Raw genomic sequence first — 40,919 nt, forward strand, 5'->3', positions numbered from 1 at the left:
CACCCCCCGGATCATCCGTACGACAGGGGCAGTAAGTCATACCGGGCCGGGCGACCGAGCAGTCCCCGGCTGGGGACGATCAAAAAGGTAACGGGCTACTTCGGCGAACCGTAGCCCGTTCCGCCGGGCCCTGTGGCCTTCTGATACCCGCAGCCGCGGTTGCGTATCCTGATCTCTGCGACACCCCCGACGACGTCCGGCCTGGTCTGTCCCTCCGGACCTGCGTGGCTGTCGCGGCGGCCGCCGGCTGTCTGGCAGGTCGAGGGCCATCTCGATCTGGAGTCCGACTTCCATGCGGGCCGCGCTTAGATCGACCCGGCCACCTCGTTTCACAAGATTCGCCGCGCCGGGGCGCCGAGAATCCCCGACGAATTGGTTTCCCACTGACGCCCGTCCGGGCCTGGTCATTCGATGACCGCTGTGGCCTCGATCTCGACCAGGTGTTCCGGTACGTGCAGGGCGGCGACGCCGAGCAGCGTGGCCGGCGGTGCTGGGGTGATCCCGAGCTTCTCGAACGCCCGGGTGGCCCCCGCCAGGAACAGGGGCATCTTGTCGGGGGTCCAGTCGACGACGTAGGCGGTCAGTTTCGCCACGTCGGCGAAGGTGGCACCGGCCCCGGCCAGGGCGGTGCCGATGTTGAGGTAGCACTGTTCGACCTGGGTGGCGAGGTCGCCGTCGCCGACCGTGACGCCGTCGGCGTCCCAGGCGACCTGCCCGGCGACGAAGACCAGCTTTGCGCCGGTCGCGATCGACACCTGCCGGTAGGCGTCGATCTCGGGGAGTCCGTGGGGGTTCACAAGGGTGATGGCCATGTCGTCTGCCTCCTCGTCGGGCGCGCCCGGTGTGGGCGCCCGCTCGTGGTCTCTTGCGGTTACTGGGAAACTGTAGGAGAGTGGCCGCTGACGTGGAAGAACGCACTTTTGGTGACGGGGGAACCTCATGGTGACCAAGCAGTTCAGCGGCGCGCCTGAGGACGCGGACCTGATGCGCGCGGATTCCCTGGCGCGAGAGATCTTCTCGGACGTCGCCAACAAGTGGGCACTGCTGATCATCGAGTTCCTCGGGGAACGCACCCTGCGCTTCAGCGAGCTGCGCGACGAGGTCGAGGGCATCAGCCACAAGATGCTCACCCAGAACCTACGCATGCTGGAGCGCAACGGCCTCGTCGAGCGGACCGTGCACCCCACCGTGCCGCCCCGGGTCGAGTACACCCTCACCGAGGCGGGCCGGGGCCTGAGGGCGACGGTCGACGGGATGTGCGCCTGGACCCGGCAGTACCTCGGTCACATCGAGGACTCCCGCCGCCGCTTCGGCAACTGACCGGCAGAGCCCGGCGGCTCCTGCCACGAGGCAGGCGAGGCCTACTGCTTCTTGCACGTCTCGGGTGCTACGTGCGAAACCGCCCGATAGCGAGCGGCGGTGTCACGCCGGGCGCCATTCCCATCACGGGCACAGGCCCGAGCAGGTTCCGCAACGTTCATCCGGCGTTCCCGATCGATTGCCCGACAGAATGATCTTTGTTCCCGCAGCTCATCGGCAATAGACCTCCTACCCACAGCGGATACGAGGAGTACGAGACATGCCGAACAACCCCAGCCGCCGCAGCCTTCTGCAGAGCCTCGGATTGTTGGGAGCCAGCGCAGCCGCAGGAACGGTCCTCTCCCCGGCCGGCGCGCACGCGGCTGAGGCCGGTAACCCGGAGTCGGGCCGACAGCCCGATCCGCACGCACCCCGGTTCACGCTCGCGGTGATCCCCGACACCCAGTACCTGTTCGACGGGGATCGCGGCGACCCCGCCCCACTCAGAGCTGCCTTCCAGCACCTGGTGACGGCACGCGCCGAGAAGAACATCGTCTTCACCGCACATCTCGGCGACGTGGTGGAGAACGCGGCCGCGGCGGAACTGGCCCAGGCGGGCAAGGTGTTCGAGATTCTGGACGGGCACCGGATGCCGTACAGCGTGTTGGCCGGAAACCACGACATCAACGCCGCGACCGACGACCAGCGCGGCGCCAGTCCCTATCTGGACGTGTTCGGACCAGGCCGGTACCGGAAGATGTCCACCTTCCGCGGCGCCACCGCGGACGGCTACAACACCTACCACGTCTTCACCGCCGGCGGTCGGGAATGGTTACTCCTCGCCCTTGACTGGCGCCCCTCGGCGGGCACGCTCGCCTGGGCCCGGGAGGTGCTCGGCGCGCACCCGGGGCTGCCCGCGATCCTCACCACCCACGACCTCGCGTGGGCCGACGGCAACGGCCAGGCGCGGCTGTCCGGACACGGCCAGCGGCTGTGGGATTCGCTGATCAAAGAGCACGACCAGGTCTTCCTGACCCTCAACGGCCACTTCTGGCCGTCAGGCCGCACCGTGCTGCGCAACACCGCCGGGCACGACGTCCACGTCCACATCACCAACTACCAGGACCGCTACTACGGCGGCAGCGGCATGGTCCGCCTCTACCACTTCGACCTGGCGCGGAACACCATCGACGTGGAGACCTTCTCGCCCTGGATCCTCGCCAAAGACCCGAGCCAGCGCAACGACCTGGAGCAGCAGGAGGTGGAGTTGACCGACCCGGCAAACCGGTTCAGCATGGCGATCGACTTCACGGAGCGCTTCGCCGGCTTCGCGCCGGTCCCGCCGCGCGAACCCAGGCCGGCCAGCCAGATGGTCGTCCCCGGCACCGTCGCGTACTGGCGCTTCGACGAGGTCGGCCCCGACGGCACCCCGGTCCCCGAGGGCGCTCAGATCGCCGACCTCTCCGGCCGCGGCAACCACCTGACCCGGATCACCCTCCCGGACAGCGACCAGACCGCGATGCGCTCCAGCGTCGAGCACCACCCCGACCAGCCCGCGCACGGCAGCATCTTCCTCGACGGGAAAAAGCAACCGGCGCGCGGAGCGTACCTGCGGACCGCGGACGACGCACCGCTCAACCGGCAGACGTTCGCTTCCGGATACACCATCGAGGCGTTCGTCAAGCTACCGGCGGACGTACGAGCCACAAACCATGCATGGATGAGCCTGCTGTGCCGGATGGGCAGCGGCCGGGACGCGGGCAAGACCGCCAGCGATCCGGCCGAGCCGCTCGCGGCCCTCGGTCTCTCCGACGGCATGGCGCTGCAATGGGCGGTCTTCCCGCTCAACCAAGGCGGCATCTCGACCAACTGGGGCCACGAGATGCGGGCCGGGGAGTGGTTCCACGTCGCCGTCGTCAACGACGGCCGGACCACCACCATGTACGTCAACGGCGCGAAGCTGCTGCGCAACCCGTCCACCTCAGCCAATGGGCTGGCCACCAACAACGAGCCGTGGCTTGTCGGGGCGTACCACTACGATCGCATCATCGAGCAGGGCTTCTACGGCTGGCTCGGGGACATTCGGATCGTGGACCGGCCGCTGCCGGTCCGCCATTTCATGCGCGCCTGACGGACGACGTAGGGCACGGTCAGGAAGGGTCCCTTCCCAGTCAGGCAGGGACCCTTTCCTGACCGCTAAACGCCGCGCACCACCGTCCGAACCCGGTAGCCGCCCCGCCGAAGCGTAGGGCTGGGGCCCTCCTGCCGTCCTGGGTGAGGGTGGGCTGTGCGACCCGTTCGATGACTGGGTTCGCAAGGACGCAGCTCTGGCCGGCACGGATAGTGTCCAGCAGTCGGTGGTTGGCGTCACGGGCCTTGACGATGACCTCGTCGAAGTGTTCTAGGCGGCGGACGCCGATGTCGTAGGTGTCATTGATGACAGTCTCCGGGGCCCGGGGCAGGCCATGGAATCTCAGAAGAAGACGGTGAGCAGGACTACGGCGTCCAGCACACCGACCACCACCAGCCAACCGGCGGTGAACAGCGGGTGTCGGACCAGCCGGGCGGTTCCGCGCTCGCTCAGGCAGCCCAGCGCGGCGTTGACGACACCGACGCAGGCACCAAGGGTGAGCACGCCGACGGCCAGCACGCCACTGCCGCTCAACGGTGACCGGAACGGCAGCGTGGCCACCGCCAGCAGCACCGCGAGCACCAGCCAGAGCGCGTGCAGGAACCGGGCGGCCAGCACCGGCGCGCTCTCCTCGTCCAACCGCGGCGGCCGGGGCCCGAGCACCGCCGCCAGCCAGCGCCGGTACTCGGCCGCCAGACCCCAGGACCAGCGGCGGGTCAGCCGATCCAACCCGCCCGCCAGTCCCAGTGTCATGGCGTACGGCAGCGGTGGCCGCCCGGGACCCGGCATGCCGTCACCTCCTGCGCTTCTTGCGCCAGCTGCGGTAGTCACGGTATCCGTCCCGGCCCGCCGTGTAGGACGACCAGACACCCCAGCCGGTGTCGATCCGATCTGCCCGGCGGACCACCTTCCGTTGGTACCTGCGGTTCTTGGCGGCAGCCTGCTTCCGTTTCTTCTTGTAGTACTTGCTGCGACCCGGGACTCCCTTCGGCGCATTCTTGATCCGCCGATTCTTGACGAACTTGCCGCCGTAGCGCAGCGCCTTGGCGGCGCCGAAGGTGCCCACTCCGACGAGGTCGACCCACCCGCTGCGGTCGCCCTTGCGGATCTTGTAGATGCCCCGGCCCAGCGAGATCCCGGCGGAGATCACCGCGCACGGGCCGCAGCCGAACATCGCCGCGAAGCCGAGCACCGCGCCGGTGCGGTCGAGCCACTTGCCCCAGCCGAACCGTCCGTCCAGGTCGAAGCAGTTGACCGGGTCGCCGGAGCAGTAGTCGTACGGGTTGGCGTTCCCGCCGTACACCGGGTCGGTCTGGAGGAACCGGCCCGTGGTCGGGTTGTAGAGCCGTACCCCCATCAGGACGATGCCGGCCGGGGTGTCCGCTGCCCGCTGGTTCGCGCCCAGCCACCCGTAGCGCCGCGTCCCCGCGTCGTCCGGGTTGCGCGGTGCGCCGTACTCGGTGCTCTCCGACGTCGCGGAGAGCCCCTGGTCGCCGGGGCGGATGCTGGCAACCAGATCGCCGTGCAGGTTGCGCAGCTGCCACTCGGCCTGGCCACTGTCGCTGTCCCAGATGGCGGCCAGCGCCGACAGGCCGGTCACCGTCCGCGTCCAGTGGCCCGCCGACTCCTGGGTCCAGGCCGGGTTGTCGCTGTCGTCGTCGTAGTGGTGGACCGCCTGCACGGCCACCCCGGAGGCGTTGTCCGTCCAGGACCGGATCCGGTTGCCCGTCACGTCGAGGGTGTAGTCGGTGGTCCGCGCGCCCTGGGTGATCCGGTCCACCAGGTCCGTGACGTGGTAGGCCACGGTCAGGTTCCCGCTCGCCGGCACGGCGGTGTCGGCCGCCGGCACGGTGGTCGTCCGGCCCAGCGCGTCGTACCCGTACCCGGCGCTGGTCACCCGGTCGGCCGTGTCGTAGCTCCAGCTCCGCGTGCCGGCCGCGGTGGTGCTCTGGCAGGCACCGTCGGCCCCAGGGGCGTATGTCGTGGTCGAGGCGCGGTTGCTGGCCGTGCTGAACGCGTACGTACGGGTGGTGCACTGCTCGCCGACGGTGTCCTCGACGCTGGTCAGTCGGCCGACGGCGTCGTAGCCGTAGGTCTGGTCCGACAGGGTCGAGACGTGCCGCCGCCACTGGCCGTGGCCCGACTCCGTGACCGCCTCGCTGAACAGGGTGCAGTCGGCCTGTCCACAGCCCGGGCGGGTGTAGGTGAGGCCCACCGGGGTACCGGTCTCGTCGTGTTCGGTGCTGACCACCACGCCGTTCGGCCAGGTCTCCGACACCAGGTTGCCGTCGGCGTCGTAGCCGCCGCTGAAGGTGCCGACCTGCCCGTCGTCGACCGCGGTGAGCAGGTCACGGCGCCCATCCACGCCGTCGTAGCGGTAGGTCCGGGTGGCCTTTCCGTCCGAGCTGGTCGACACCCGCCCGAGCAGGTCGTACCCGGTGGTCGAGGTGTTGCCGTCGGCGTCGGTGTAGGAGACCTGCCGCCCGAGCCGGTCGTAGCCGCGCACGACCTCGGCGGTGACCGTACCGCCGGTCACCGACTGGACCCGGGTCAGCGTTCCGGTGGCCGGGTCGTAGTTGCTGCGCTGCACGGGGACCGCCGCGCCCAGCCCGGCCGCCGCGGTCACCGCCGTCTCCCGGACCCGGCCAGCGCCGTCGTACGTGGTCGTGGTGGTCCGCAGGACACCGGCGCCGGTCTTCTCGGTGATCGTCCGCACCTGGTGGTAGAGGTCGTAGGTGGTGACGGAGTACGGCACCTCCGGCCCGGTCGCCGGCTGCCCGCCGGGCTGGGTACGGCAGGTGAGGCCGGCCCACTCCGGCCGCAGGTCACACTCGGCGTAGCCTGAGCCGGACGTCGCCCGGTAGGCGACCGTCTGTCGGGTGTACGGGGTGGTGGTCGAGGTGCCGCCGGCCGGCAGGGTGGTGGAGTTCGGCAGCCCGGTCTCCGCGTCGTAGCCGATCCGGGTGGTCAGGGCCTTGCCGCCGGGGTCGACGGTCAGCACGGTTGGCTGCCGCAGCGTCCAGTTGTACGCCTTCGTGGTCCGGCGGAGGTCGGTCTCCGTGACCACTCCCCCGGCACCCCAGTACTGGACCAGCTCGTCCTGTGTGGTGACCAGGTGGTACGGAGCGCCCGTGGTGGGTGCCCCCTCGTCGTGGGTGTACCGGGTGACCGACCGGCCGCGAACGGTGGCACCGCTGCCGATCACCACGTCGTGCTCCGGTCCGGTCTCGGCAAGCAGCAGCTGGCCGTCGGCGGAGTAGCTGTTGACCGAGGAGAGCTTCTCGGCCAACGTCGCCTCCTCGATGGAGGTGTCCGACGCGGAGGCGTCCAGGGCCCTGGCCCGGTTGGCGGCGGTCAGCGACCGCACGCTGTTCCCCCACTGGTCGTACCAGGTGGCGGTGGTGTGCCCGCCCGGGTCGACCTCGTTGACCGCACGGGCGTTGGCGTCGAGGTAGGTCACCTCGGCGTGCTCCCAGGACGCCGGCAGCGTCCCCGCGGCCGGGTCGCCGCCGGGCACCTGGCTGGGCGGGAAGACGGCGGTGGCGTCGGTCGGCGCCTCGGTCTGCCCCCAGCGCGCCGTCTGGCTGGGGGAAAGGTCGTACGGGGCGCCGGTGCCGCTGGTCGGCACCTGGTAGACGACGGTGGTGGTAGCGGTGCCGGCGGCCAGCGCGGATCGGGTCACCCGGTGCAGCCGCCCGGTGCCCGGGTCGCCGGGGACGGTGGTGTAGCTGAACTGCCACGGCTCCTGACCGGCCGGGGTCGTCGCGGAGAGGACGCCGTCGGCCCCGTAGGTGTAGGTGTCCGCGACGTGCCGGACGGTGCCGGCGTCGTTCCAGTCCAGCCGCGGGTCCCAGGAGGCCCGCAGCCGGCCGGCGTTGTCGTAGGCGTACCGCGCCATCGGCACGGTACGCATCGCCGGGGTGGCCAGGTCCGGATCCCAGGCGGTGAACGAGATCTCCCGGACCCGGCCGAGGTAGTCGCCCCAGCCCGGCTCGCTTGCGCTGGTCGCGGTGGTGGCCGTCGCGTAGCTGAAGGTCAGGGCGCGACACCCGCGGGCCAGCGTGGTGCAGGCGACGCCGTCGGCGACCGGGGCGAGCATCCGGGTCGGCCGGACGATCTCCTTGCCCGCGACGGTGACCCGCTCCCAGCTGTAGCTGACCGTCTGGTTGTCGCCGGGCACCGTGACCGAGGTCGGGAAGTACTTCCCGGCGGTGGTACCGGTGACCCGGGTGAAGACTGCCGCCTGCCCGTCGAGGTCCCGCAGCGTGTACGCGTCGGCCACGGCGTCGTACGACAACGTCAGCGCCTCCATCCCGATCTCCGGGTCGAAGGCGGTGGTGCTGCGCCGGGTGAAGCCGATGGTGTCACCGTCCGGCAGCCCGACCTGGACCAGGGAGCCGTAGACGGAGAGCGAGGTGTAGCCGGCGTCGGCCTCGTCGACCACCGCGCCGGAGACCCAGCCGGGCCCGAACATCTCCGCGGGGTCGGTCTGCCCCACCCGACGGGTGTTGTAGGAGCGGGTGACGGTCAGGTCGCTCCCGGGCGCGTCGACCGAGACGTCGGTGTCGGCGAGGGTGTAGTTGCCGGTGAGCAGGTTGACCGAACCGGGGCCGATCTGCTCGGACTCCGCCGATGCCTGCGCCCGGTCAAAGGTGATCTTCACAGCGCTGGAGTAGCCGCCGGTGCCGCCGGTGAAGCTGCCCCGCACCTGCACCGGCCCGTCCCGGGGCACCGACTCGGCGTCCACCGCGGCCAGGGTGGCCTCGACGTCCCAGTTCAGCTTCGGGAAGGCGCCGGAGCCGCTGGTCGGCAGCGGCCAGGCCACGGCGCCGCCGCCGGCAGCCACGGTGACGTCGGCGGCCGGGACGGTGGCCCACGGGTCGCTGTCGCCCCGCCGCCACTGGTAGGTGACGCCGGTCGCCGTCGACCGGCCGACACCGGTGACCGCGACCTTCGCGGCGGTGACGTCGCCCGTCTTCGGGCCGGTGACCGCACCCGCCCCCACCGAGAACGAGTAGCTGCGGATCGCCGACTGGTTGCCGGCCCGGTCCCGGCTGCGCACGTAGAGGGTCTGCGGCCCGTCCGCGCTCGGGGTGATCGAGACGCTGGCGCCCGCGCCGAGGCTGGGCGCGTTGACGCTCAGGTTCGGCGGGTTGACGTTGAGGCCGTACTCGTACGCCGCCACGTCGGTGACGCCCGACGCGCCGAAGGTGAAGGTGCCGGCGGTGCCCGCCGCGCCACCCCACTGACCCGCCGGGTACGACGTCGAGGAGACCGTCGGCGCCGCCGACGGCGCGGTGGTGTCCACGGTGAACTCGCAGGTGGCCGACCACGGGCCGTCCACGGTGCCGTCGTTGCCCCGGGCCCGCCACTTGTAGGTGCCGCCCTCGGCGAAGGCGCCGGAGGGCACGGTGGCCGCGAGCCAGGAACCGGAGGCGCCGGGACCGACCACGCTGGAGCCGAGCAGCGCGCCGGCGCTGGTCTGCCACTCGAACCTGGCCTTGACCGGCGACGCCTCCCCGTCGGTGATCTTGGCGCGGAGCTGCGGCGTCCGGCTGTTGACGTACGGCCGGCCGGTGCCGGTGGCGCAGACCGTCGTCGGCACCGTCGCCAGCGCGCTGACCACCGGCTTCGACTGGTAGGTGATGCTCAGTTTCGGCGGGTTGGCCGCCGCCTCCCGGGAGTTGAACCGCTTCCAGGAGTAGTTGTCCGTCTCCGAGGTGGCCCGGATGCCGATGTTCACCGACGTCGAGTGGGCGTCGGCGGCGTGTTGGAAGGCGTCGGCCACCGTCACGTTCACCCAGCCGTCGCCGCAGGTGGTGCTGTAGCCCTTCGTCTCGGTGGAGGTGCCGACCTTGGCGTCCCACGTCGGCTGGGCGGTCCAGCGGGTCGCCGTGCTGACCGCGCCGACCCGCCACGCCTCCCAGGACCGGGCAGTGCAGGAGTACGAGTGGAACTCCCACAGGCTCAGCGTCGCCGACTGCACCTGCTTGTCCCAGAGCCAGGTGTTGACGCTGTCGAAGCGGAGAAAGGACCGGGCCTTCGTGGTGCCGCCGTCGTACGTGCCGAGCTTCAGCTCGCTCGCCGCGGACTGGTCGGAGGTGAAGCTGGACTGCACGAACGCGTCGAAGTTCGCACCGATGCTCTGGGACGGGTCGATGGTCACCGGGTAGCTGGTGGCCGGGTCGGCGAGGAAGTCCCGGTTCGGCTCCAGCACCAGCCCGGTCCGGTCGCCCTGGCCGTCGAGGCTGAGCCCGACCGGCGCGCGCCGGCGGTGCTCGCCGGAGGCGGGGTCGACCGCGGCGTCCCACATCAACGGGGCGCCGACGCTGCCGATCCGCTTGCCCGAGCGGTTGCGGATCTCGAGCCCGCCGGTGCCGTCGGTCCGCGCCGTCGCACCCTCGGTACGCCAGGGCAGCCGGATCCGGCGTACCTGGGCCGCGGCCGCCCGGTCCTTCACGATGAGCAGCTGCTGGTAGCCGGTGCGGGTGGCGGTGACCTCCAGGTCCACCCCGGGACGGACGTCCGGGTAGGTGGCCCGGTTGCCGTCGAGCACGGGCTCGGGCAGCGCGCCGGCCCAGCCGAGCGTGGCGCGGTTCCCGGTCGCGCCCAGCGTGACCAGGGCGTGCTCACCGGCTCCGGCGGCGCCCGAGAACGTCAACCCGTACGGGTGGGCAATCGGTGCGACCGATCCGTCCCCGCGCCGGTGCAGCGTCAGGTCCACGTCGGTCCAGCCGCCGGTCCCGTTCCGCATCCGGACCGGGCCAGCCGCGATCTCCGCGGTCACCGCGCCGGACGGCAGCGCCCAGAACTGGGAGGTCTCCGAGGTGAGACCGGTGATCAGTACCCGCTTGCCGGTCATTCGGGCGGTGATCAACGCCGCCGTCTCGTCCGGCCGCTCCAGCACCGTCGGGGTGGCCTGCGTGGCCGACGGGGGTGCCGCGACCGCGGGTCGCCGTGCCCCCCACTCGGCCATCGTCGCCGTGAGCACGACCGTGAGGAACACGATCAGCGCCTGGCCGTACCGCCCGCGCACCAGATCGCCGATCCGTCGAATGACGACGGACGACTCCGGACCAGCGTGCACCGCTGCCTCCCTGTCTGATCAACAAAGTGAAGGCAACGTACTGATCGGAGCCGAAGAACGGTACGGCCTCGTTGATCTCCAAACCGGTCAGGCGGATCGGGGTGGCCGATAAGATGATCTACAGACGTATGCAAACTAGGCAGATCGCGTAAAGTCTTCCCGTTCAGGCATCGATCAGACGGAAGAGTTCCGGTGCCACCAAAAGGGTGCCGGGCCGCGCAGCTGACGGGTGGCTGGCCGGTGGCCGCCTCCTCCGCGAACGAGACCGTCTGCGTGTCACCACGCCCAGAACGCAAAGGATCACCCGCCGCCAACCGCCGTTGGCGGTGATCCGGTGACAGGGGTCAGGTTTTGCGGACTGCGCTGGTGAAGCCGGCGATGAAGAGGGTGGCGAAGGTCCAGGCGAGCAGTTGCAGGAACCAGCTGGCGATGGTGAGGGTTTGGCCGGCGGGGGTGTCGGTGGGTTGGCAGCGGTCGCGGGCGCCGGTTTTGATCAGTGGGGTGCCGAGGTCGAGGCCCACGCCGATCTGGTCGATGGTGGTGCAGGCGGTGGCTGTGACTGCTCCGGTGCTCGCCGGCTTCTGGGCGAGGCCGCCGTGGTGGCCGCCGGTGACGCTGAGGATGACTGCGGTCGCAAGCGTGGCGAGGAGCAGGAGCAGGGCCCGCCACGGCTGGTAGCCGTATCCGAGGGTGATACCGGTGAGGCGACCCCAGGCCCGTTCGGAGCCGGCCAGTCCGGCGCGCTGGATCTGGTCGCGGCGTTGGGCGATGAGAATGGTGCGGGCGTCGCGGTCGTGGCCGGCGGCGCGGTAAGCGGCGGCGAGGTGCTGGTAGGGCTGGGCTGCGTAGCCGGGGGTGTGTTCGCGCAGCAGGGTCAGCCAGCGCGGCAGTGACGCTGGCCGCGGCAGCCCGCTGTAGGTGAGGCCGTCCAACTCGATCAGTGATCCGTGGCCCGGCGCCGTGTGCGTCGTTCGGTCGGTGTCGAGGCGGAAAGTCCCGCCGATCCGCGCACCGGTCAACACCAGCACCGCCCGGCCGTCCGCGCTGGTGGCGGTGAACCCGTCGTCCAGGAGCACGTCCTGGTCGACCCGGAGGCCGCCGGTGTTGAGGGCAGGTCCGGTGGTGTTCTCCAGCCGTGCCCCGCTGCCGTAGAGAACGCCGCCGATGTGGGCGCCGGGCAGCTGGATCGTGCCCAGCTCGCTGGCACTGGTGGCGATGAACCCGCCGTCCAGGGCCACGTCCCGGTCGACTCGGAGGTGGTCGGCTTCGAGGGCGGGCCCGGTGACGTTCTTCAGCCGTGCCCCGCCGCAGTCCAATGTGCCGAGGCGGGCACCGAGCAGCCGGATCGTGCCCTGCTCGCTGGCGCTGGTGGCGGTGAACCCGCCGCGCAGGAACACGTCCTGGTCGACCTGGAGGTGGTCGGCGTTGAGGGCCGGTCCGGTGGTGTTCTGCAGCCGCGCTCCGCTGCAGTTCAGTTGGCCGCCGAGGTGGGCACCGAGCAGCCGGATCGTGCCTCGCTCGCTGGCGCTGGTGGCGGTGAACCCGCCCAGGAACACGCTCTGGTCGACCTGGAGGCCGTCGGCGTCGAGGGCAGGTCCGGTGGTGTTCTCGAGCCGCGCTCCGCTGCAGTCCAGTGTGCCGAGGCGGGCAGCGAGCAGCCGGACCGCGCCCTGCCCGCTGGCGCTGGTGACGGTGCTGCCTTCGAGCGAGAGCACCCGCGCGGCAAAGCGCGTGGCGTCGACTGGCGCGTCGTCTGAATCTGCCGCTTGCTCGATGCGGCACCCGGTCAAGGCAACCGCCAACAGTTGGGCGTTGCGGAGATTCAAGCCGCTGGGCAGTAGACAGTCGCGCAGCTCCAGCGCCAGGTCACCGGTGATGTTCTCCACATCGATCTGACCGGCGATCCGGGCTCCGCGTAGCCGCAGGCCGTGTGGGTCGGGTTCGCTGACCAGACGGCCGCGGACGAGCTCACGGATGACCGAGGCCGAGACCGTCCGCTCGTCGCCCCAGGACCGCATCGCTGCCTCGTCGACCGGCCCGTCACCGGCCAGATCGAGCACCTCGCCGCAGGCGACGGACTCGATCAGTCGCTGCTCGACAGGACTGTACGCTCGACCGCCCGCATTCCTCACCCGCCGGCCACCTACTGACGTCATGGCACCAATAATGGACAGCCACGCCATCTACCGCGATCCCACTGACCCGGCCACGGCCCGCGACCCGTCAGTCTTTCCGCGTCGCGGACGATGGGAAGGGACGCGGCGGATCAGCTCAACGGCCGCCCGCCCCGCCGGATCCGGTGGCGGCTCGCCCGGCCCCTGCCGCGCTCACCAGCGCCACGAGGTCGTCGAGGGTGTCCAGGGTGCGGCCGGGACCGTTCAGGTCCACCTCGACGCCGTACTCCAGCTCGATCGCGTCGACCAGGCGCAGCAGGCCGAGGGAGTCCACGCCGAGAGCGACCATCGACCCGCCGGCCAGCACGTCGGCCGCCGCGACCTCCCCGGCCGTGGCTTCGCTCACCAGCTCCGCGATCCGCTCGCGCAGTTCGGTGCCGCCCATGTCAGAACTCCTTTGCGGACTGCCGGACGATCTCGGCGATCTCGGCGATGGTCGGGGTCTCGAAGAAGTCGTCCAGCGGCACCTCGACCCCGAGCCGCTGCTGGATCCGGCCGCTGATCCGGGTGATGGTCAGCGAGTGCCCGCCCAGGTCGAACAGGTCCTCGTGCACACCGATGTCGGGGACGCGCAGCACCTCCTGCCAGATCTGGCGCAGCTGCTCCACCACCGGGTCGTCGCCGGTTCCGTCGGCGGCGGTCCCGCCCGCCGCCCCGACCGGGTCCCGGGGCGCCGGGGCGGGCAGTGCGGCCCGGTCGACTTTCCCGTTCGGGCTCAGGGGCAGCCGGTCGAGCGCCACGTAGTCGGTGGGCAGCACGGCCTGCGGCAGGCTCAGCGCCAGGTGCTGTCGCAGCTCCGCCGGCTGCGGGGCGGCCCCGGCGCGGCACACCACGTACGCGACGAGGCGCGGCTCGTCCGTGTCGTGCCGCAGCGCGGTGGCCGCCGCGGCCACGGCCGGATGGTCGAGGAGCCGGGCGTCGATCTCCCCCAGCTCGACCCGGTGCCCCCGGATCTTGACCTGGTCGTCGATGCGACCGAGGAACTCGATCCGCCCGTCGGGCAGCCACCGGCAGCGGTCGCCGGTGCGGTAGAGCCGCTCGCCGGCCCGCCCGAACGGGTCCGGCACGAACCGCTCGGCGGTGAGGTCGTCCTGCCCCAGGTAGCCGGCGGCCAGCCCCGCGCCGGCCAGGCACAGCTCGCCGGGCAACCCGAGCGGCACCGGTCGGCGGGCCTCGTCCAGGACGTACGCCCGCACGTTCGGCAGCGGCCGACCGATGGTGACCTCGTCGGGACCGGCGGGGATCTCCGCCATGGTCGCGTAGACGGTCGCCTCGGTAGGCCCGTACCCGTTGACCAGGCGGGCGGTGCGGGCCCGCAGGTCCCGCGCGAGGGCGACCGGCAGCGCCTCCCCGCCGGCGACCGCGACCAGCGACGTCGGCGTGCCCCCGGCGTCCGGGGCCGGCACGCCGAGGCCGGCGTCCAGCAGCACCCGCCAGCCGGACGGGGTGGCCTGGGCGTGGGTCACGCCGGTGTCGCGGACCAGCCGCAGCACGCCCGCACCGTCCAGCGCGCCGACGGCCGAGGCGACGACGACCCGGCCGCCGGTGACCAGCGGCAGGAACACCTCCACGGTGGAGATGTCGAACGACAGCGACGTCAGGTGCAGCCACCGGTCCCGTGGCCCGCTGCCCAGCAGGTCGCGGACGCCCAGCAGCAGGTTCGCCAGCGCGCCGTGCCGCACCGCCACGCCCTTGGGCCGGCCGGTCGACCCGGAGGTGTAGAGCACGTACGCGAGGTCGTCGGCGTGCGGCGGCCCGTCGGCGGGTCCGGTCGGGACCGGGCCGTGGAGCAGGTCGGTCCCGTCGAGGGCGAGGGTGGGCCGGCCCGTCTCGACGGCAGAACCTGTCACGACCAGCGCCGGGGCGGCGTCGGCGAGGATCGCCTCCCGCCGGGCCGGCGGGTTGCCCGGGTCGACCGGCAGGTAGGCGGCGCGGCAGCGCAGCACCGCCAGCACGGTCACCACCGCCTGCCAGGAGCGGTCCAACGCGACGGCCACCAGCGTGCCGGGGCCGACCGCGCGCCGGCTCAGCAGCACGGTGAGCCGGAGGACGGCGGCGTCGAGCTGGGCGTAGGTCAGCGTCATGTCGCCGTCGACCAGGGCCGGCGCGTCCGGTTCTGCGGCGACCCGGGCGGCGAACAGGGCCGGCACCGTCACGGCGGGGTACGCCCGGACGGTGTCGTTGACGGCGCGGGTGACCTGGTCGAGTTCGTCGGCGGGCAGCAGCGGCAGGTCCGCCGCGGGGCGGTCGGGTTCGGCGACCACCGCGGCGAGCATGGTGTGCAGGTGCCCGCCGATCCGGCGTACGGAGTCGGTGCCGATGGCCGCCGGGCTGTGCTGGAGGCTCACCGTGACGCCCGTCGGGGCGTCGACGATCTGCACGTGCAGGGCGTTGCGGGCGGCGCCGCAGAACAGGGTCCAGTCGACCTCGCTGGCCACCCCGGGGAACGCCGGTTCCACACCGCGCCGCCGGTAGGCGACGCTGACCGGTGTCAGGGCCGGGGCGGGCCGCAACCCGGACACGGCGTGGGCCAGCGGCACGGCGCGGTGCCGGTACGCCTCGCGCAGCCGGGCCCGGACGGCGAGGGCGTGGTCGCGGAACGTGCCCCGCGCCGGGGCGACCGCGACGGGCAGCTCGTTGACGAACAACCCGACCCGGTCGGCCTGGTCGGGGGTGCGGGTGGACAGGGCCACCCCGACCGGCGCGCCCTGGTTGCCGTAGCGCTCGAGCAGGGCGTGCAGCACGGCGAACAGCAGCTCGAAGCGGGTCACCCCGATCGACCGGGCGGCCCGGTCGACGCCCTCGACCAGGCCGGCGGGCAGGTCCAGGGGCACGGCCTCGCCGGGCTCCGCGCCGGTGGGCAGCCGACGCAGGCCGGGCAGGACGACGTCTCCGGGGCCGGACCAGTGCCGCGCCCAGTGGTCGCGGGCGGCGGGCAGGTCGGCCGCGACGCGTTGCTGCTCGGCGGCGGCGAGGCCGGCGTACCCGTCGGCGCGGGGCGACGGCGCGGCCGGGCCGCCGGCGCGGGCGGCGGCGTAGGCGGCGGCCAGGTCGCGGACGAGCACGTCCTTGGACGTGCCGTCGAAGGCCAGATGGTGCGCGGTGACGAGCAGCAGGTGGCTGCCGTCGGCGGCGGTCAGCAGGGTGAACCGGGCCAGCGGGCCGGTGCCCAGGTCGTGCGGGCGGGCGATCTCCTCGGTGACGCGGGCGTCGGTCCACTCGCCGACCGCGACCGCCGGGCGCAGGTCCGCGGGGGCCAGGTGGGGGATGCCGTCGTCGTCGGTGACGACGCGGGCGGCCAGGACCGGGTGCTGTTCGGTGACCGCGGCGCACGCCGCGACGAGGGCCCGACGGTCGAGTTCGGCGGCGAACCGTACGCCCAACGCCATGTGGTAGGCCGTGCCGGCGACGCCGGCCTGCTCGGTGAACCAGACGGCGTGCTGCGCGGAGGTCGCCTCGGCGGTACCCACATGTGCTCCTATGGTCGTGCTGGTGGTCAGTTGTCGAAGAGGTCGGTGAGCTGCCGCTTGAGCACCTTGCCGCCCTCGTTGCGGGGCAGCCGGTCCAGCAGCAGGAGCCGGGCGGGAAGCTGGTAGTCGGCCAGCCGGTCGGCGAGGAAACCGCGCAGCACCGGCAGGGACAGCGCGTCCGGGCCGGCCGGTGGGCGGGGCACGACGGCGGCGGCCACGACCGAACCGAGCACCGGGTGCGGGACGCCGACGACAGCCGCCTCGGCGACCAGGGGATGCTCGTGCAGGGCGGCCTCGACCTCGATGGTGGAGACCTTGAACGCGCCGGTCTTGACGACGTCCTGGTGCCGGTCGGTGAGGTATAGGTAGCCGTCGGCGTCTATCCGGCCGACGTCGCCCATCCGGACCCACCCGTCGCGGAAGGTGGCCCGGTTGGCCGCCTCGTCGCGGTAGTACGCGCGGGGGTGGGGGGCGCGCAGCCACACGTCGCCGGTGGCCCCGGCCGGCAGCGGGTTCCCGTCGGCGTCGGCGACCGTCAACTGCCCACCCACCGGCCGCCCGACCGCGTCGCGGCGGGACGGGTCGTAGATCATCGTGGTCTGGGCCGGGGCCGCCTCCGTCGAGGTGTAGTAGTTGACGATCGTGGCCTGCGGGAACGCCTCGGCCAGCCGGGCCGCGACCGCCGGGGCGAGCGGGGCGGCGGTGGAGCCGATGAGCTGCACGGCGCCGGTGTCCCGCCCGCGCAGCGCCCCGGAGTCGAGCAGCTCGACGGCGATCGACGGGACGACGAAGACGGTCCCGGTGCCGGGGGTCTCGATCAGCCGGGCGAAGCGGGCCGGGGTGAACCGGGGCAGGGTGAGCGCGGCGGCCTTCGCGGTGAGCGCGTTGGCCAGCATGGTCTGCCCGGCGTTGGTGCCGATGGCGAACGCGTGCAGGAACCGCTGCGAGTGGGCCAGCGCCAGCCGGCGCGGGTGGGTCGGCGCGGCCACGGTGAGGTTGGCGTGGCTGGCGGCCACTCCCTTCGGGCGGCCCGTGGTGCCCGATGTGTAGAGGATCTGGGCGAGGTCGCCCGGGCGGGGGCCGGCGGGGTCGAGGCCGGTTCCGGGGCCGGCGAGCAGGTCCCCCACTGTCCAGGTCGACACGCCGGGCGGTACCGGCGGGGCGGGGGTGTCGTCGCCGTGCAGGACGGCGGTGGCCGCGCAGTGGGTCAGCGCGTACCCGAGTTGCCCGGCGGCGAGCCGGTCGGACAGCGGCACGGCGACGCCGCCGGCCCGCAGCACCCCGCAGTACGCCACGGCGAACCGGGTCCAGTCGCGGGCGCCGAACAGCAGGCCGACCCGGTCGCCGTGGCACAGGCCCCGGTGCCGCAGCGCGGCGGCCACGGCGGTCGCGCCGGCGGACCACTGGGCGAAGGTCAGCGTCGCCACGCCGTGCACCTCGACCGCGACCTGGTCGGGGTGCAGGCTGGTGCGCCAGTCGAGCAGCTCGGGCACGGTACGGAGGGTGGCCCGGCCGGTGGTCGTCGGGGTCAACTCAGGCGGCCTTCCGTCCGGTATTGGTGGCGGGTTTCCGGCGGTCTTGGACACCGGCGACCCGGGCGCGGCGCTCCTCGATGCCGACCAGGTCGTCCGGCGGCGCGTCGGGCACCTCGTCGTCGAACCGGGCGAGGGTCGGCGTGAGCAGCGACACCAGCGCCGTCAGCGCGATGCACACCCCGAACAGCACGTACAGCAGGCCGTGGCCGCGGCCCGGACCGACGCCGATCACCGCGCCGACCGTGGCGGCGAGCGCGCCGTCGGGCAGCAGCATCGGCTCGGCGACCCGGGCGGCGAACGGGGCGACGACGCCCCAGCCCAACGGCAGGGTGGACTGCGCGACCATCTGGTTGAGCGCGAAGACCCGGCCGTGGACGCGCGCCGGCACCTTGGTCTGGATGATCGTGTGGTAGACGCCGTTGACGATGCCGAGGGCCAGGTAGATGCCGAACGCGCCCGCGCCGACGAGCAGCAGGTTCGGTCGCAGCCCGGTCAGTACGGCGGCCACCGCGATGCCGCAGGTGCCCAGCAGCACCGCCCGCATCCGGCGTCGGCGGGGGCCGCCCCAGATCAGCATCACCAGGCCGCCGACGGCCGCGCCGACCCCGCCGGCGAGCGCGACCCGGGCCACCTCGTCCAGGTCGGCGAAGCCGAGCACGAGCGGGGAGAGCAGGAACAGCACCGGGAACAGGAAGAAGTTCAGCGCCGCGAAGAACGCCAGCATGGCGCGGAACTCCCGGCGGCGCAGTGAGTACCGGAAGCCGGCGACGATCTCGGCGCCGATGCCCTCGCGCCGTTGCAGCGCCAGGGTGCGCGGGAACCGCACGGCCGCCAGGACACCGATCGCGAACAGGTACGACGCCACGTCGATGAGCAGGATGCCCCGCAGCCCGACGGCCTGCAGCAGGGCCACGGCGAGCAGCGGCACGGTGAACTGGGTGAGGCCGACGGCGGTCTGGGTCAGACCGTTGGCGTGGCCGAGGTAGCGCTTGGGCACCAGCTGCGGCAGCGCCGAGACGAATGCGAGGCGCTGGAACGCCAGCGCCACCGACAGCCACGCCGTCAGCGGGTAGAAGTGCCACACCTCGGCCCGGTCGACGAGCACGAGCCCGGCCAGCACCGCGTTGGCGCCGCCGGCGGCCGCGTTGGCCAGCAGCAGGACCCGCCGCCGGCTGGTCCGGTCGACCAGCGCCCCGGCCAGCGGGGCGACGAGCAGGCCGGGCAGCAGGCCCAGCACGGCGAAGAGGGCGAACCGGGCGAGCGACCCGGTCTCGGTGTAGATCCACAGCGGGATCGCGAAGGTGGTCAGCGCGGTGCCCAGGCCGGAGACGATCTGGCCGGTGGCGACCAGGCCGAAGCGGCGCATGCTGGGCGGCGGTGCGGTGTCCGCCGGGGTGTCGGCCCCCGGTGGTGGGGGGCCGGCGGGCCGGTGGGAGACGGCGGCGAGCTGCCAGGCGGGCCGAGCGGCGTCCGGTTCGGCCGGCGCGGGTGGCGGCCCGTCGAGGCGCCGGTGCACGTCCGTGACGATCTCCGCCAGCTCGGCGGCCCGGTACTTGAGGAAGTAGTGCCCGCCCTCGTCGACCACCGCCAGGGCGGTGCGGTCGGAGAGGAAGTGCCACTCCCGGTACCGCTCCTCGTGGTAGTCGGTGCTGCGGTCGCGTTCGCCGACCACCGAGATGACGGGCGCGCGCAGCGAGGTGACCCGCTGGCGCATCAGGTCGGTGAAGTAGTCGTCGGAGACCTCGGCGTCGTGGCGCATCGCCCGGATCAGGAACCGGACCTCGTCGGGCGCGAGCGACCCGACGGCGGTGCCCTGCGCCTGCAGCCAGGTGCGGTAGATCCGGTCGCTGCGCAGGCGTTCGGCCAGCCGCAGCCGCAGCAGCGGACCGAGCGGGCCGCCGGCCGGCCGGGCGAACGGGAAGACCGCGCCGAGGTACACCGCCAGCAGGTCCCTGCCGGCGGCCTCCAGCCGGCGGGCGACCTCCACGGCCAGCGCGCCGCCGGGGCCGCAGTGTCCGTAGAGGATCAGTGGGCCCTCCACTCGGGCCAGGATCTCCGCGACGACGTCGGCGGCGACGTCGGCGATGGGCGCGGGCTCGTCGGCGAGGCCGATGTCGTGCCCGGGCACGGCCACCGACAGCAGCCGGTACCCGGCCGGCAGCGCGTCGGCCAGCGGTTGGTACACCACGGCGCTGCCGCCGCCGTACGGGACGCAGACCAGGGTGGCGACCCGGTCGGCGGACGGCACCGGCGGGGTCAGTTCGTGCAGCAGCCCAGCGGGGCCGGCGCCGGCCCCGGCGACGAGGGCGGCCAGCTCGCGTACGGTGCGGTGGCGGAAGAGGTCCATCACGCTGACCGCCGGCGCTTCGGCGCCCACGACGACGGGCAGCTCCCGGCGCAGCCGGGCCACCACCTGGGTGGCCAGCAGCGAGTGCCCGCCCAGGTCGAAGAAGTCGTCGGTGGCGCCGACCTCGGCCACCCCCAGCACGGCCCGCCAGATGCCGGCCACCAGCGTTTCCACCGGCCCGACCGGCGCCACCCGCTCGCCGCCCGGCGGTGCGTCGGTCGGCTCGGGCAGGGCCCGCCGGTCGATCTTGCCGTGCTCCTGCAGCGGCAGCCGGTCCAGGACCATCCAGCGGGTCGGCACCATGTGCTCGGGCAGCCGGTCGGCGAGGCGGCGGCGCAGGCGCGCGGGGTCCGGCCCGTCCGCGCCGGGCGTCGGCTCCAGGTAGGCCACGAGCCGGTCGTCGCGCAGCAGCACCGCTGCCTGCCGTACGCCGGGGCAGTCCCGCAGCGCGGCTTCGATCTCCCCCAGCTCGACCCGGTAGCCGCGGATCTTCACCTGGTGGTCGCGGCGGCCGAGGAAGACCAGCTGCCCGTCGGCGTTCCAGCGGCCGAGGTCGCCGGTGCGGTAGAGGCGGGCGCCCGGGGGTCCGTACGGGTCGGGCACGAACCGCTCGGCGGTGAGGCCGGGGCGGTTCAGGTAGCCGCGCGCGAGCCGGTCGCCGCCGAGGTAGAGTTCGCCGGCCACCCCGACCGGCACCGGGCGCATCCGCTCGTCGAGCACGTACACGCGGGCGTGCGGCAGGGGCCGGCCGATCGGCACCGGGCCGGTGCGCGGGCTGTCGGCGACCACCTCGTGGGTGGCCACGCCGACGGTGGCCTCGGTGGGTCCGTAGTGGTTGAAGACCCGGGCCGGACCGGCGTCGGCGAGCGGGCCGACGCGCTCCAGGTCGGACGCCTCGCCGCCGAGGATCAGCGCGCGGGCGGGCAGCAGCTCGGCCGGCTCGGCGTCGGCGGTGAGCGCCGCCAGGTGCGACGGAGTGATCTTGAGGTAGTCGATGTGTCCGTCGCGCAGCCGCTCGGCCAGTTCGGCGCCGGTGCCGCGGCGGGGCAGCAGGTGCACCGCGCCGCCGGTGGCCAGCGCCAGGTAGAAGAGGGTGACGCTGAAGTCGAACGACATCGACTGCAGCAGCCCGTACCGGGCGGCCGGGACGACCGCGAACCGGTCGGCCACCCCGTCGAGGTAGCGCAGCACCTGCCGGTGCGCCACGGCGACGCCCTTCGGCGTGCCCGTGGAGCCGGAGGTGTAGATGACGTACGCGAGGTTCCCGCCGGTCGCCCCGGTCTCCGGTGCGGTGCCGGGCGCCGCGGCGACCTCGACGGCGATCTCGTCGAGGCAGGCGGTCGGGGCGTCGACGGGCAGTCGGTCCCGCAGGTCCGCGCTGGTGAGCACCACCGTCGGGCGGGCGTCGGCGAGCATCAGGGCCAGCCGGGCGGCGGGCTGCTCCGGGTCCAGCGGCAGGTACGCGCCGCCGGCGCGGAGCACCCCGAGCAGCGTCGCGGCCAGGTCGACGGACTGCTCCAGCAGGACCCCGACCAGCCGCTCCGGGCCGACGCCGCGGGCGCGCAGCACGTGGGCCAGCCGGTTCGCCCGCCGGTCCAGCTCCCGGTAGGTGAGCGTGTCCGGCCCGCAGACCACGGCCGGCGCGTCGGGCGTGGCGGCGACGAAGGGGGTGACGAGGTCGGCCAGGGTGTCCGCCGGGCCGGTAACGCCGGCGCCGGCACCCGGTTGGTCGGCGCGGTGGTCATGGCGTGCCTGGTCTGCGCCGGCGTCGCCACGCCCGGGCCGGGCGAGGGCGAGCACCCGGTCCCCCTCGGCGGGACCGATCAGGTCCAGGTCGACGACGGGCAGGTCCGGCCGGGCGACCGCGGCGCGCAACAGGGTTTCGAGACTGCCGGCCAGCCGGCGTACGGTGGCGGTGTCGAACAGGTCGGTGTTGTGCACGACCATGCAGCGCAGGCCGCCGGCGGTCTCGCCGACGTAGAGCGACAGGTCGAAGCGGGCGGTGGCGGCGTCGGTGCCGACGCCCTCGGCGTGCAGGCCGGCAGGCCAGGGGTCGCCGCCGCGGGCGTAGTTCTGGAGGGTGAACAGCACCTGGAACACCGGGGAGCGGCTGACGTCGCGGGCGACGTTGAGCTCCTTGACCAGCCGTTCGAACGGGATCTCCTGGTGGGCCAGGGCCCGGACCACAGTGGTGCGGGTGCGCCGCAGCAGGGCCGCGAAGCTGGGCTCGGTGGCCGGGGCGTCGGCGGTCGCGGCGACCGGGGAGAGGTCGGCGCGCAGGGCGAGGGTGTTGACGAAGAGACCGACGAGGTTCTCCAGCTCCGGCACCACCCGGCCGGCGACCGGGGATCCGACGGCGAAGTCCCGCTGCCCGCTGTACCGGAACAGCACGGCCTGCAGACCGGTGAGCAGGGTCATGTAGAGGGTGGCCCGGTGGGCGCGGCTGAGCCGGCGCAGGCCGTCGGTGAGGTCGGCGTCGAGGGCGAAGCGGTACGTGGCGCCGGCGTACGACTGCACGGGCGGCCGGGGCCGGTCGGTGGGCAGCTCCAGCGCAGGCACCCCGGCCAGCGCGCGGGTCCAGTACGCGAAGCCGTCACCGGTGGCCGGCCCGTCGAGCCGGTCCCGCTGCCAGGCGGCGTAGTCGACGTAGTCGACGGCCGGGGCCGGGGGCGCGGTGCCACCGTCGCGCAGCGCGGCGTAGGTGGCGGCGAGCTCGCCGAGGAGCAGGTCCAGCGACCAGCCGTCGCTGACGATGTGGTGCATCGCGAGGTGCACGAGGTGCTCGTCGTCGCCGAGCCGCACGACGAGGGCCCGCAGCAGCGGGGCGCGGCCGAGATCGAAGGGGGTGGCGACGGAGGCGGCCACCAGCGCGCGGGCGGCGGCCTCCGACGGTGCAGCGGTGACGCTGACCGGCACCCGCACCTGCGGGAGCACGTGCACCACGGGTTCGCCGTCGGCGTTCTCGACGAACCGCATGCGCAGGCTGTCATGCCGGCCGGCGGTGGCGTCGAGGGCGGCGCGCAGGAGGTCGACGTCCAGCGGCCCGCGCAGCCGGGTGGTCGAGTGGACGACGTACGCGGCGGTGCCGGGGGTGAGCTGTTCGGTGAACCAGATCCGTTCCTGCCCGAACGACAGGCGGGGGTCGGCGGGGGAACGGGTGGCGGTCGGCGCGAGGGCAGGGCTCCGCGACGGTACGTCAACGTTGGTCACACGGGGCCTTCTGGGTGCGGTGACGGACGGGAGCCAGTAGTGTGCACGGCGCAACCAACCCGGTGGATCGGCTGATCGGTCCACTGTGGAGGACATGATCGAGCGATCCGGTGCCCGAGCGGACCGTCGTACCGTCGGGAATGCGATTCACCGACATGGTCGTGCCCGCCGAGTGGGCGTCGGAGACCCTCGTGCACGCCGAGTTCACCGGCGCCGGGGCCGGAACGGCACCGCTGACCTGGGCCCAGCAGGTGCTGTGGCGGGCGCTCACCCGGTTCGGATCCAACCACCGCTTCCTCAACCTGCGGCGCACCGTGGCGGTCTCCGCGCGGGCCGGCGCGGACGTGGCCGCCGCGGCCCGCGCGGTGGGTGAGCTGGTCGGCCGGCACTCCGCGCTGCGCACCCGGCTGCGGGTGAGCGACGGCGAGCCGCGCCAGGAAACGGCGGCGGCCGGGGTGTTGCCGCTGCCGGTGTACGCCGGCGCCGACGACGGATCCGCGGCCGCCGGGGTGGCCGCCGGCCGCCTCGGCGACGTCGCGTTCGACCACGCCGAGGAGTGGCCGCTGCGGGTCGCGCTGGTCACGGTGGACGACCGGGTACGGCAGATCGTGGTGGTGTTCAGCCACACCACCGTGGACGCCCACGCCGCCGAGGTGGTGCTGCGCGACCTGCGGCTGATCCTGCTCCGGGGCGCCCTGCCCACGCCGCCCGGCCCGCAGTCGGCGGAGGTGGCCCGCCACCAGCACGGGGCCGACCGGCGCCGCTCGGAGCGGGCCGTGGCGTACTGGCTGCGGCAGTTCCAGCGCCTGCCCCGCCAGCCGCTGACCCCGACCGGGCCGGGGCTCGACCCTCCGCTGCGCCGGGGCGTGCTGGTCTCCTCCGCCATCGACACCGCCGCCTGGCTGATCGCCGCCCGGCAGCGGGTCAGCGTGTCGGCGGTGCTGCTGGCCGGGTACGCGGCGATGGCGGCCCGCGATTCGGGGCGCGAGCTGTGTGGCCTGTTCCCGATGGCCCACAACCGGTTCCGCATCGAGTACGCCGACGCGGTCGCCAACCTCGGCCAGATCGGCTTCTGCGTGGTGGACCTGACCGGGCGTCCCGACTTCGGCGAGCTGGTGTCCCGGGTCTGGGCCGCGTCCCTGGACGGCCTGCGGCATGCCTACTACGAACCGCCCGCGCTGCGCCACGCCTTCGAGGCCCAGGGCGTCGACCTCGACTCGGCGTTCCTGCCGTACCACTACTTCAACGACGTCCGGCTGCCCACCGGCGGTGCCGAGCCGGCGCCCCGGGCGACCCCCGGCGAGCTACGGGCCGCCATGGAGCGCAGCACCTTCTCCTGGACCGCCGGCCTCCGGCAGGCGGCCTGGCACCTGCTGGCCCACGTGGTCGACGAGCCGGCCGGGGTCGGCGTCACGCTCACCGCCGACACCCGCCACCTTCCGATGGACGCCGTCGAGCCGTTCCTGCGCGGGCTGGAGGAGCTGCTGGTCGAGGCCGCCTTCGCGGCGGTGCCGTGGCCGTGGTCGTCCGCCCGCGCCGGGCTCCCGGCCGCCGCCGGGCCGGTCACCCCCGACGTCACGGGCACCGAGCAGGTGGCATACGCGTCGTTCCACGGCGGGCGCTCCGCGAGCGCGCCGCTGACCTGGGGGCAACGCGCGATGTGGCGCACCGTCGAGGAGTTCGACTCCCCCGCCGCGTACCGGGTGCTGGCTCTCCCCCGCACCCTGACGGTCCCCGCACGGGCCGATCTCACCGTGCCCCGGGCGCTGGACGCCGTCGGCGCGCTGGTCGCCCGGCACGAGTCGCTGCGCACCCGGTTCCGCCTCCGGGACCGCGAGCTGCACCAGGAGGCGGCGGCGACGGGCCGGCTGCCGGTCCTCGTCCACGCCGTGGCCCGACCGGCCGACGACCCCCACGGCCGGGGTGCCGCGGCTGCCCTGACCGCCCGGCTGCGCGAGCCGCGCTTCGACCACGTCGGCGAGTGGCCGCTGCGCGTCGCGGTGGTCACGGTCGACAACCGGGTACGGCAGATCGTCGCGGTGTTCAGCCACTCCGTCGTGGACCTGCACGCCGCCGACACCGTGCTGCGTGACCTGCGGGCGCTCCTGCTGCGCAGCGCGCTGGACACGCCGCCCGGTCTTCAGTCGCTGGACCTCGCCGAGCGGGAACGCCGCGTCGGGACAGGGCGCTCGCAACGGGCCGTGGCGTACTGGGTCCGGCAGTTGGACGGCCTCACCGGGAGCCTGTCCGACCCGGACCGGACCGCGGCGGCGGCCCGCCACCTGCGCGGTTCGCTGGTGTCCCCGACACTGCACCACGCGACCGGGCTGGTGGCGGCCCGCCACGGGGTCAGCACCTCCGACGCCCTGCTGGCGGCGACCGCCGCCGTGCTGGACGCGGACAGCGGGCGGGGCGCCTGCGGAATCGTCGTCATGGCCAACAACCGTTTCCAACCCGACCACGACCGCGCCGTCGGCACCCTGAACCAGATCGGGCTCTGCCGGGTGGACCTGGCCGACCGGCCCGGCTTCGCCGAGCTGCTGTCCCGTACGCGACGCTCGGCCCTGGACGCCTACCGGCACGCCTACTACGACCCCGCCGCGTGGGAGCAGGCGGTCACCGAGCTGGGCCACGACCACCGGACCTTCCTGGCCCCGTTCTGCTACCTCAACGACGCCCGCCTGTCGCGCCCCGCCCGACCCTCGACGGCCGGCCCGGACGAGACCGACGTGCGGGCCATGCTGACCCGAAGCACCGTCCGGTGGCTGCCGGACCTGGCGCAGTTCCCCTGGCGCTGCCGCCTCCAGGTGCGCGACGCGCCCGACGCGGTCGAGCTGATCGTCACCGCCGACACCCGGTACCTCCCGCCCCGGCGGGCCGAGGGGTTGCTGCGCGACGTCGAGGCGCTGCTGGTCGAGGCGGCCTTCGGCGACCCGGCGCGCATCGCGGCAACTCGTTGACTGACCGCAGCCCGACCGTCGCGGCTGAGGCCGTTCAGCCCTCCGGTAACGCCGACGGCCACCGACGAGGCCACCCGGTCTCGGTCACCGACGCCCGACGTTCGACAGTTCGGCGGCGACGTCGGCGGTCGCGACGCGCCGGCGGACCCGGGCCGGCGGGGCGGGCAGGGCACGCCGGTCGACCTTGCCGTTCGCGGTCGCGGGTAGCTCCGGCAGGACCACGTACCGCAGGGGCACCATGTAGTCGGGCAACTGCTGCGCCATGAAGGCGCGCAGCGCGCGTTCGGCCACCCGCTGCGGGTCGGCGTCGCGTTCGGTCACCACGTACGCCACGAGGGTCGCCGCGGCGCCCAGGTCGTCACGCAGCAGCACGACGCTGTTGGCGACGAGCGGGTGCCGGTTGAGCACCGACTCGATCTCGCCGAGCTCCACCCGCTGCCCGCGGACCTTCACCTGGGTGTCGATGCGCCCGCCGTAGTGGAGGTGCCCGCCCGGCGACCACCAGGCCAGGTCGCCGGTGCGGTACACCCGCTGCGGCCGGCCGGCGACATCCGTCTCGACGAACCGCTCCGCGGTCAGGTCGGGCCGCCCGGCGTACCCCCGGGCCAGGCAGTCGCCGCCGAGGACCAGTTCCCCGGGCAGGCCCAGCGGGGCGAGCGCGCCGCGCTCGTCGAGGACGTACGCGGCGACGTTAGTGATCGGCCGGCCGATGGGGACGGTGTCGTCCGGTTCGGGCCGGCGGCACGGCCAGGCGGTGACGTCGATGGCGGCCTCGGTGGGCCCGTACAGGTTGTGCACCTCGACCCGCGGCAGGACGGTGGTGAGCTTGTTGACCAGCTTCGGCGGCAGCGCCTCCCCGCTGCAGATTACCCGGCGCAGGCCGGTGCAGCGGGCCAGGCCGGCCTCCTCGACGAAGAGGGCGAGCATGGAGGGCACGAAGTGCACCGTGGTCACCGACTCGCGGGCGATGACGTCGACCATCTCCTGCGGGTCGCGGTGCGCCTGCGCCTCGGCCGTGACCAGGGTCGCGCCGGTCATGAACGCCCACAGCAGTTCCCACACCGACACGTCGAAGGTGTACGGCGTCTTCTGCAGCACCACGTCGCCGGGGCCGATGCGGTACTCGTCCTGCATCCACACCAGCCGGTTGGCCAGCGACAGGTGCGTCATCTGCACGCCCATGGGCGCCCCGGTCGAGCCGGAGGTGAAGATGACGTACGACAGACCCCGCACCACCTCCGCCGGGGCCCGGTAGCCGCGCCAGTCGACCGGGGCGGCGGGCAGGTCACCGCCCGTCAGCGGCCGTACGGGCACGGACGGCTCGCCGCCGGAGCCCAGCGCGGCCCGCCCCGCGTCGTCGGCCAGCACCAGCGCGGCGTCGGCCGCGCGGAGCATGAGGTCCAGCCGGGGGCGCGGGTGAGACGGATCCAGCGGCAGGTACGCGCCGCCGGCCAGCAGGACGCCGAGCACCGCGACCACCATCTCGGGGCTCCGCTCGGTGCACAGCCCGACGACCGACCCGGGCCCCACGCCCTCGGCGCGCAGCCGCCCGGCCAGCGCCGCCGCCTCGTCCAGGAACTCGCGGTAGGTGCGGTCCCGTCCGCCGCCGCGCAGCGCGACGGCGTCCGGGGTGAGCGCCGCCTGGCGGCAGATCGTCTCGTGCACGGGCGTGCGTGGCGCGGGGGTCGGGGCGGGGTTGAAGCCGAGCAGCGTCGCGCGTTCCGCCGGGCCGACCAGCGCGGCCTCCCGGACCGGCAAATCCGGATGGGCGGCGAGCCAGGCGTGCAGGGTGTCCAGGCGCTCCTGCAGGTACGCGGGATCGCCATGATGCCGGGCGAACCGGACCGGCACCCCGGCCAGGACCGCCGACACCCCGGGGCCACCCGTGGTGGTCTCTGCCAGCACGACGTCCGCGGACGCCGGCTCCTGCTGCCGGCGGCGCGTCTGCGCGCGTACCTGGGTGAGGGTGCTGTCCGGGGAGACGCGCACCAGAACGTCGCCCCGCGGGCCGTGCACGGCGACCGACGTCGCGGCCGAGAGGCGGTGGCAGAGCACGGCCGCCACCGCCGCGACCAGGTCCAGATCGTCGTGGCCGCTCAAGCCGCCACCATCCCGGCCAGCGCGCGCGGCGTGGGGTCGGCGGAGAGCACCTCGACCGGGATACGCACCCCGAACCTGCGCTGCACCTGCGTGATCATGCGGATGAACAGCAGCGATTCACCACCCAGCACGAAGAAGTTCGCGTCCGGCTCGATGTCGGGAGTGCCGAGCATCCTGCCCCACAGCTCCATGATCTCGTCCACCACCTCGGGCTCGCCGGCGCCGACGGAGGCCTGCTCCGGTTCCGCGAAGTCGGCGGCCGGTGCCGCCGGTACGGGGTCGAGCCAGTGCCGGGTACGGGCGAACGGGTACGTGGGCAGCGCGACCCGCCGCGCGCCGCTCTCGCCGCGCACCGCGGCCCAGTCCACGGCCGCCCCGGCGGTCCACAGCCCGCCGAGCCCGGCGAGCACGTCACCAGCGTCGACCTGCGCCCTCGGCCGGGGTTGCAGGGCGAACGCGGGCACCCGCCCCCGGTCCTGCGCCCACCGCCCCGGCCGCGTAGAGCCCGAGCCCGCCGTCGTCTGCCGGGCCATGCCGGTCAGGGCGGTGCCCGGCCCGACCTCGACCAGGACCGGGTCGGGCAGGTCCAGCGCGGTCAGCAGCGCGTCGTGGTAGCGCACCGGGCTGCGCAGCTGCGCGGCCCAGTAGCCCTCGGCACGGGGCAGCCCCCTGCCGAGCAGTACGCCGTCGATGCTGCTGACGACCGGGACGGTGCGGGGTCGCTGGGCGATGCGGTCCGCCTCGGCGCCGAGCAGTCGTGCCGCGTCGGCCATCATCCGCGAGTGGAAGGCGCGCTGCGCGGGCATCGCCCGGCAGTGCACCTCGGCCAGGGCCAGGCGCTCCCGCAGCTCGGCGAGCTGCGCCACCGGCCCGGCCAGCACGGTGAACTCGGGGGCGTTGTACGCGGCCACGTCGACGCCGTCCAGGCCCGCCAGGTGCTCCTCGACGGTGGACGGCGGCGCGAGCACGGCCAGCATGCCGCCCTCGGGCGCGTCCTGCATCAGCCTGCCGCGGGTCGCGACCAGGCGCAGCATGTCGTCGGCGGACATCTCGCCGGCCAGCGCCGCGGCGGCGAACTCGCCGATCGAGTGGCCGATCAACGCCGCCGGGCGGACGCCCCACGACACCAGCAGTTTGCCGAGGGCGAGTTCGTGCAGCGCCAGCGCGGGCTGGGTGACGTCGGTGCGGTGCACGATCCCGTGCGGGTCGTCGTCGACCAGCACGTCGCGCAGGTCCAGCCCCAGGACCGGGGCCAGCAGCGCCGCCCCGTGGTCGAGGTCGGCGCGGAAGGACGGGCAGCGGTCGTAGAGGCCCCGCGACATGGCGGGGAACTCCGCGCCCTGGCCGGGGAACAGGAACACCACGCTGGGCCGGCGCGCCGCCTCGCGGACCGGCGCCTTGGGCAGCCGGGTCAGCGCCGTGGGGACGTCCCGCGCGGCGACCGCGAGCCGGTGCGGGAAGTGCCTGCGGTACGTCTGCGACGTCAGCGCGACATCGCCGGCGGCCAGGTCGGGGCGTTGCCGCAGGTGCTCGCCGAGCTGCTCGGCGGCCTCGCGGACCGCCTCCGGGCTGCGCCCGGACAGCACGATCAGCTCGGTGCGACCGTCGACCACGGCGGGACCGGGCGCGACCGGCCCGTCGGCCTCCTCCAGCACCACGTGGGCGTTGGTGCCGCCGAGGCCGAAGGAGCTGACCGCCGCCCGGCGTGGGCCGCCGGCGGAGTCCCACTGCCGGGCCACGCTGTCCACGGTGAACGGGGTCGACCCGTCGAGCAGCTCGGGGCGGGCCTGCTTGAGGCCGGCCAGCGGCGGGATCTGCCGGAAGTGCAGCGCCAGCGCGGCCTTGATGAGCCCGGTGACGCCGGCGGCCGCGTCGAGGTGGCCGACGTTGGCCTTGACCGAGCCGATCGAGCACGGCTGCTCGCCGCGCCGGAACACCTCGGTCAGCGCCGCCAGCTCGATCGCGTCGCCGACCTCGGTGGCGGTGCCGTGCGCCTCGAGGTAGCCGACGGTCGCGGGGTCGACGCCGGCGGCGGCGTACGCGCGCGTCAGCACGTCGACCTGTCCGGCGATGCCGGGCGCGGTGTAGCCGACCTTCATGCCGCCGTCGTTGTTCACCGCCGAGCCCTTGATCAGGGCGTACACGGTGTCCCCGTCGCGGCGGGCGTCCTCGGCGCGTTTGAGCGCCACCATGGCGACGCCGTTGCCGGGGACGGTCCCGTCGGCCGTGGCGTCGAAGGGCCGGCACGTGCCGTCGGGCGACATGATGCCCTTCGTCTCGTAGAGGTAGCCGGCCTGCTGCGGCACGGCCACGCAGGCGCCGCCGGCGAGCGCGACGTCCGAGTCGCCGGTGCGCAGGCTCTGGCACGCCAGGTGCACCGCCACCAGCGACGTCGAGCAGGCGGTCTGCACGGTGACGGCGGGGCCGCCCAGGTCCAGCCGGTACGCGATCTTCGCGGCCAGGTGGTCCTTCTCGTTGCCCAGCACCACCGACAGCAGCCCCTGGGTCTCGACCAGGCCGGGCTGCGCGAACACGTGGTGCAGCGCGTAGTAGTTGAACCCGGCCCCGGCGAACACGCCGACCCGGCCGAAGGGCTCGCGGGTGGCCAGGCCGGCGGACTCCAGCGTGGCCCACGCCGTCTGCATCAGCAGCCGGTGCTGCGGATCCATGGTCTCGGCCTCCCGCGGCGTGATGCCGAAGAAGGCGGCGTCGAACAGGTCCGGGTCGGCCAGCACGCCGCGCGCCGGCACGTACGCCGGGTCGTCGAGGCGGTCGGCGGGCACGCCCGCGGCCAGCAGCTCGCCGCGGGTCAGCTCGCTGATCGTGATCTTCCCGGCGGCCACGTTGGACCAGTACTCCCAGACGTCGGCGGCGCCGGGGAACCGGCCCGCCATGCCTACGATCGCAATGTCGCCGTTCATCAGGATGCGCCTGCTCCTTCGGTCTGTGCGTGCAGATGCCGGGCCAGCGTCTGGACGGTCGGGAAGCGGTAGAGGTCGGTCAGCGCGACGGCCCGGCCGGCCAGCCGCTCCTGGAGCAGCCGGCGCACGATGGCGAGCCGCAGCGACTCCCCGCCGACGTCGAAGAACGCCTCGTCGACGTCGAAGTCGTCGGTGCCCAGCGCCTCCACCCAGGCCCCCGTCACCAGCTCCTCGAACTCGGCGAGCGACGCGGAGCGCTGGGCCGGCACCCGCGCCGGCTGCCCGGCCGTCGCGTCGGCGGTCGCCTCGTCGCTCGCCGTCGCAGCGGCGGACAACGCGGCAACGGCGGGCGTCGCGGCGGCGGGCTGCGGCACCGCGACCAGTGCGCCCAGGGCACGGAGGTCGACCTTGCCGTTGCGGTCGAGCGGGAACTCGGCCACGGTCACCCACTGCTGCGGCCGGGCGTAGGGGGCCAGCTCGGCATCCACCGCGCGGCGCACGTCGGCCACGACAAGGCCCTCGGGCGCGGGCTTCAGCGCGGCGCACAGGCGTACGCCCGACCCCGACACCGGGTCGCCGGTGGTGAACACCACCGCGTCCTGCACCCCGGGCCGCGCGCGCAGCCGGCGCTCGACATCGACCAGCTCCACCCGGTGCCCGGCGATCTTCACCTGGCGGTCGTTGCGGCCCAGGAAGCGCAGCTGCCCGTCCGCGCCCCAGCGCACCAGGTCCCCGGTGCGGTACAGGCGCACCCCCAGGCCCGCGTGCCGCACGAACGACGCGTCGGTGCGCACGGGGTCGTTGAGGTAGCCGTCGGCGAGCCCGCCGCCCGCCGCCCACAGTTCGCCGATCGCGCCCGGCGGGACGAGGCGCCCCGACGGGTCGACGACATGCAGGTCGGTGCCGTGCACCGCCGCGCCGATCGGCAGCGGGTCGGGCGTCGCGTCGGCGTGCTCGACCGAGTACGTCGTGGTGAACGTGGTGTTCTCGGTGGGGCCGTAGCCGTTGGTGAGCCGCAGCCCCGGGCAGGCCCGCAGCGCCCGGCGCACGTGCGCCGGGGAGACCACGCCGCCGCCGGTGAACAGCTGCCGCAGCCCGGCGAACGCGTCCGGGCGGTGGTCGGCGACCAGGTGGAACACGCCCGAGGTGAGCCAGGCGTGGGTGATCCCGGCGGTGTGCAGGAACCCGGCCAGGCCGCTCGGCGTCGGTTCGCCGGGCGGGAACACGATGACGGTGTCGCCGTTGGCGAGCGGCACCAGCAGCTCCAGCGTGGACGCGTCGAACGCCAGTGGGGACAGCCGCATCATCCGCAGGCCCGCCCGGTCGGCGAACAACCGCGGGTCGTCGGCCAGCCGCAGCACGGCCCGGTGCGGCACGACCACTCCCTTGGGCACGCCCGTGGAGCCCGAGGTGAAGGAGACGTACGCGGCCCGCGCCGGGTCGGCCGGCGCCGCCTCGACCGGGCCGTTGTCGGACGGCGCGTGGTCGGCCGCCGCCGAGCTGGCCCAGCCCGGCGCGCCCCCGAGCGCCTCGACCGGGCCGTCTCCCGGCTGCGCCGACCTGCCCAGGTGGGCAAGTGGGCAGTCGGCGGCGCCCGACCACTCGGGGCCGGGCGCGTCCACGCCGAGGCGGGCCCGCGGCCCGACGGCGGCGGCCAGGTGCGCCCGCCACTCGCCGGTGGCGTGCTGGTCGACCGCGACGTAGTGCGCGCCCAGCCGTAACACACCCAGCACCGCGACCGCCTCGGCCGCCGAGCGCGGCACCTCCAGGATCACCGCGTCGCCGGCGCGCACGCCGTGCGCGTGCAGCAGCCGCGCCTGCTCGACCGCGTGGTCGTGCAGCTCGCGGTAGGTCAGCGTGAGCCCGGCGTGCGGGTCGACCAGCGCGATGCGTTCGCCCGCGGCCTCCGCGTGCGCCGCGAACCGGCTCCACACGTCGTCGGCGGTGTCGTGCGGCCCGCCCGCGCCCAGCGACCGCAGCCGGGCGTGCTGCCCCGCCGACAGGGTCGTGACGTCGCGCAGGGTCGCGTCCGGGTCGGCGGCCATCTCCCGCAGCGCCGCCTGGAACGACTCGGCCAGCTCCCCGGCGTCGGCGGCGGTGAGCGCCGACGTGGCGTACTCCAGGGCGAAGCGGGGGCGTTCGGTCCACGACTGGAGGTAGAGCAGCGCGTCGAACACGGCACCGTGGCAGTGGCCCTCGTGCACCCGCCAGGTGCGCCCGCCCGCGACCAGCTCGTCGGGCACCAGCTCGTGGTGGGCGGCGAAGCCGAGCTGCGCGAGCGGGTTGCGGCCCGGGTCGGTGGTGACGCCGAGCCCGGAGACGACCCGCTCGAACGGCACGTCGGCGTCGGCGGCCGCCTCGGCCATCGCGTCGGCGACGCCGCGTACGTGGTCGCGCACGCTGACGTCGTCGGGCGCGGCGCAGCGCACGGGGACGGCCCGGGTGCACAGGCCCACGATGGCGTCCATGCCCGCCTCGAAGCGGCCCGCCGCCGGCACCCCGAGCACCAGGTCGGTCAGGCCGGCGCGGCGGGACGCGGCCAGCGCCCACGCCGCCATGGCCACCGACGTCACCGTCACCCGGCAGTGCCGGGCCAGTTCGGTCGCGGCCTGCGCCGCCCCGGCGTCGAGGTGGAAGTGCAGGCGCGCGCCGCGCCCGTCGGCCTCGACGACCGGCGGCAGGTCGGTGGGCAGCGCCACCGTCCACGGCGCGCCGTCCAGCCGGGCCGCGATCCGGGCCAGCGCCTCGTCCACCGCCCCGGCCTTCTCCCGCGCGGCGAGCCGCGAGCCGATCCAGTCGGGCGACGGCGCGGGGCCCGCCGGACCGGCGCCGGCGTAGAGCTCGGCGAACTCGCGCCAGAGCACCCCGATGCTCCAGCCGTCGCTGATCGTGTGGTGCACCAGCATGGTGAGCAGGTCCCGCTGCCCGGCACGGGTCAGCACGAAGACGACCGGCGGCTGCTCGAAGGGGCGCAGCAACCGCGCGGCCGACCGGCCGTAGAGGTCGTGCACGGCGCGTACCGGGTCGTCGCCGGGCAGCGTCTGGTGCAGCAGCCGGGGCTCGTACGGCGCGGGCAGCACGATCCGGGCCTGGCGTGGGTCGCGGACGAACCGGGTGCGCAGCGCCTCGTGGCGGGTCGTCAGCTCGCGCAGCGCCGAGCGGGTCCGGGCCGCGTCGAGCGGCCCGTCCGCCTCGAGGGTGAACATCAGGTGGTACGGCGCGTCCTGGTCGAGCAGGTGCGCGGCCAGCATGGACCGCTGGCCGGGCAGCAGCTCCAGCTCGGCGGGCCGCTGGGCGGCCAGCGGCGGCGCGGTGTCCACGTGGTCCACCGCGCCGGCCAGTGCCTGCGCCAGCGGCAGCGCCGACAGCAGCCGGGCGCTCTCCACGTGCGCGCGCAGCTCCCGCTGGCCGAGCGACACCAGCGCGATGGCCTGCAGCGAGGTGCCGCCCAGGCCGACGAACGACTCGGTGGCCGCCGCGTCCCGGAGTTGCTCGGGGGCGAGGCCGAGCACCTGCGCGGCGAGCGGCGCCCAGGCGGTGAGGTCGGGGGCGGCCATCAGACGCTCTCCGCCACGGGCCTGTCCAGCGGCACCTGGCCGGCGATGTCGCGCAGGTCGGCGAAGCGGGGGTTCTCCAGCACGTGGCCGAACATCACCGCGAGGTTGAGTTCCTGGCGGATCAGGGTGCTCAGCCGCAGCGCGCTGAGCGAGTGGCCGCCGAGGTCGAAGAAGTCGTCCTCGTCGTCGACGGTGTCGACGCCGAGCACCTCCATCCACAGCTGTTCGAGCTCGGCCACCCAGGTTCGGTCGGGTACGTCGCGCATCAGTGGTGCCTCTCTGTGTCCAGTCGGGTCGCGGGGGCGTCCAGGTAGTGCCGGGTGGCCGCGAAGGGGTAGGTGGGGGCGGGCACGCGGCGCCGGCCGGTGTCGTGCGCGGGGTCCCAGGCGTCGACGACGCCGAGTTGCCACAGCGCGCCGACGGTCGCCAGCAGCCGGGCGTGCCGGTCGGCGGGCAGTGCGGGCTGGTCCGGGCCCAGGTGCGGGGTGACGCTCGTGCCGACCTCGATCCAGAGCACCTGGTCGAGGTCGACGGGCGGCGTCGCCGGCGCGGGCGGTTCGGCCGCCTGCGCCCGCCAGTACGCGAGGTCGTCGTACTCGGTCAGCGGCGCTCCGCCGGACGTGTGGACGGGCAGGTCGGGCGGGCCGAACCGGCTGCCGTCGACGTCGGCGCCGCGGATCAGCGCCAGCGCGTCCGCGACGGACATGATCCCGGCCACGACCGCGCAGGCCACCGCGCCGAGGCCGACGCCGGCCAGGGCCCGCGGTGCCACGCCCCGGCTGCGCAGCGAACGCGCCAGGCCGACGCAGGCCAGCAGCCGGGTGCAGCGCTCCCGGACGGACTCGTCGAGGTCGCGCCCGCGCAGCAGCGCCACGCCCTCGTCGACGATCTGGCGGTACACCGGGTCGGCGTCGTAGTTGGGCCGGTTGCCGGTCAGCTCGCCGGCCCCGGTGAGGTGCAGCGCCACACCACGTGCCCGCGCCTTGGCCACGACCTGCCGGACCGTCGGCGGCGAGCCGTGCGGTCCGGTCAGGAACGCGGCCCGCCACGGCAGCTCCGCCCGGCCGGTCCGCAGCGTGTACGCGAGGTCGGCCAGCTCCCCGGGCGCGGTCCCGGCCACACCCGCGACGGCGCGGTCCAGGCTGTCCTGCGCCGCGGCGGCGGTCTTGGCGGAGACCAGGACCAGCTCGGTGACGTGGCGGCGCGGCCGGGGCCGGGCGGCCGGGGCCTCCTCCAGCACGACGTGGGCGTTGGTGCCGCCGATGCCGAAGGCGCTGACCCCGGCCCGGCGTACGCCGTCGATCGGCGCCCACGGCCGGGCCGCCGCCGGCAGCTCGAACACCGAACCGTCCAGCCGGACCGCCGGGTTGGGCGTGGCGAGGTGGGCGATCGGCGGGATCACGCGGTGCTTCAGCGCCAGCACCGTCTTGATCAGGCCGATCACCCCGGCGGCGGTGTCCAGGTGCCCGACGACCGACTTGGCCGCGCCGAGCGCGCAGGGCGCCCGGTCGGGCCGGTCGCTGTCGAAGACCTGCCGCAGCGCCGCCACCTCGATCGGGTCGCCGAGCGCGGTGCCGGTGCCGTGGGTCTCGACCAGGCCGATGGTGTCCGGGTTGACGCCGGCCACGCTCAGCGCCGCCGAGATCACGCCGGCCTGGCCGGTGGGGCCGGGCGCGGTGAAGCCCGCCTTGCGGGCGCCGTCGTTGTTGACCGCGCAGCCGCGGATCACCGCGTGCACGGTGTCGCCGTCGCGCAGGGCGTCGGTGAGTCGCTTGAGCACCACGACGCCCGCGCCGTCGCCGGGCACGGTGCCGTCGGCCGCGGCGTCGAAGGCCCGGCACCGGCCGTCGGCGGAGAAGATCCCGCCGGGCTCGTGCAGGTGCCCGCGCCGCGTCGGTGGGGCCACCGTGGCGCCCCCGGCCAGCGCCAGGTCGGCGTCGTACGTCAGCAGGGCCTGCGCCGCCTGGTGCACCGCGAACAGCGACGTCGAGCAGGCGGTCTGCAGCGTCAGCGCCGGGCCCTGCAGGTTCAGCTTGTACGCGATCCGGGTGCCGGCGAAGTCCTTGTCGCTGCCGATGATCAGCCCCAGGCCGCCGGCCGCCTCGACGGCGCGCTCGTCGGGCCACACGTTGTCGAGCAGGTAGACGTTCAGGCCGGTGCCGACGTACACCCCGATGCGGTTGCCGTCGGCGGCGACCGGCGGGTGGCCGGCGTGCTCCAGCGCGGCCCAGGCGCACTCCAGCAGGATCCGCTGCTGCGGGTCCATCAGCGCGCTGTCCGACGGCGAGTAGCTGAACAGCCGGTGGTCGAAGCAGTCCGCGTCGCGCAGCACCGCCCGGGCGGGCACGAAGTCGGGCCGCTCCACCAGGTCCTTGGGCACGCCCCAGCCGACGAGCTGCTCGGGGGTGAAGAAGGTGACCGCGTCGATGCCGTTGACCACGTGGTGCCAGAACAGGTCCAGGTCGCGTTCGGCGCCCGGGACGCGGACGGCCATGCCGACCACGGCCACCGCCGCGCTGTCGTCGAACTCAGCCACGGCTGCCTCCCCCGGCCCGGCGGGCGGCGAGCAGGGCGCGGCCCTGGCGGCGCTGCGCGGCGTGCGCGTCGGCGACCACGGGGGTCGCGTGGTGCAGGTGCGCGGCGCAGCCGGCGACCGTGCCGGCGCGGAACAGGTCCGTCACGGAGACCTCCAGGCCCACCTCGGACAGCCGCTGCTGGAGGGCGATCAGCGCGAAGCTGTGCCCGCCCAGGTCGAAGAAGTTGTCGTGCAGCCCGATGTCGCCCCGGCCGAGCACCTCGCCCCAGGCGGCCCGGATCCGCTCCTCCAACCCGGTGCCGGCGGTGTGCTCGCGTCGCGTCGCGGGTGCGGCGGCCGTGCGCGCGGCGCGGCTGTCGGCCAGCAGGCGGGCGCTGTCCACCTTGCCGTGCGCGGTGAGCGGGATCGCCGCGACGGCCAGGATCCGCGACGGCACCATGTACGCCGGCAGGATCGCCCGCACGTGGGCGCGCAGCTCGCGTTCGGCGTCCGGGCCGACCTCGCCGACGACGAAGGCGACCAGTTGGTCGTTCTCGGCCGCGACGGCGCACGAGCGTACCGCCGGGTGGGTCAGGAAGGCGCCCTCGACCTCGGCCAGCTCGACGCGGTAGCCGCGCAGCTGCACCTGGGTGTCGTTGCGGCCGAGGTACACCATGTTTCCGTCGACGCCCCACTTGACCACGTCGCCGGTCTTGTACATGACGCCCCCGCCGTACGGGTCGGGCAGGAAGCGCGTCTGGGTCAGCTCCGGGTTGTCCACGTAGCCGTGCGCGACGAGCACACCGCCGCAGTACAGCTCGCCGGGCACGTTGAGACCGGTCGGCCGCAGGTCCTCGTCCAGGACGTAGCAGCGCCCCGACGGCAGCGGCACACCGATGGTGCCCTCCGTGACCCGGGCCAGCTCGCCGGTGGGCACCTCGACGATCGTGACGTGGATGGTGCCCTCGGTGATGCCGTACATGTTGACGAACACCGCGCGCATGCCCGGCGCGCCGGCGACCAGCGACGTGACCCGCGACCAGCTCAGCGCCTCGCCGCCGAGGACGACGTAGCGGATGCTGGAGACCTCGTCCGCGCCCAGCATCCGCAGGTACGGGGGCAGCAGCCGGTAGAGCGCCCCCGGGGTCTGGAACACCACCGTGACGGCCTCGCGGCGCACCAGCGCGGCGAGCCGCTCCCGGTCCACCAGGTCGGCCTGGTCGGCGACGACCAGCCGGCCGCCGGTGCTCAGCGCCCCCCACATCTCCCACACCGAGGCGTCGAACGAGAACGAGCTGGCGGCCAGCCACACGTCGTCGGCGGTGATGTCGAGGCCGGCGGGGGTGGGGCTGTTCAGCGCGTCCAGGCCGCCGTGCCCGACGATGACGCCCTTGGGCACGCCGGTGGAGCCCGAGGTGTAGATGATGTACGCCTGGTCGCCCGGCCCGGGGAACGTCTCGGCGACCACGGACGCCCCGTCGAGGGTGTGCGCGTCGGCCATCCGGATGTCGCGGCCCCGCGCCAACGCGGCGGCCGCGTCCGCGGTGCCGGCCTCCACCAGCATGATCGGCATGGCGGCGCTGGCCGTGATCAGTTCGAGGCGCTGCTGCGGATACTCCGGGTCCAGCGGCACGTAGACGCCGCCGAGCTTCCAGACGCCGAGGATCGCCGCGATGACCGCGGGCGAGCGGCGCAGCAGCAGTCCGACCCGGTCGCCGCGCCGCACGCCCCGGTCGGCCAGGCCCGCCGCGATCCGCCCGGCCCAGCGGTCCAGTTCGGCGTAGGTGACCTCCACGTCCCGGTGGCGCACCGCCACGGCGTCCGGGGAGTTCGCCACGTGCCCGGCGAACCGGCGCAGCACCGACGGGTGGTCGACGGGCTGCTCCGGGATCGGCGGGTTGAGCCCCTCGGTCAGCAGCAGCCGTTCCGCCTCGTCCACCATGGACGGCGCGGCGCCCGGCTCGTCGACGACCGACCGGAGGAAGGCCAGGTAGTGCGTGAGCAGCGCCGCGACGGTTTCCGGGGTGAACAGCTCGGTGCTGTACTCGGCGCGCAGGAACGGCGCGGCGGTGGACACGTCGAGGGTCAGCCCCAGGTCGAACTTGGTGACGTCGACCTCGACGTCGACCTCGGTCAGCTTCACCCCGTCGAACTCGGGGAACGCGAACGGGAAGTTCTGCAGCGTCAGCGAGGTCTGGAACAGCGGCGCGTGGCTGAGCTGCCGCTCCCCCACCGTGGCCCGCACGATCTGCTCGAACGGCACGTCCTGGTTGGCGAACGCGGCCATGCTGGCCCGGCGGGCCCGCTCGACCAGCTCGGCGAAGCCCGGCCGGCCGGACACGTCGAGCCGGATCGGCAGCGTGTTGACGAGGCAGCCGACGATCCGCTCCTCGGCCTCGTCCATCCGGTTGGCCACCGGCACCCCGACCACCACCTCGTCCTGGCGCGCGTACCGCGACAGCACCGAGGCGTACGCGGCCAGCGTCACCGCGAACAGCGTCGCGCCCCGCGACCTGGCCCACGCGGTGAGCCGCTCGACCAGCTCGGGCTCGACGGGGCGGCGCAGCACCGCGCCACGGGCGCTGAGCACGCTCGGCCGGGGGAAGTCGGTGGGCAGCGCGAGCTGCGGGACGTCCCGCAGCTCGGCGCGCCAGAAGTCCAGCCCGGAGCTGTCGCGCTCCCAGGACTCGCGTTGCCGCTGCGCGTACGCCAGGTAGGACTCCGCCGGTTCGGCGTACGCGGCGGCATCCGGGCCGGACACCGCGGCGTTGTACTCGGCGGCGAGGTCGCGCAGCAGCAGGCCCACCGACCAGCCGTCGCAGGCGATGTGGTGCACCAGCACGGCGAGGGTGTGCTCGTCGGGGCCCCAGGAGCGCAGGAAGGCGCGCAGCACCGGCCCGTCGCCGAGCCGGAACGGGCGCCGGGCCTGCTCGGCCACGAGGGCGTGCAGGAAGGTCTCCTGGGTGTCCCGGTCGGCCCGCCCACCCGCCTGGACGTCGATGTCCGCGTGCGGGGTGGCCGACACCCGCTGGGTGAGCACACCGTCGACCAGGGCGAACGTGGTGCGCAGCGCGTCGTGCCGGGCGACGACGCGGATCAGCGCCCCGCGCAGCGCCTCGGGCTGCAGGGCGCCTCGCAGGTGGACCGCGAAGGCCACCACGTACGCCGGATTGCCGGGCTGGAGCTGGTTGAGGAAATAGAGTCGTTCCTGAGCGAAGGAAGCACGACCGGTACGAACCATGCGTCGATCGTGGTCTGCCGGACGTCCCGCCCGGCAGAGCGACCTTCCCCGCCCCACCAGGGAAAACCTCCCGGTCGGGTGCCGGACACCCACACGTCTTCGCCGGGCACGACTCGGCCCCCGGTCCGGCGGGTCAACCGTCGGACCGGGGGCCGGTCAGGCTGGGTACGCCCGGCAGGTCCCGACAGGGACCAGCCGGCGGATGGCGGTTGGATACGGTTCGGCTGCTCGGGAGGTGCGGCCCGGCCTGGAGCGGCGCGTGGGGTGGGCCCCCCGGGGCCCCCCCCCCCCCCCCCAAAAAAGTACGGGAAAAGCCCCCCCGGTAAAAAAACCCCGTTGGGGGAAACCCCCCCGAGCCCCCGAACAAACCCC

The 40,919-nt window shown here is 74.2% G+C and carries 17 protein-coding genes; 3 read left to right on the forward strand and 14 right to left on the reverse strand.

What is annotated here, in order from left to right; translation table 11 throughout:
• Positions 1–404: 404 nt before the first annotated feature.
• Positions 405–812 (reverse strand): RidA family protein, encoded by a 408-nt coding sequence (locus tag ACGF5C_RS32715; protein ID WP_393307940.1) that lies wholly within the window; start codon positions 810–812, stop codon positions 405–407.
• A 172-nt stretch (positions 813–984) separates the two neighbouring features.
• On the opposite strand from ACGF5C_RS32715, the gene ACGF5C_RS32720 reads away from it, so the two are divergent.
• A complete protein-coding gene (locus ACGF5C_RS32720; protein ID WP_393307972.1) occupies positions 985–1,320 on the forward strand; it encodes a winged helix-turn-helix transcriptional regulator in 336 nt (111 codons plus the stop codon).
• A gap of 259 nt (positions 1,321–1,579) precedes the next feature.
• Positions 1,580–3,430, forward strand: a complete 1,851-nt coding sequence (locus ACGF5C_RS32725) for a LamG-like jellyroll fold domain-containing protein (RefSeq protein ID WP_393307942.1) — start codon at positions 1,580–1,582, stop codon at positions 3,428–3,430.
• 342 nt (positions 3,431–3,772) lie between these two features.
• Here ACGF5C_RS32725 and ACGF5C_RS32730 read toward each other — a convergent pair whose 3' ends face one another.
• From ACGF5C_RS32730 to ACGF5C_RS32760, 7 genes are all read right to left on the reverse strand, one after another.
• Positions 3,773–4,219 (reverse strand): hypothetical protein, encoded by a 447-nt coding sequence (locus ACGF5C_RS32730; protein WP_393307944.1) that lies wholly within the window; start codon positions 4,217–4,219, stop codon positions 3,773–3,775.
• 4 nt (positions 4,220–4,223) lie between these two features.
• The gene (locus ACGF5C_RS32735) at positions 4,224–10,517 is read right to left on the reverse strand and encodes a DNRLRE domain-containing protein (RefSeq protein ID WP_393307946.1); all 6,294 of its coding nucleotides are present in this window, start codon (positions 10,515–10,517) and stop codon (positions 4,224–4,226) included.
• Positions 10,518–10,861: 344 nt separating this feature from the next.
• Positions 10,862–12,700 (reverse strand): hypothetical protein, encoded by a 1,839-nt coding sequence (locus tag ACGF5C_RS32740; RefSeq protein WP_393307948.1) that lies wholly within the window; start codon positions 12,698–12,700, stop codon positions 10,862–10,864.
• 88 nt (positions 12,701–12,788) lie between these two features.
• A complete protein-coding gene (locus ACGF5C_RS32745; RefSeq protein WP_393307950.1) occupies positions 12,789–13,076 on the reverse strand; it encodes a phosphopantetheine-binding protein in 288 nt (95 codons plus the stop codon).
• Position 13,077: 1 nt separating this feature from the next.
• Positions 13,078–16,161, reverse strand: a complete 3,084-nt coding sequence (locus tag ACGF5C_RS32750) for an amino acid adenylation domain-containing protein (RefSeq protein ID WP_393307952.1) — start codon at positions 16,159–16,161, stop codon at positions 13,078–13,080.
• A 26-nt stretch (positions 16,162–16,187) separates the two neighbouring features.
• Complete coding sequence (locus ACGF5C_RS32755; RefSeq protein ID WP_393307954.1) at positions 16,188–17,654, reverse strand: AMP-binding protein; 1,467 nt, start codon at positions 17,652–17,654, stop codon at positions 16,188–16,190.
• Between the two features lie 40 nt (positions 17,655–17,694).
• Positions 17,695–23,253 (reverse strand): amino acid adenylation domain-containing protein, encoded by a 5,559-nt coding sequence (locus ACGF5C_RS32760; protein WP_393307956.1) that lies wholly within the window; start codon positions 23,251–23,253, stop codon positions 17,695–17,697.
• 140 nt (positions 23,254–23,393) lie between these two features.
• On the opposite strand from ACGF5C_RS32760, the gene ACGF5C_RS32765 reads away from it, so the two are divergent.
• On the forward strand, positions 23,394–26,213 hold the full coding sequence (locus ACGF5C_RS32765; RefSeq protein ID WP_393307958.1) for a condensation domain-containing protein: 2,820 nt from the start codon (positions 23,394–23,396) through the stop codon (positions 26,211–26,213).
• 84 nt (positions 26,214–26,297) lie between these two features.
• Here the strand turns inward: ACGF5C_RS32765 and ACGF5C_RS32770 are convergent, their stop codons facing one another.
• From ACGF5C_RS32770 to ACGF5C_RS32795, 6 genes are read right to left on the reverse strand one after another with little or no spacing between them, the layout of a single operon-like run.
• A complete protein-coding gene (locus ACGF5C_RS32770; protein WP_393307960.1) occupies positions 26,298–28,313 on the reverse strand; it encodes an amino acid adenylation domain-containing protein in 2,016 nt (671 codons plus the stop codon).
• On the reverse strand, positions 28,310–31,234 hold the full coding sequence (locus ACGF5C_RS32775; RefSeq protein WP_393307962.1) for a type I polyketide synthase: 2,925 nt from the start codon (positions 31,232–31,234) through the stop codon (positions 28,310–28,312). The genes ACGF5C_RS32770 and ACGF5C_RS32775 overlap by 4 nt, the downstream gene beginning before the upstream one ends.
• Complete coding sequence (locus ACGF5C_RS32780) at positions 31,234–34,791, reverse strand: amino acid adenylation domain-containing protein (RefSeq protein ID WP_393307964.1); 3,558 nt, start codon at positions 34,789–34,791, stop codon at positions 31,234–31,236. Before ACGF5C_RS32780 ends, ACGF5C_RS32775 begins: the two co-directional genes overlap by 1 nt.
• Complete coding sequence (locus tag ACGF5C_RS32785) at positions 34,791–35,057, reverse strand: phosphopantetheine-binding protein (protein WP_393307966.1); 267 nt, start codon at positions 35,055–35,057, stop codon at positions 34,791–34,793. Before ACGF5C_RS32785 ends, ACGF5C_RS32780 begins: the two co-directional genes overlap by 1 nt.
• Positions 35,057–37,327: a beta-ketoacyl synthase N-terminal-like domain-containing protein gene (locus ACGF5C_RS32790; protein WP_393307968.1), complete on the reverse strand. Its 2,271-nt coding sequence runs from the start codon at positions 37,325–37,327 to the stop codon at positions 35,057–35,059. The genes ACGF5C_RS32785 and ACGF5C_RS32790 overlap by 1 nt, the downstream gene beginning before the upstream one ends.
• Positions 37,320–40,547 (reverse strand): amino acid adenylation domain-containing protein, encoded by a 3,228-nt coding sequence (locus ACGF5C_RS32795; RefSeq protein ID WP_393307970.1) that lies wholly within the window; start codon positions 40,545–40,547, stop codon positions 37,320–37,322. Before ACGF5C_RS32795 ends, ACGF5C_RS32790 begins: the two co-directional genes overlap by 8 nt.
• Positions 40,548–40,919 lie beyond the last annotated feature (372 nt).

Source organism: Micromonospora sp. NPDC047620 (assembly GCF_043205005.1).
Lineage (GTDB): Bacteria > Actinomycetota > Actinomycetes > Mycobacteriales > Micromonosporaceae > Micromonospora.

Bases quoted from the DNA above. Each gene is read 5' to 3' on its own strand.
- ACGF5C_RS32715 (WP_393307940.1), bottom strand. From the start codon at position 812: ATGGCCATCACCCTTGTGAACCCCCACGGACTCCCCGAGATCGACGCC.
- ACGF5C_RS32720 (WP_393307972.1), top strand. From the start codon at position 985: ATGCGCGCGGATTCCCTGGCGCGAGAGATCTTCTCGGACGTCGCCAAC.
- ACGF5C_RS32725 (WP_393307942.1), top strand. From the start codon at position 1,580: ATGCCGAACAACCCCAGCCGCCGCAGCCTTCTGCAGAGCCTCGGATTG.
- ACGF5C_RS32730 (WP_393307944.1), bottom strand. From the start codon at position 4,219: ATGCCGGGTCCCGGGCGGCCACCGCTGCCGTACGCCATGACACTGGGA.
- ACGF5C_RS32740 (WP_393307948.1), bottom strand. From the start codon at position 12,700: ATGGCGTGGCTGTCCATTATTGGTGCCATGACGTCAGTAGGTGGCCGG.
- ACGF5C_RS32745 (WP_393307950.1), bottom strand. From the start codon at position 13,076: ATGGGCGGCACCGAACTGCGCGAGCGGATCGCGGAGCTGGTGAGCGAA.
- ACGF5C_RS32765 (WP_393307958.1), top strand. From the start codon at position 23,394: ATGCGATTCACCGACATGGTCGTGCCCGCCGAGTGGGCGTCGGAGACC.
- ACGF5C_RS32775 (WP_393307962.1), bottom strand. From the start codon at position 31,234: ATGAACGGCGACATTGCGATCGTAGGCATGGCGGGCCGGTTCCCCGGC.
- ACGF5C_RS32780 (WP_393307964.1), bottom strand. From the start codon at position 34,791: ATGGCCGCCCCCGACCTCACCGCCTGGGCGCCGCTCGCCGCGCAGGTG.
- ACGF5C_RS32785 (WP_393307966.1), bottom strand. From the start codon at position 35,057: ATGCGCGACGTACCCGACCGAACCTGGGTGGCCGAGCTCGAACAGCTG.
- ACGF5C_RS32795 (WP_393307970.1), bottom strand. From the start codon at position 40,547: ATGGTTCGTACCGGTCGTGCTTCCTTCGCTCAGGAACGACTCTATTTC.